Annotated in this window: 36 protein-coding genes, 3 tRNA genes and 3 pseudogenes; 16 read left to right on the top strand and 26 right to left on the bottom strand. The window is 39.8% G+C overall.

Annotation, left to right across the window (positions count from 1 at the left end; all coding sequences use genetic code 11):
* The 9 genes and pseudogenes from IYQ92_RS08525 to IYQ92_RS08485 form a co-directional block, all read right to left on the bottom strand.
* Positions 1-72 (bottom strand): annotated as a pseudogene (locus tag IYQ92_RS08525) (transposase); the annotation flags it as partial.
* A 323-nt stretch (positions 73-395) separates the two neighbouring features.
* Positions 396-2,366: an ATP-dependent zinc metalloprotease FtsH gene (ftsH, locus tag IYQ92_RS08520; RefSeq protein WP_195676259.1), complete on the bottom strand. Its 1,971-nt coding sequence runs from the start codon at positions 2,364-2,366 to the stop codon at positions 396-398.
* A 21-nt stretch (positions 2,367-2,387) separates the two neighbouring features.
* Positions 2,388-2,930, bottom strand: coding sequence for a hypoxanthine phosphoribosyltransferase (gene hpt / locus IYQ92_RS08515; protein WP_195676258.1), 543 nt, complete (start codon positions 2,928-2,930; stop codon positions 2,388-2,390).
* A 15-nt stretch (positions 2,931-2,945) separates the two neighbouring features.
* Positions 2,946-4,208 (bottom strand): tRNA lysidine(34) synthetase TilS, encoded by a 1,263-nt coding sequence (gene tilS / locus IYQ92_RS08510; RefSeq protein WP_195676257.1) that lies wholly within the window; start codon positions 4,206-4,208, stop codon positions 2,946-2,948.
* A gap of 1 nt (position 4,209) precedes the next feature.
* Positions 4,210-5,481 (bottom strand): serine hydrolase, encoded by a 1,272-nt coding sequence (locus IYQ92_RS08505; protein WP_195676261.1) that lies wholly within the window; start codon positions 5,479-5,481, stop codon positions 4,210-4,212.
* Positions 5,482-5,508: 27 nt separating this feature from the next.
* Complete coding sequence (locus IYQ92_RS08500) at positions 5,509-5,634, bottom strand: SP_0009 family protein (RefSeq protein WP_195676256.1); 126 nt, start codon at positions 5,632-5,634, stop codon at positions 5,509-5,511.
* Between the two features lie 6 nt (positions 5,635-5,640).
* Complete coding sequence (locus tag IYQ92_RS08495) at positions 5,641-6,015, bottom strand: FtsB family cell division protein (protein WP_195676255.1); 375 nt, start codon at positions 6,013-6,015, stop codon at positions 5,641-5,643.
* Positions 5,999-6,274, bottom strand: coding sequence for an RNA-binding S4 domain-containing protein (locus IYQ92_RS08490; protein ID WP_195676254.1), 276 nt, complete (start codon positions 6,272-6,274; stop codon positions 5,999-6,001). The genes IYQ92_RS08495 and IYQ92_RS08490 overlap by 17 nt, the downstream gene beginning before the upstream one ends.
* A 108-nt stretch (positions 6,275-6,382) precedes the next feature.
* Positions 6,383-6,937, bottom strand: a complete 555-nt coding sequence (locus IYQ92_RS08485; protein WP_195676253.1) for a helix-turn-helix domain-containing protein — start codon at positions 6,935-6,937, stop codon at positions 6,383-6,385.
* 788 nt (positions 6,938-7,725) lie between these two features.
* Here IYQ92_RS08485 and IYQ92_RS08480 point away from each other — a divergent pair.
* Positions 7,726-7,926 carry a hypothetical protein gene (locus tag IYQ92_RS08480; RefSeq protein WP_195676252.1) on the top strand — a complete coding sequence of 67 codons (201 nt, stop codon included), beginning with the start codon at positions 7,726-7,728 and terminating at the stop codon, positions 7,924-7,926.
* A gap of 1 nt (position 7,927) precedes the next feature.
* Entirely contained in the window at positions 7,928-8,431 is a 504-nt protein-coding gene (locus IYQ92_RS08475) for a DUF6261 family protein (RefSeq protein WP_324253076.1), read from the top strand.
* A gap of 456 nt (positions 8,432-8,887) precedes the next feature.
* Here IYQ92_RS08475 and mfd read toward each other — a convergent pair whose 3' ends face one another.
* The 10 genes and pseudogenes from mfd to IYQ92_RS08425 all read right to left on the bottom strand — a co-directional run bounded on the left by mfd (position 8,888) and on the right by IYQ92_RS08425 (position 20,925).
* On the bottom strand, positions 8,888-12,385 hold the full coding sequence (gene mfd, locus IYQ92_RS08470; RefSeq protein ID WP_195676250.1) for a transcription-repair coupling factor: 3,498 nt from the start codon (positions 12,383-12,385) through the stop codon (positions 8,888-8,890).
* Positions 12,386-12,387: 2 nt separating this feature from the next.
* The gene (gene pth / locus IYQ92_RS08465; protein WP_195676249.1) at positions 12,388-12,957 is read right to left on the bottom strand and encodes an aminoacyl-tRNA hydrolase; all 570 of its coding nucleotides are present in this window, start codon (positions 12,955-12,957) and stop codon (positions 12,388-12,390) included.
* A gap of 74 nt (positions 12,958-13,031) precedes the next feature.
* Positions 13,032-14,147, bottom strand: coding sequence for a redox-regulated ATPase YchF (gene ychF / locus IYQ92_RS08460; protein ID WP_195676248.1), 1,116 nt, complete (start codon positions 14,145-14,147; stop codon positions 13,032-13,034).
* 80 nt (positions 14,148-14,227) lie between these two features.
* Positions 14,228-14,580 (bottom strand): annotated as a pseudogene (locus IYQ92_RS08455) (helix-turn-helix domain-containing protein).
* Between the two features lie 121 nt (positions 14,581-14,701).
* Positions 14,702-14,902, bottom strand: a complete 201-nt coding sequence (locus IYQ92_RS08450) for a DUF951 domain-containing protein (RefSeq protein WP_195676247.1) — start codon at positions 14,900-14,902, stop codon at positions 14,702-14,704.
* Between the two features lie 9 nt (positions 14,903-14,911).
* On the bottom strand, positions 14,912-15,808 hold the full coding sequence (locus tag IYQ92_RS08445; protein WP_195676246.1) for a diacylglycerol/lipid kinase family protein: 897 nt from the start codon (positions 15,806-15,808) through the stop codon (positions 14,912-14,914).
* 49 nt (positions 15,809-15,857) lie between these two features.
* Positions 15,858-16,994, bottom strand: coding sequence for a DNA polymerase III subunit beta (gene dnaN / locus IYQ92_RS08440; protein ID WP_195676245.1), 1,137 nt, complete (start codon positions 16,992-16,994; stop codon positions 15,858-15,860).
* Positions 16,995-17,146: 152 nt separating this feature from the next.
* Positions 17,147-18,508, bottom strand: coding sequence for a chromosomal replication initiator protein DnaA (dnaA, locus tag IYQ92_RS08435; RefSeq protein WP_195676244.1), 1,362 nt, complete (start codon positions 18,506-18,508; stop codon positions 17,147-17,149).
* A 205-nt stretch (positions 18,509-18,713) separates the two neighbouring features.
* Positions 18,714-19,508, bottom strand: a complete 795-nt coding sequence (locus tag IYQ92_RS08430) for a ParB/RepB/Spo0J family partition protein (RefSeq protein WP_195676243.1) — start codon at positions 19,506-19,508, stop codon at positions 18,714-18,716.
* Between the two features lie 187 nt (positions 19,509-19,695).
* On the bottom strand, positions 19,696-20,925 hold the full coding sequence (locus IYQ92_RS08425; RefSeq protein ID WP_195676242.1) for a S1C family serine protease: 1,230 nt from the start codon (positions 20,923-20,925) through the stop codon (positions 19,696-19,698).
* Between the two features lie 210 nt (positions 20,926-21,135).
* Between IYQ92_RS08425 and rlmH the strand changes: the two are divergent.
* Positions 21,136-21,613 (top strand): annotated as a pseudogene (gene rlmH / locus IYQ92_RS08420) (23S rRNA (pseudouridine(1915)-N(3))-methyltransferase RlmH).
* A 75-nt stretch (positions 21,614-21,688) separates the two neighbouring features.
* Here the strand turns inward: rlmH and IYQ92_RS08415 are convergent.
* Positions 21,689-21,762 (bottom strand) — tRNA-Arg (locus IYQ92_RS08415).
* A 311-nt stretch (positions 21,763-22,073) separates the two neighbouring features.
* Between IYQ92_RS08415 and IYQ92_RS08410 the strand changes: the two genes are divergently transcribed.
* Together IYQ92_RS08410 and IYQ92_RS08405 are read left to right on the top strand one after the other, a co-directional pair.
* Positions 22,074-22,145: transfer RNA gene (locus IYQ92_RS08410), tRNA-Glu, on the top strand.
* Positions 22,146-22,176: 31 nt separating this feature from the next.
* Positions 22,177-22,250, top strand: a tRNA-Asn gene (locus IYQ92_RS08405).
* Between the two features lie 119 nt (positions 22,251-22,369).
* On the opposite strand, the gene IYQ92_RS08400 is transcribed toward IYQ92_RS08405, so the two are convergent.
* The 3 genes from IYQ92_RS08400 to IYQ92_RS08390 all read right to left on the bottom strand — a co-directional run bounded on the left by IYQ92_RS08400 (position 22,370) and on the right by IYQ92_RS08390 (position 27,617).
* Complete coding sequence (locus IYQ92_RS08400) at positions 22,370-24,961, bottom strand: YfhO family protein (RefSeq protein WP_195676241.1); 2,592 nt, start codon at positions 24,959-24,961, stop codon at positions 22,370-22,372.
* 84 nt (positions 24,962-25,045) lie between these two features.
* Complete coding sequence (locus IYQ92_RS08395; RefSeq protein ID WP_195676240.1) at positions 25,046-26,665, bottom strand: ATP-binding cassette domain-containing protein; 1,620 nt, start codon at positions 26,663-26,665, stop codon at positions 25,046-25,048.
* Between the two features lie 82 nt (positions 26,666-26,747).
* Positions 26,748-27,617 (bottom strand): YitT family protein, encoded by an 870-nt coding sequence (locus IYQ92_RS08390; RefSeq protein ID WP_195676239.1) that lies wholly within the window; start codon positions 27,615-27,617, stop codon positions 26,748-26,750.
* A gap of 385 nt (positions 27,618-28,002) precedes the next feature.
* Between IYQ92_RS08390 and trpS the strand changes: the two genes are divergently transcribed.
* From trpS to IYQ92_RS08370, 4 genes are all read left to right on the top strand, one after another.
* Positions 28,003-29,025, top strand: coding sequence for a tryptophan--tRNA ligase (trpS, locus tag IYQ92_RS08385; protein WP_195676238.1), 1,023 nt, complete (start codon positions 28,003-28,005; stop codon positions 29,023-29,025).
* A gap of 233 nt (positions 29,026-29,258) precedes the next feature.
* Positions 29,259-30,740 (top strand): IMP dehydrogenase, encoded by a 1,482-nt coding sequence (gene guaB / locus IYQ92_RS08380; RefSeq protein WP_195676237.1) that lies wholly within the window; start codon positions 29,259-29,261, stop codon positions 30,738-30,740.
* A gap of 146 nt (positions 30,741-30,886) precedes the next feature.
* Positions 30,887-31,597: a helix-turn-helix domain-containing protein gene (locus IYQ92_RS08375; RefSeq protein WP_195676236.1), complete on the top strand. Its 711-nt coding sequence runs from the start codon at positions 30,887-30,889 to the stop codon at positions 31,595-31,597.
* A gap of 53 nt (positions 31,598-31,650) precedes the next feature.
* Complete coding sequence (locus IYQ92_RS08370; protein WP_195676235.1) at positions 31,651-32,520, top strand: GRP family sugar transporter; 870 nt, start codon at positions 31,651-31,653, stop codon at positions 32,518-32,520.
* Positions 32,521-32,575: 55 nt separating this feature from the next.
* Here the strand turns inward: IYQ92_RS08370 and recF are convergent, their stop codons facing one another.
* Positions 32,576-33,691 carry a DNA replication/repair protein RecF gene (gene recF, locus IYQ92_RS08365; RefSeq protein ID WP_195676234.1) on the bottom strand — a complete coding sequence of 372 codons (1,116 nt, stop codon included), beginning with the start codon at positions 33,689-33,691 and terminating at the stop codon, positions 32,576-32,578.
* 1 nt (position 33,692) lies between these two features.
* The gene (gene yaaA / locus IYQ92_RS08360; protein ID WP_195676233.1) at positions 33,693-34,070 is read right to left on the bottom strand and encodes a S4 domain-containing protein YaaA; all 378 of its coding nucleotides are present in this window, start codon (positions 34,068-34,070) and stop codon (positions 33,693-33,695) included.
* Between the two features lie 87 nt (positions 34,071-34,157).
* Here yaaA and yfmF point away from each other — a divergent pair, with 87 nt between their 5' ends.
* The 7 genes from yfmF (at position 34,158) to IYQ92_RS08325 (ending at position 40,718) form a co-directional block, all read left to right on the top strand.
* The gene (yfmF, locus tag IYQ92_RS08355; RefSeq protein ID WP_195676232.1) at positions 34,158-35,408 is read left to right on the top strand and encodes an EF-P 5-aminopentanol modification-associated protein YfmF; all 1,251 of its coding nucleotides are present in this window, start codon (positions 34,158-34,160) and stop codon (positions 35,406-35,408) included.
* Positions 35,405-36,679, top strand: coding sequence for an EF-P 5-aminopentanol modification-associated protein YfmH (gene yfmH, locus IYQ92_RS08350; protein ID WP_420705756.1), 1,275 nt, complete (start codon positions 35,405-35,407; stop codon positions 36,677-36,679). The genes yfmF and yfmH overlap by 4 nt, the downstream gene beginning before the upstream one ends.
* Before the next feature lie 65 nt (positions 36,680-36,744).
* A complete protein-coding gene (locus IYQ92_RS08345) occupies positions 36,745-37,716 on the top strand; it encodes a helix-turn-helix domain-containing protein (protein WP_267490056.1) in 972 nt (323 codons plus the stop codon).
* 9 nt (positions 37,717-37,725) lie between these two features.
* Positions 37,726-38,268, top strand: coding sequence for a CDP-diacylglycerol--glycerol-3-phosphate 3-phosphatidyltransferase (gene pgsA, locus IYQ92_RS08340; RefSeq protein WP_195676230.1), 543 nt, complete (start codon positions 37,726-37,728; stop codon positions 38,266-38,268).
* A 2-nt stretch (positions 38,269-38,270) separates the two neighbouring features.
* Positions 38,271-39,110, top strand: coding sequence for an energy-coupling factor ABC transporter ATP-binding protein (locus IYQ92_RS08335; RefSeq protein WP_195676229.1), 840 nt, complete (start codon positions 38,271-38,273; stop codon positions 39,108-39,110).
* Entirely contained in the window at positions 39,086-39,928 is an 843-nt protein-coding gene (locus tag IYQ92_RS08330) for an energy-coupling factor ABC transporter ATP-binding protein (RefSeq protein ID WP_195676228.1), read from the top strand. The genes IYQ92_RS08335 and IYQ92_RS08330 overlap by 25 nt, the downstream gene beginning before the upstream one ends.
* On the top strand, positions 39,921-40,718 hold the full coding sequence (locus IYQ92_RS08325) for an energy-coupling factor transporter transmembrane component T family protein (RefSeq protein WP_195676227.1): 798 nt from the start codon (positions 39,921-39,923) through the stop codon (positions 40,716-40,718). The genes IYQ92_RS08330 and IYQ92_RS08325 overlap by 8 nt, the downstream gene beginning before the upstream one ends.
* Before the next feature lie 43 nt (positions 40,719-40,761).
* Here IYQ92_RS08325 and IYQ92_RS08320 read toward each other — a convergent pair.
* The coding region (locus IYQ92_RS08320; protein ID WP_133162783.1) for an IS3 family transposase at positions 40,762-40,857 on the bottom strand (96 nt) is incomplete at its 5' end.

The following is a 40,857-nucleotide window of genomic DNA, read 5'->3' as shown; positions in this document are numbered from 1 at the left end:
AAGCTGTCTAAAGCTCTCTCCTTGCTTTCTCAATTCATATATTTGAACTTTATCTTCATAAGTTAATTTCATTATAAAACACCCCAAAAGTTAGATTTTTTCTGTCTAACTTTTGGGGTGCAGTTCAGGTTATGCTATACTTTCGTTAACTTGACTGTTGCCCGTAACAACGGGCTTTTATTATATGGATTCAAGCTATAAAAAAAAGAGGTTGGGACAAAAGTATCCAACCTCTTAGTATTTAATCTATAATAATGATTAGTCGCAGTGGTTGAGTGGCATCTAAGCACTGATAAATCAGCACTTAGAGACCTACTCAACTGTGCGGAGGTGGGACAACGAAATCAAAGACTTCGTCTTACTGATTTCTGTCCCACTCTCTCTAAACTTAAACATTAGTCGTCTGCTTCAGTCATTTTCTCTTTGATTTCATCATATGAAAGGGCATGAGAGTCGACTTCTTTTTCTTCATTTGGCATTTTGCCTGTTTCGTAAATTGATTTGATTTGAACTGCGTCAAGCGTTTCGTATTTAAGAAGAGCTTCTGCAATCAATTTATGAGTCTCGCGGTTGCCATTGATGATATCTGCTGCTTTATTGCGTGCTTCGTTAAGAAGGTCACGGATTTCATCATCAATCATTTGAGCTGTTTGAGCAGAGTATGAGTGTTCTGGAGACATCTGTCCAGCCATCATAGCATGGTTGCCTTCGTATTGAACAGGACCAAGTTTTTCACTCATTCCGTATTCAGTGACCATAGCACGCGCCATTTGAGTAGCTTGCTCAAAGTCATTTGAAGCACCACTTGTTTGGGCGTTGAAGATGATTTCTTCAGCCACACGTCCACCCATAAGACCTGCCAATTGTTCTTTCATATCATCTTTTGAAAGGAGCATTTGGTCTTCTTTAGGAAGGGCAATCATGTAACCACCTGCACGTCCACGTGGTACAATGGTAACCTTATGAACAACACGAGCATTTGAAAGAACGAGACCGACAATGGTATGCCCAGCTTCGTGGTAGGCAACCATTTCGCGTTCTTTTTGTGACACTTGTCTGTCCTTCTTAGCAGGACCTGCGATAACACGGTCTTCAGCTTCGTCAATATCACTAGCGTCAATAATCTTCTTATTTCGACGAGCAGCAACGAGGGCAGCTTCATTCAAAACATTTTCAAGGTCAGCACCAACAAAACCTGGTGTTTGTTGAGCAACAACTTTAAGGTCTACGTCGTCAGCTAGCGGTTTATTCTTAGCATGGACACGAAGAATGGCTTCACGACCTTTAACATCTGGGCTACCAACCAAAATCTTACGGTCAAAACGTCCTGGACGAAGGAGGGCAGGGTCTAAGACATCACTACGGTTGGTTGCTGCGATGACGATAATATTTTCATTTCCCTCAAAACCATCCATCTCAATCAAAAGTTGGTTAAGGGTCTGTTCACGTTCATCATTTCCACCGCCCATGCCAGCACCACGACGGCGACCGACAGCATCAATTTCATCGATAAAAATAATGGCACTTTCTGCTTTTTTCGCATCATCAAAAAGAGAGCGAACACGGCTAGCACCGACACCGACAAACATTTCAACGAAGTCAGAACCTGAAATACTAAAGAACGGCACACCTGCTTCACCGGCAACGGCTTTAGCAAGAAGTGTTTTACCTGTTCCTGGAGGGCCCTCAAGGAGAACACCTGCCGGGATACGGGCACCGAGTGCTTTATAGCGTTTTGGATCTTTCAAGAAATCAACAACTTCAACGAGCTCTTGTTTTTCTTCTTCAGCACCAGCAACATCTGAGAAGCGCACTTTCACTTCACCCTTGTTTGCTGATTTTGCTTTATTTTTACCAAAACTCATGGCGCCACGCGCACCACCGCCACCACCTTGATTCATTAACATCATGAAGAAGGCAATCATGATAACGATAGGAAGGAAACTAATGATGTAAGAAATCCAAGTACCGCTTGAACTTTCTTGCTTCACTTTAACATCTGCGCCAGCTTCATCAGCAGCATCAGTCAATGCTTTCAATGATGAATCACTTGGGAGAACGAGGGAAGTGAAGGAAGTCACTTTGGTTGAAGTGCTGTTTCCAAAGAAAGCTAGACTGTTGTCCGATTTGACTGTTTGAGCTTTGCTATATTTCCCGCTGACTTCAATGACACCACCACTTGGTTGATAAGTGAGGGTTTTAATGTCACCAGCTTTTAGCTGCTTAACTAACTGAGTGTAGCTAATTTGTTGGGTTTGTGTACTCGTTCCTCTTAGATAATATTGAAGTGTCGTGATGACGGCAATAATCAATAAAATGTAAATAAAGGAATTTTTGACAAATCCATTATTCTTATTATTTTTCATACTCTAATAGATTATCCTCTTCTATTTTGAATAAACTTCTTCTTTGAGAACACCAACGTATGGTAAATTACGATAATTTTCGGCATAGTCCAAACCAAAGCCTACGATAAATTCATTTGGAACATCGTAGCAAACGTAGTCTGCATCAATCTCAACCACGCGTCCTTCTGGTTTATCAAAAAGAGTGGCAATTTTAACTGAGTTTGCTTTACGGTATTTGAACATATCACGCAAGTATTTCAAAGTGCGACCAGTATCAATGATATCTTCTACAAAGACAACATCGCGTCCTTCGACATTGGTGTCAACATCTTTCAAAATCTTCACTTCACCGCTACTTGTTGTTCCACCATGATAGCTTGAGACAACCATAAAGTCGATTTCAACATGGGTGTCAATGTGTTTCATGAGTTCAGCCATAAAGGGGACTGAACCTTTCAAAACACCGACTAACAAAGGTTTTTTACCTTCGTAATCCTTTGTTAGTTGAGCTCCAAGTTCTTTTGTTTTTGAGATGATTTCCTCTTCCGAATAGAGGACTTTTTTAATATCTGTTTCAAGCATTATGTCACCTTTTCTCTAACTTTCGATATAGATTTTGCCTTTCATTATACCATGTTTAGGTGGTTTTCTCAAATAAGTTTTACCAGCTACTAAGACAAATATAATCTCACCGTCTTGTTCACCGACAATTGCTTTTTGGCGATTTTCTTTTGAAACTTTCTGGTCAATAAAGAGGCGACGGAGTTTTTTTGAAAAATCTCCAAAATTAATACGGTCACCCGACTGACGACGCCTTAATAAAATGGGCGAATCACTAAAGACCTCAACAATCAGCTCAGCCCCCGATAACACTTGATTAAATGAAATTTGGTAATCATCAAAAGTAGCAATATTTCCATATTCTAGTACTTTATCTTGGGAGAGTAAATCCGTCTTAGGGCTGATTTTTTTAATCTCATAACGCCCTTCTCGCTTTTTCAGAACATAGTCTTCTTTTAGGGCGTAATCTGCTTTTTGCGGATTTCGAATCACTTGAAGCAAGTCTTCAAATTGTCCATGTGACAATGATAAGTCTTCAAACTGCTCTAAGTAGCCTTGCAATAAAAGCTCTTGAACAGCGGGTGTTTGAGCTAAAAATACCGAACAAGATTGCCCGTCTATATCTCTGGTCAAATCAGCAAAAGCCTGAAATAAGGTCTGACTCTCACTAGCAAGCCTCGTCAAGGCTGTTTGAAATTGAGGATTTTCGGTTGCCAACTCTGGGATATAGCGATTTCGGATACGGTTCCTAAAGTAGGTTGATGATTGGTTTGAACTGTCTTCAAAATGAAAAACCGATGGCAAATCGGATTTTGAAAATGGGAGGAAGGGTCTAATCACTTCTCCCTGAGCGAAAGGTTGAACAGATTTTATGGCTGCTAGATGGCGGAGCCTGCTTCCTTTAATGATTCTCATCAAGACAGTTTCTGCTTGGTCATCGGCATGATGGGCAGTGGTGAGGGCGGTGATACCATGCTCTCTCATCACTTGCTCAAAGAAACGATAGCGAAAATCACGCGCAGCTTTTTCCGAAAAAGTCCCCTGAAAATAAGAGACAAAGATTGGAACCTGATGATCTTGCGCCCACTGACGCAGGTAGGCTTCTTCCTCGTCCGACTCAGGCCGCTGCTTGTGATTAACATGGGCAATGCTGATGGTGATAGCCAATCGGTCACGGTAGCTGTATAAAAAGTGCAGTAGATTCATAGAATCCACTCCACCTGATACTGCTATAAGAACCTTTTGGTGATGCTCAAATATGCGTCTCTTTTGAACATCCTTGAATAGTTTTTGATACATTTTATTTTAAAATAGCGTAAACATCGTTGGCGATAGCTGTGATGTCGTCGTAGGAGGCCTTGTCTGTTAGGATGGACAGCACAAATGGTTCTCCGGCATAAACAATGGCAACATCGTGTTTGAAATCATAGGCGTCACCGATTTTATGAGCAACTTGGACGGAGATGTCCTTGGAAATCCGTTGATTATCAAAATCTGTGTGGGATAGGTAATCAATGACAGTGCCGTTTTGATGATAAATAGCCTCCATGATGTTGGCTGCAGCCTTGGCAGACAATTCACGTTTCTTCATATCCCAGTCCACTCCTGAAATGGAGCTGACGGTCTTTCGAAATGACTCGTTGTACTGCTTTTCCGCGTAATAGCCCAGCATATTGGTGGCGACATTGTCCGAATTTTGAGCGACAGCCTTCATCAAAAATTCCACCGTGTAATCTTTATTGTCCGCTTCCAGTGGCAACTTACTGCTACCGCTGGGGTCATAACTGTCCTCAAACTGATTGACATCTGCGACATACTTGAAGGTATCGGTCAATTTTAACTTACCGGCATCCAGTTGCTTTTGGGTCATGTAGAGAGTGGCTAGCTTGGCAATACTTGCCGAATACATTTTCGTATCAGCATTGATACCAGCGCTGGTTTGCGTTGTTAGTTGCTTAACATAGATGCTGTAATTGGACTTGTTGTACTTCTGATTAAGCATCTGTTGCACCTTGGTCATCCGATTGTCCGCAAGAGACAGGTCCTGACTAGAAACCCAGCCATCTCCCTCAATGTGATAATAAGTACCTGAGGCTGTCTGGGCTTTCTCGGTAACTTTGACCTTAGAATAGGCTTGCAGGGAAGTCTTCTTGACCTTGGTTTGCTTGACATAGGGCGCTTCATAAACCTGAAAACCTTCCTTAAGCCAGTAAGTCTCGTCAACAGACGACTGCTCTTGAACGACATCGTCATAGATATAGTCACGACTGGCCTCTAGGTAAGTCCCGTCGGTCAGTTCAAAGACAGGTGTCCCCTCTTTATTGAGTAATACTCTCTTAATCTTTAAATCTGCTTGGGCTGATAGCCACTTGGCGGGTTGACTGAGCTGCGCATCTTGGTAAACCAAGGTAATCCGATAAAGACTGGGTTGCTTGGGAATAGCTTTAAAGTAGGTCAACTGCTGACCAATAGTCTCTTGAAGCCGATAACGTTCTGAAACTGTCAGAGAAGACGTATTCTCTAGGCGGAGGCTAGCTGGGAGGAAGAGGCTGATTATTAAACTGCTGATAATAACTGATGTCCTCCTTTCTCGACAGAATTAGGTTTTAGCATCTGTTTTTGAGGGACTTTCTTGTCGAAGTTCTTGATTCTTGGCTGACAATTCCTCCAATTTCTCTTCGGAATAGGCTAGGAATTTCTCAATCGTTTCAATTAAATTTTCCATATCATCCTATTTTGGTAATAAATCTGGCAGAGGATAGACTTTCTCCCCATCCTTTGAAAAATAATACTTGGCACGCGCATATTTTGCCACAAAGGTATCATCCTTAAGCTGTTTAGCGAGAGTCTGCTGATTGTCTGTTCTTTTCTTCAACTTAGCATAATCTTTTCGTAACTGAACGACCTCTGCTTTACGACTTTGTAAAGTCAGATAGCTCCTAACCAAATTATAAGTTGGTAGGATGAAGAGTAGCATGACAAAGATCAAAACCCAGGCCATGAAGCGATTCTTTTGACGAATTTCTTCTGCCTCATAACGTTTTTTGAGATTTTCGTCCTTGATAAAGTTATTATTTAGTTGAACAACACTAGGCTTCTTGCTCATTAGCTTCTATCCTTGTTTCACTGATAATCTCGTACATCTTGGTGGCATCTTCTTTCTTGGTGCTATCCTTCATTTCAAGGACGCGCACGGTGAGCAGTTTATTGCCAAAGCGAATTTCAACCTCATCATTAAGCTTCAAGTCTGTCGATGACTTAGCCAAAATGCCATTAACCTTAATACGCCCCTTGTCGGCCACTTCCTTAGCGACTGGACGACGTTTAATAATGCGGGACACTTTTAAATATTTATCTAAACGCATAATCTACCTCACAATCTTTTTTATTCTATCATTTTTTTAGGAAAATGGCAGAGCTGTACTTTATTTTTCAATAGAATGTCATAAAAAAGAGCCCGAAAGCTCTCGATATTACCAAAAAAGAAAGGAACCCATAGCACCACCCAAAAACATCAGTAACCAAGTAACCAGTGTAAAAATCGCTAATGACACTGATTCATCCCCAAAATTGGACTGTTTCACTTTCTTATCTTGTAAAAAAGCTAAGATACCTCTATATGTTTTTAATTGGCTCTTTTTTAATAGTTTTAAAAATAAAAATAGCAGAGCTAGGTAAACTATCAAGAATAGACTACCTAGCAAACGCTCGTTCCGACCTGTAAACTGCTGTAAAGCATTCCCAATAAGTCCTAACAAAAAACTAGATAAAGCCAATAATAGCAACATTTGAACAATTCTTTTCTTGTCAACTTGTTTTCTCATCATGTCAATATCTCCTTTGATTAAATAATCTAGAGAAACATCAAAATAGGCTGCAATTAGCAAAAGGCTGTTAATATCAGGATAGGTTTTCCCTCTTTCCCAATTTGAAATCGTCTGACGTGAAACATAGAGTTTCTCAGCCAAAGCTTCCTGAGATAGCTGACTCTGATTTCTTAACGACACTAAGCGTTTTTGTAGTTCCACTTTATTCTCCTCTTCCTTATCTTAATCAAGTTGGCTCTAGTTTACCATACAAAGACTTTGTCAAACAAGATAAATCACTGTCAAAAGACTTTGACAGACCACTTTTAAAGGAGAAATGCTTTCTTTTTCTGATATTGATTGACATAGTAAGAAAGATGATGATTAAAGTACCACTAGTTCGGAGGTCGTATTTCACAGCTACACCAAAAAGCCTCGGCACTAGGAAATTGTACCACGTATTACTTTTTTCCTATAGGTTTTTACTAGAAAATAATATAAGTCTAACCTGCCCCAAAGTATAGTATAGTGAAATCGTTTAAGGTATAATGGAAAGGTCTCTTGCTTTAGAAGAATTTTAGTCCGATTGCGCTGGATGGAGAGTCGGTAGAGTGTCAAAAATTTTGATGGCTTACCGAAACTATGATTCCACTCGTCAAAAATTTTGATGGCTTGCCGAAACTATGATTCCACTCGTCAAAAATTTTGACGGTTTGTCGCAACTCTGATTCTGCTCGTCAAAAATTTTGACAGCTTGTCGCAACCTTGACTCTGCTCATCAAAAATTTTGACAGCTTGTCGCAACCTTGACTCTGCTCATCAAAAATTTTGACGGTATATTTGGAAGTTGTTTCGGCTTATCCGAATCCCTTCAAGCATTGACTAAGATACTCTAAACAAGCGAACAAAAAAATCCAACCTGACAAAGGAGACTTTATGACAAAAAATTTGTCACTTTATACCTCGGTAACCTTCGACAAGCTGAATTTTGGCAATTTATTTCACGATTTTTGACGGACTATGATGCCAGTCAACTATCATTGGAAGATGATTTGCTCGTTAATCTGATAGGAGAGGTGCGCAAGCAGCTCCGCCTTTTCAATAAGGCTAAGGAGCAGGTGGTCATCACTGAATCGGCTACTGCTATCGCTAAAGCTGATGAGGAACGCGACCTTGACCTTAAAGCTCTGCTATCTTCCCTAAACCCTTAATATCACGAGTCGTGACAACGCCGAAAAAGAGGCTTACGCCCTCATCAAGGAGGTTTTTGCCCCTTATCGCAAGATTTCTAAGGCTAACTACGAGACTGAGACGGCTGAAATCAACCAATTGCTCGAGCAACTCAAAGATGAGACGGTGGCAAAGGCTGTCGCTGACTTGGAGATTAAGCGCTTTGTGACCCGACTAAGTGCTAGCCAGCAAGCCTTCATTGACCGCTACAATAATCGCTCGACTAGCCAAGCGACTAAGACCGTCTATGACATCAAAACCATCCGCCAAGACCTGCAAGCTAGCTACCAAGACTTCATCAGCTTGGTGGACATCTACAACCGCCGCCAAAAAGGCAAGGACTACCAAGCCCTCATCAAAGTCCTTAACACCAGCCGCAAAACCTACGCCGACATCCTCGCCAGACGTAAGTCACCTAAGAAAAGCAGCAAAGTCACTGACCAAGTAGCTGAAAAAGACACAGCACTTGAGACTAGTAACAAATAGATAAACCATGACCCCAAGCTGAAAATCCTCAACTTGGGGTGATTTTTTGAAAAAAAGAAAAGACACCGCTACTACTCGGTGCCTCTTCAGGAGATTTATGAAAAAGATACGTTCACTGTTTGAACTTTAGTTCATTACAGTGACGGATACCGAAGCTTGCCTTCGGTGAAAGTTTTAGGATGGTTATAGTATACGAAGAGTGGCTTAAACTAAGCTTTAAGTTTGCTTGTAGGAAACTTAAAGCAAAAAAGTTTTCCTCAAAGAAGAGAATATCTAAACAAAACGAAAGGACACTGCTACTACTCAGTGTCCTCTCAGGAGATTTATGAAAAAGAAAAGTTTTAGGATAGTCATAGTATACGAAGGGCAGCTTAAACTAAGCTAAAAGTTTTCTTGCAAGTAACTTAAGTCGAAAAGTTCCCAGAAGATGACTAGCATTTCCACTTCGATACGTCCTTAACTGTCCGCTTGTTTACGCGCCTTAATCTCCACTAAGGTTTGCCCGAAGGTCATCAGTTCTTCCAAAATTTCATAATCTTTTTTGTTACGAATATCAAAGTGAATTTCAACCTTGCCTTGATTGTCACTGATTCGTGCTTTGAGGTTCGTTTTTGATAAAGCCTCGAAATAGTCTTGCGTCAAAAAATATTGGAGAGACACTTTTTCAAAGAGAACGACCACTTCATTTTGCTTACGTGTGACGAGTTCTGTGAAGGCTGCGTCCAAGTAGGCCTTGAGCAAGCCAATTTCTAGCAGATAGGCAGCTTGGTCAGGATATTCACCGAAGCGGTCAATGAGTTCATCTTGAAGTTGCTCGTAGTCCGAACGATTCTCTAATTCACGGATACGTTTGTAGATTTCGATTTTCTGACGCTCGTCGGTGATGTAATCTTTTGGCAGATAGGCATCAATTTGCAGAGCTAATTCAGCATTTCCTTTCTGGCGCATAGCTGATTTCCCCTGTTTATTGGCAATGGCCTGATCCAACAACTGAGAATACATCTCAAAACCAACCGAATCAATAAATCCGCTCTGCGATGCCCCCAAAATATTACCAGCTCCACGGATGGACAAGTCACGCATGGCAATCTTGAAGCCAGACCCCAGCTCTGTAAAGCCCTTGATGGCATCCAGACGTTTCTCAGAAACCTCGGTTAAGACCTTATCAGGGCGATACATCAGATAAGCATAGGCAATGCGGTTGCTACGTCCCACACGACCACGAAGTTGATACAAGGTTGACAGTCCCATGTGGTCGGCATTTTCAATAAAGAGGGTATTTACATTTGAAATATCAACCCCCGTCTCGATAATGGTCGTCGCTACTAAGACATCATAATCTCCGTTGATAAAGTCTAAAAGTGTATTTTCCAGCTGAATCTCAGACATTTGCCCATGAACGAAGCCAATTGTCGCTTCAGGAACCAACTCATGCAATTCTGAAACCTTCTGGTCAATGGTATCAACCTTATTGTAAACATAGAAGACCTGACCACCACGGTCCATTTCGCGCAAAATGGCTTCGCGGACCAAGCCAGGATTAGTTTCCATGACATAAGTCTGAACAGGATAGCGATTGGTCGGCGGGGTTTCGATAACGGATAAGTCACGAATGCCAAGCATAGACATGTGAAGGGTACGCGGGATTGGCGTCGCTGTCAAGGTCAAGACATCAACCTTAGTCTTGAGCTCCTTGAGTTTTTCCTTGTGCTTAACCCCGAAACGTTGCTCCTCATCAATGATAATCAAGCCTAAGTCAGAAAAAGCAACATCTTTGGATAAGAGGCGATGGGTTCCAATAATAATATCTACCTGTCCTTTTTTGAGCTTGTCCAAGGTCTCGGTCTGCTCTTTTTTACTACGAAAACGGCTGAGCACATCCACATTGACAGGATAGTTGCTGAAGCGTTCTTTAAAATTATCATAATGCTGCTGTGCAAGAACGGTTGTCGGCACTAAAATAGCAACCTGCTTATGGTCATTGACAGCCTTGAAAGCAGCACGCATAGCAACCTCAGTCTTACCAAAGCCGACATCACCTACCAAGAGGCGATCCATGGGACGCGGTTTTTCCATGTCCTCTTTGATTTCCTTGATAGAGCGAAGCTGGTCTTCTGTCTCAGCGTAAGGAAAATCATTGTCAAAATCTTCTTGCATCTCATCATCTGGCGAATAGGCAAAGCCTTCTAACTGACTACGCTCAGCATAAAGTTTCAAGAGGTCGTCAGCAATATCTTCAACTTGCTTAGCAACCTTTTGCTTGGCCTTTTTGAAACGACCGTCGTTAAGGGTATTGATTTTTGGTTCTTTTCCATCTGCGGAGACGTATTTTGAAAGCAATTCAATCTGTTCAACTGGGATTGAAATGCGGTCGGCATTCTGGTATTGAACCGTCAGATAGTCGCGGTGAACACCCTTGATTTCGATGGTTTCAATCCCAAGATACTTACCAATCCCATGCACATTATGTACCACATAATCGCCAACTGCCAGCTCATTATAATCTTTCAAGCGTTCAGCATTGCTGATGTTCGAGCGACGTACGCGCCTTTTGACCCGCTTATGATAAATCTCGCGCTCGGTGATGAGGACGATTTTCTCATCCGCAAAGTAAAAACCAGCAGACAGATGCCCCACTAAAATCTGAGCCTCTTTTGGCAAAATAGCTGACGCTTCTGTGATTGGAAGCTCCAGACCGTATTCTTGTAAACTTTCCTGAAGCTTCTCTAAGCCCTTATGAGAATCCACCTGCAAAAGCACCGTAGCCTTTGACTTCTTATAACGATTAATCTCATCGACCAAGAGCGGAAACTGATTGAAGAACTCCTGCATGGGATATTGAGTCAAGTTGTGTAACTTATCAAACTTGAGATTTCCCAAACCCTTATGAAAATTTGAAAAGAAAGTTGCTGGCTGATATTGACGCAAGCTTTTATAAGAGTCTGCAAAATAAGTCAAACTTGAAAAAGCTTTACCTTGCTGTAAATCCTCCGTCAAAAGATTAGCCAATTCCAAATCTAGCTTAGCATTACGGTCCACAATTTTCTGGAAATCATCATAAAAGACTGGCGTTCCTTTAGGCACATAGTCCAGAAGCGTCCACTCTCGCTCATAAAAAATACTCAAAAAACGACGAATATCCTTATGCTTATAGCCATTCTGGCTCGCTGACAGCACATCACTCAGATAAGCCCGCTGCTCCTCAGTCGCCACCTCAAGCTTATCTTCCAAGATTTTAATGGCACGCGCAAAATCAGCTGGCGCTAAAATAACATCATCTGCTGGAGCAACAAGGACATGCTCAACTTGCTCCAAAGACTTCTGGCTCTCACTATCAAAATAACGGATACCATCAATCTCGTCACCAAAAAATTCAAGCCGGTAAGGCTGCGCCTGAGAAATCTCAAAAATATCTAAGATATCCCCGCGACGACTAAATTCTCCAGGATTAGACACCTGCGAAACCTTCTCATAGCCCACGTTAGTCAAACGCTTGACTAAGTCATCAAGGTCATATTCTTGACCGACTTCAAATTGAAACTCACCTTGCTCATAAGCTTTTGGACTTGGCAAGAGAACACGCATGCCAGTTAGGCTCGTCACAACAATTCCTGTCTTGCTTTCATCTCTTAAAAAAGCCATGGTTTCAAGACGAGTAATTGATTTGTCCAAAGAGGCAAAAATAAATTCTGCCGCAGCTACATCGTCTGCAAAAAATTGGTAAACTTTGTCTTCGCCAATCAAATCATTGAGGTCTGCCACCAACTTCTCAGCTTCATTTTGAGTTGACGTCACTACAAGGATTTTTTCCTCAGTTGCTTCATAGGCTGACGCTATCACAACAGCTCTGCTAGCGCCAGAAAAACCCATAACCAGCTGGCGCCCTAAAGTCAAAACACCAGAATGCCAAGATTGAATAGCCTTATTTTGACTAAATAATTCTACAATATTCATTTTTAACCGTTATATTTCTGCATCGTTTGTTCAAAGTTACCAGATTGTAAATAGAAATTGACAGCATCGTCAACTTTGTCAAGTGTATTTTCAATAGCAATCTGGTCATCTTGGTCAAATTTCCCTAGGACATGATTAACAACCGTCATCCCATGCTTAGGGCGACCAATCCCAATCTTAATTCGGTCAAATTCCTGAGTTCCAATATGTGCAATAATTGACTTAATGCCATTATGCCCACCAGCTGACCCCTTTTGTCTGAAGCGGATTTTACCAACTTCCATATCAAGATCATCATAGATAATAATCATATCCTCTACAGCAATATTATAGTAAGTTAGTAAGGCCTTAACAGCAATCCCACTATTATTCATAAAAGTTGTCGGTTTGACAAAATAAATCTTCTCACCGTTTAAAAATGTTGAACCAACCTCTGCTTTAAAGTTTTTATCTTCTGTAAAGGTCACGTCAAGTTCTTTGACAATCTTGTCAACTGCCATAAAGCCAATATTATGCTTAGTATTATCATACTTAGTGCCTGGATTTCCCAGACCAACAATCATTTTTACCATTTTTTCTCCTTACAAATACAAAAACGGTTAAGGAGTGCTAGGCTCCCTAACCTTTTTACCCATTAGCTCTGCTATTATACATTGAAACGGAATTCCATGATGTCTCCATCTTGGACTACGTATTCTTTACCTTCTTCACGCAAGCGACCTGCTTCGCGAACAGCTTTTTCTGAACCGTACTTGATGAGGTCATCATATGACATGGTCACTGCGCGGATAAAGCCACGTTCAAAGTCTGAGTGAATGATTCCCGCTGCTTGTGGCGCCTTGATACCGCGTTTAAAGGTCCAAGCGCGGACTTCTTTTTCACCAGCGGTGAAGTAAGTTCCAAGACCAAGAAGGTGATAAGCTGCGCGAGTCAATTTATCGACACCTGACTCTGTCAAACCGAGGTCTTCTAGGAAGAGAGCCTTATCTTCATCGTCAAGTTCTGAGATTTCTTCCTCAGCACGCGCTGAGATGACAACAACTTCAGCATTCTCAGTAGCAGCGAAATCACGGATTTGTTTGACGTATTCAATATCATCTGGATTGGCTACTTTATCCTCATCAACGTTAGCTACATAAAGCACTGGTTTGGTTGTCAAAAGGAAGAGTTGTTTAACGATTTTTTGCTCATCCTCTGTAAAGTCAATAGTACGAGCAGATTTTCCATCTTCAAGGACTGGTTTGATTTTTTGAAGAATATTGAACTCAGCTACTGAATCTTTATCTTTTTGCGTACGCGCAATTTTCTCAACACGCGCATAGCGTTTATTGATTGACTCCAAGTCAGCCAAAATCAATTCCAAGTTGATGGTATCAATATCCGCTAGCGGATCAACAAAAGCATCCTCACGACCTTGTTCACGCATGACATTTTCATCATCAAAAGCACGCACAACGTGGACAATGGCATCCACTTCACGAATATTAGCCAAGAATTTATTTCCAAGCCCTTCACCTTTTGAAGCACCTTTTACGATTCCTGCGATATCCGTAAATTCAAAAGTTGTTGGTACTGTTTTCTTAGGTGTGATAAGTTCTGTCAATTTTTGCAGACGTTCATCAGGCACTTCAACCATGCCCACATTTGGATCAATGGTCGCAAAAGGATAGTTTGCTGCCTCTGCACCTGCTTTTGTAATTGCATTAAAAAGAGTTGATTTCCCAACGTTCGGCAAACCAACGATACCTGCTGTTAAAGCCATTTTTTTAAGTCTCCGTTCAAAAAATTCAATTAGTATCATTATAGCAAAAAAGTAAGAAAAAAGCTTGCCAAATAGCAAGCTTAACCGAATATTCCTGGAAGAATAGAATGTAAAAACCAAGATAAAAAAGCACCAAGCGGAAACAAGAGCCACCAGTAATCTGCAATAAACTTCAGAAAAGTCATGTTATTTTCTTTTTCAACAACTCGTTCTACTACTTTTTCTGGTGATTTTCCAAGGACTAGCTCATCTAGGCTGACTTCAAAAATCTCCGAAATCTTGATTAAGTTGTCTAGGTCTGGACTAGCATCTCCGTTTTCCCACTTGGAAATAGCCTGTCGTGAAATGAAGAGTTACTCAGCAAGGGCATCTTGAGATAATTTTTTCTCTTGTCTTGTCTAAGTTTTTTGAGCTGTTCTGAAAATACTGTCATAAACTTGACCTACCTTTCTTTTATCACTTTTATTATAAGGTTAGCCGTCACTCATGACTAGCACTTCTAGTCTCAACTAGTGGTTGCAGACACGGGGTAAACAGCTAAGAACTATGACTTCTTACGGTTGCGTCAAGACTTGCTTCATTTTGTGTTCAAAATCGTGACGACTCATCATGACCACATGGTCACAGTTGGTGCATCGGATTTTGATATCAGCACCAAGGCGAATAACTTCCCATTCATTGGCCTTTTTGCCCGTTGCTTTTATCGTGCAAGCATGGGGCTTTTTCATTTCAACAAGTGATCCTAATTGATACATGATCTCTCCTTACAAATATAAATAACGTTTTTGACTCACAAGCGTCACTTGGTCTCTACGGATAAGTTCACCGTCAACTTCTACCGTACTAGTTTGTGGCAATTTAAGACTGATTTTAGTTACTTTCTCGTGGTGAAGCAAGGGCGATTGCTCATGCTTTTTAAAAAGCAAATGTAATACCACCCACAATCTCATAAACCAATTATCCGCTGTCGTCCAAATTAAATCAATATGGGGAGAAAAAACTGTCGCAGAAGGCCAGATGATAACACCTCCACCAAAATAACGATTGTTAGCCAGACTCAGCAAAAATAAATCACTCACTTCTTCTTGGCTACCGTCTGATTTTTCTAAAGTGACGCTAAATTTAGGTTGCCTAAACAAAGCCTCTATCGCAAATAAGGGATAAGTCAATTGACCTATTTTCAAATGATTCAACCATCTCTTTAATCGTGATTGCTCTGCCTTCTCGACAGCCCACTTTCCTAAGCCCAGGTTCATGCTATTCACAACCACTCCTTCACCGTACGATAAGATATTAATCTCACGTGGACTACCATTTTTTATAAGAGCAATTGTTCCCATAAGGTCTGGCAACTGAAGAGCATTGGCAAAGTCATTTCCAGTGCCAACGGGATAATAAGCAAAGGGAATTTCAGCGGGCAATTGCGCTAAGGCACGAGACAATGTCCCGTCACCACCTACAATTAGCAACTGATCGTGAGACTTTTCAAAATTCTCCAGCAAACGTTCAAATAAATCAACATCACGATGATCTCGATGAATCGTAAAAATAGCTAGCTGCTCTTTCTCATAAATACTTTCCAGTTGGTTAATCACATTTGAAGATTGTCCCTGTCCTGAATATGGATTCGCTAAAATATATAAAGTCATATCTTTAGCCATTATATCATAAAAAAGAATCTGCCATAACACAGATTCTCAATAAGCACTCTTAGTTAGTACGAACTGGCGTGATGAGTTGAATGAAGTTTTCAGCATCTTCTCCTGGTGTCAACGTGAATGGACGTACAGGGGATAGGAAGCGAATCGTTACGGTCTCACTTTTAAGAGCTTTAAGAGCTTCAATTAAGTAGGTTGGATTGAAACTGATGGTTAAATCTTGACCAGAAAGACTAACAGTATCTAATTCCTCATTAACTCGTCCCACTTCTGGAGAATTAACATGGGCAGAAACTCTTGAGTCAGCAATTTCTAACTTAACAGTACCATTTTGAGTGGCATTAGAAATCAAGAAGGCACGTTCCATGGCATGACGCAAGGACTGGGTATCAAAAACAACTTCAGTTTCAAATTGATTATTCAAAAGACGGTCAGTATCAGGGTAAGTTCCTTCCAGCAAGCGTGTGTAGAAACTAATGTGGTCGCTCTTAAAGAGTAACTGGCTATCTGAGAAGTAAACTTCAATGCTTTCAATATCGTCTGTAAATACAGCTGATATTTCGCGTAAAGACTTACTTGGCACAACAAGGTCAAAATTATTGGCTACTTCTTCTAATTGAACCTGACGTTGGCTCATGCGGTGTGAGTCAGTAGCTACCGCCTTAAAAATTTGATTATCACTCAAAACCAAATGCACACCAGTCAGGATTGGACGACTCTCTTGTAAACTTGCTGCAAAAGCTGTTTCTGAAATGATCGTTTTCAATAATTTTGTATTAAGAACTAAAGGTGTCCCTGTAGTCATTTCTTGAAGGCGAGGATATTGGTCAACATCTTTCCCTTTCAAAGTAATCTCTGACTTACCACTTTTTAAGACAACTTGATGTTGCTCAATTTCTTCAAAGTCTAAAGTAATATCTGGTAAGCTTGAAACGATATTAATAAAGAAAGCAGCCTCTAAAAGAACGGAGCCTGTTGAACTGATTAGCAAGCCCGCATTGTCATTAGAAGTTGGAATGGTGTTTTCAATAGAAATCTGACCGTTTGAACCAGTTAAAACGATATGCTCTTCAAAAACATCAATTTTAATAGTGGATAGGATAGGAATAGCATTTTTAGTACCAATAGCTCTTTTAGTAGCCATCAGTGCTTGAAGGAATAAGTTTTTGTTAATTGAAAATTTAATCATGGGATTTCCTTTATTTTATAAGTATTAAGTTAGTAGTAATAGTAGGTCTTGAAGAAACAGTGGATAACTCTAACTAAAATGATAGGCATGCCTTATCCACTTGTTGATAACTTGTGAACAACATTTCCTTTTCTAAGTGAGTTTTCCACAAGTTATCTGATTTTATTTTTGATAGAATCTACTTCGATTTTTAGATTAGGATCTTGGGCAAGCATATTCTTGATCTTATTATAGGCATGTAGGACTGTAGAGTGATCACGTCCTCCAAATTCCTTACCGATTTTAGGTAGAGAATTATCAGTCATTTCTCGCGCTAGGTACATGGCAACTTGCCGCGCCAAAACAATATCCTGTGTTCTCTTGGTCGCCTTGATTTCTTTAACCGTTACCCCATAGAATTTTCCCACTTGTCGTTGAATATCTTCAATAGGAATAACGGTAACAAGAGGAGCATCATGTCTGCGAGAGCGGATGGCTTCAGCAACAATGTCAACGGTGATAGTATGAGCGCGTTTACCATCTGCAACAAGACTAATGTTTTTTAAAGCTCCCTCAAGTTCACGGACATTAGAATCAAATTCTCCAGCTAAGTATTCGATAGTCTCTGGTGGGAAGTTATAAGGATAGGCTTGGATTTTATTTGTCAAAATAGCTACGCGTGTTTCAAAATCAGGTGGGGTAATTTGGACAGGGAGTCCCCAATTGAAACGCGTGACAAGGCGATCTGGTAAACCTTGAAGTTGGTCAGGGTTTCTGTCGCTGGTCAGTACAATCTGCTTGTCATTTGTATGGAGAGCATTGAAGGTATTGAAAAATTCTTCTTGTGTCCCCTCCATCGTTTTCTTAGCAAGTGATTGGATATCATCAATCAGCAAAACGTCTAATGTGCGGAATTTCTCTTTTAGCTCATCCATTGTTTGTAGTCTGATATGGCTGACGAACTCATTGATGAAATTTTCAGCAGTAATATAGAGAATTCGTGCATTAGGATTATTTTCTAAGACAGCATTACCGATAGCATTTAGTAAATGTGTCTTTCCTAGACCAGGTCCCCCCCAAAGGAATAGGGGATTATAGGTGGTTCCTGGCGTATCAGCTACTGCAATTGAAGCTGATACTGCCCACTTATTTTCTTCCCCCATGACAAAGTTTTTGAAAGTATACTTCTCATTGAGGTTTGATTCAATAGGTTTTAAAGCAGCAGCTGAAGAGTTAGCGGGAGCATTAACCATATCTGCAACATTATTTGAAGGTGTTAAACCTTCTTTTGAAACAAATTGAGCAGATATTTCGGAATTGAAGATTTCAAAACCCGCCATAAGAATGACAGATTCTAAGTTCTGTTCCCAAAATAGCCGTTTTCGATCAACGTCATCAAGTGCGATTACAGCTACCCCTTGCTCAACATGAACAAGACTTGCTTCAAGAACGAAAAATTCATAGGTCGCTCGAGTCAGCTGCGTTTGGGCAATCTCTAAAATACGCGCCCAAAATCTTTTTTCATTTTCAGTCATAGTTTAGTCCTTAGTTTGTGGATAATTATTGTTATATTATATCACAACCCAATCAACTTTTCCACAGCTGTGAACAAAAGAAATCCACATTGGGGATTAAACTTATCCACAAGCTGTTGATAAATGAAAAAGCCCAGATAATAAAGGGCTTAGAATTATTTTTCTTTGTGGAAAACTGAGTGAAGTAAAAAGTTTAATTCACAGGCTATTTTAGACTGTGAACAATATTGTTAAAATCTTCAGTGGACTGAAAGGCGATTTTTATAGTTCCTTTTCCTGAGGCGTTACTAGTTATTTTTACAGGGTAGCCAAAATATTTTTCTAATTGCTTTTCTTGCTCTCTTAAAAAAAGTGCATCAGCATCAGATGTTTGAGCTTTTTTAGTTTTAAACGGCTGTTGTAACTTTAAATTTTTTAAAGCACTTTCAACTTGCCGAACGCTTAGCGACTCTTCTTGAATTTTTTGAAGCCAAAATAGTTGCTGTTCTGTTTGTTTTAGCGTGAGTAGTGCGCGTGCATGCCCTTGCGAAATCTGTTCCTGCTCTACAGCCATTAGAATTGGCTGAGGTAATTGAAGTAATCTTAGCATATTACTAATATAGGGGCGGGATTTCCCCATATATTTAGCTAATTCATCGTGGGTCATTTGCTTACGCTCAATTAGTTTTTGGTAGGCTTTGGCCTCTTCAATAGGGTTCAAATTTGAACGTTGTAAATTTTCAACAATAGCAACCTGCATGCTTTCTTGGTCTGAATAATGTTTAACAATAGCTGGTAATTCTGATAAGCCAGCCAGCTGTGCAGCACGAAAACGTCTCTCGCCCGCGATTAACTCATATCCCAAAATATCTGATGGTCGGACAATGATAGGCTGAATAAGTCCATTTTCTTGAATTGATTGGGCGAGCTCTTTGAGTTCCTCTTGATTAAAGTCAAGCCGAGGCTGGTGGGGATTAGGGCTAATGAGACTCAAAGGAATATGATCGAATTTCTCTGACATATGTTTTTCTCCGAAATAATATGGTTATTTTTATAGTTTGTTTAGTAGGTTCTGACAGGAGAGGGTGGTGAGTAAACTGAGCTCACAAAGTCAGAAAAGATTAATTAAATAACTAATCAGCAAATTAAAAGAACCGAGGTCCCCCTCAGCTCCATTTTACTATAAGTCTACTAAAATCTCTAATTTGCTAGTTATTAGTTGATAGCTCTTTAGTTGATTTTGTTAGTTTGATAGTTACTGTTTTCTTGCTTGTACCACGGTAGAAGGTTACTTTGATTGAATCGCCAATGCTATGACCATACAAAGCACTTTGAAGGTCGCTAGTAGAGCTTACAGCTTCACCATCAATTTCAGTGATAACGTCATATTTTTCAAGTTTACCTTCAGCAGGCATTCCTGATTGGACAGAGGCAACAACAATACCGTTTGTAACGCTTGTTGGAATGTTTAATTTGCTAAGCGCATTGGTTGATAAATCACTTAAATTAGCCATTGAAATACCGAGAGCTGGTCGTGTGACAGAACCGTTCTTTTCAAGCTGGTCAATAATTTTAACGACATCATTTGCAGGAATGGCAAATCCCATACCTTCAACACTTTCACTACTTGATGAGGAAGTTGATGAAATTTTACTTGAATTGATTCCGATAACTTGACCTTCAATATTAATGAGTGGTCCACCAGAGTTACCTGGGTTAATAGCTGCATCGGTTTGGATGGCGTTAGTTGATACGGTTTCACCGCTATCATTAGTCATTGTAACGGTACGACTCAGACTAGAGACAATTCCTTCAGTAACTGAGTTGGCATATTCTGTTCCAAGCGGGCTACCAATGGCAATAGCTGTTTCTCCCACATTGAGAGATGAAGAATCCGCGAATTCTGCCACATCGCTGACTTTATCAGAGCTAATTTTAACAACTGCTAAGTCAGAATAAGTATCTGAACCGACAAGTTCTCCGACGACTTTGGTGCCATCAGCTAACTGTATCTCAATTTGATCAGCACCATCAATAACGTGGTTATTAGTTACAAGATAAGCATTTTTCCCATCTTTTTTATAAATGACGCCAGAACCTTCACTGTAGACACTTAAATCTTGATCATCGGAAGAGCTACTGCTATTTGAGCTATCATTGCTTTGCTCTCCGTTGTGACTGTAGAAATCAGATAAGTCTGATGAAGAGTTACTTTGTTTTTTGTAATTAATAACAGAAACCACGGCATTTTGAACCTTTTTGACCGCCTTAGTAGTATTGTTTGTGTTGTTATAAGAAACCTTACTCTTGGTCGTTGTTGTAACATTACTTGTCTGGTTGATTGACTGCGCAGCGTAACCACCAGCAACCCCTCCCGCTAATGCTAGAACGAGAACAGCGGTATATTTTACCCAACCTTTTTTAAATGAATTTTTCACAAGATTGCTCCCTTCTTTTGTTAAAAATAGCTTATAAAAGTTGACTTAATTATAACTTAAAATAGTTTAAAAGAAAAGTATCCACAGATTGTGGATAACTAATTGTTACAGTATACTTTCTCGCTTAAAATGGCTAGAAAAGAGGAACGTTTTAATAGCTTTTCTGTGGATAACTTGTTAAAAAGCTGTTGATTATGATACAATAAGTCTATGAAAGTGAAAGTCATTACAGTAGGAAAATTAAAGGAAAAATACCTGAAAGATGGTATCGCAGAATATTCAAAGCGCTTAAGTCGCTTCACAAAATTAGAATTTATTGAGTTAGCTGATGAAAAGACCCCAGACAATGCGAGTTTAGCCGAAAATCAGCAAATTTTGCTCAAAGAAGGTCAGCGGATTCTTGGAAAAATAGGAGAGAGAGTTCATTATTGCCCTAGCAATTGAGGGAAAGCAATTTCCTTCAGAGGAATTTAGTAAAATCTTAGCAGACACAGTTTTGCAAGGCTATTCGACCATTACATTCATCATCGGAGGAAGTTTAGGGCTATCTCCCGAGGTTAAAAAACGTGCCCAGCTTTTAATGAGCTTTGGTGCTCTAACCCTACCTCACCAATTGATGAAATTAGTATTAGTAGAGCAGATTTACCGAGCTTTCATGATTCAACAAGGAAGTCCGTACCACAAGTGAATTCCATAAATGGAACAACCAGTCTGAAAAGCACACCTGAATTTATAAAGGTGTGCTTTTCAGACTGGTTAACGATGATTCCAGCAGGGTTCGAACCTGCGACCGTTCGCTTAGAAGGCGAATGCTCTATCCAGCTGAGCTATGGAACCAACTAACCTAATAATTGTATCAAAAATAACGTTTACCTGTCAAATAAAAATAAATCATACCCTGAAGCAATTGACTTCCTGTGCTTGGTTTTTCGATAAAATCCCCTAGCTACTTGACTGTCTAGTACAACCGATAATTTCTATAACATTTATTTTCTGTAGGTTATTAGTCAATTACGATTTTCGGAGAGAGACTTGCCTTCTAGGGGAATTTGATTTTTTGCTAAAATAAAAAGTGAAAAAATAAGTAGACAAAATTTGTATTTCTGATATAATAATAAGAGTGTTGAGGAGCCTCCCTTTAAAACATAGGTCCGTTGGTCAAGGGGTTAAGACACCGCCTTTTCACGGCGGTAACACGGGTTCGAATCCCGTACGGACTATGTAAGTAAAAATGCATAGCATTTTTTGTTATCCGGCATAGCTCAGTTGGTAGTAGCGCATGACTGTTAATCATGATGTCGTAGGTTCGAGTCCTACTGCCGGAGTGATAAGACACCTCCCAAGATAGTTATTATCTTGGGATTTTTTTATATCCATTTATCGAAAAACTGCAAAAAAACTGATATTTCAGCTTTAGATTTTGCTGGAGTATCAGTTTTTATATTTACGGTTTAATGGGGGATTTTGAATGATAGGATCTAAGGCTACGATTATAGAAAAAGTAAGCTACACAGGCTGTTATGCTTAGAATAAGTCCAAGATAGAAGCCTTGAGGGGTGAAAGTTAGGACAACAATTCCTTTGCCTTTTGGAACATCAACAGCCATGAATCCTTTTTGAGCTTGTCTTATAGTAACTTTTTTCCCATTCAATTTAGCTGACCAACCTTTATCATAAGGAATGGTAAGGAAAAGTGAGGTATTTTTGTCACTAGTATATTGGATATTGACACGATTAGATTTATTTTTGGCAGTGACTGACCGTTGATTGATGGTTGTCATGGCCTTCTGATAACTCTCAATATCTAGAGCGTAGAAGTTGGGTGATGAAAAAGTGACTTGGTTGTTATCTGGGAAGGACATGGTTACGGTTAGTTGCTGATTTTTTTTGAAGTAACCTAGGTCAAAGAAAGAATAGGCATTATCTGTGGTGTAAGTTTTTGAGTTACCGTTAACTGAAATAGTCACAGTATCGCTATTGTCATTTGAAAAGGAGAGATTTGGGACGCTGACATAGACTTGGCTATCAGTGGGAGTGGTTACAGCGAAGCTAATGTTTGTGACACCACTAGCGTCTTTAGCGAGTGTCAGCTGGTTATTGAAGACTCGTTGTCCTGACTGGATACTGGCAGGTAGGCGTGAAAAGTAGCTTTCATGAAGTCCAGAGAGTTGATTTAGTAATCTAGTTTGGTTATCTAGCGTATTTCGGTCAAAAGTAGCGTTTTTAAATGTTGTCGGTGTCAGTATTGCTAGCTGACTGGCAAATCGATTACGGTAGAGATATGTTGTTCTCGAACTTGTTTGCAAAGTGAATCCAAACTTTGTGATTGGTTCAGTATCGAGGTTATATTTGACAGCGAATAGGCTGTCGGTAATTAGAGTGTTATTTTGGTAGCGGAGATTAAGGTTGGTTCCAACAGATTTAAATCCTAGACGGTCAAGAGTGGAGCTGGATAGGCGATTTCTGATAGAAGAAAATTGAGAAATGCCGTTATAGTTAAATTTCATGCTATCGTTACCGGTTTGACTATGAAGTTGTTCGGTTCGATAAAAAGTGTTCTCTTTAGTTTTACTATACTTGACAAGCTTGTCAATGTCATTTAACTGACGATTGTAGCCTTCTCTTGATGGAAAGACCCACTCTTCTCCTAAGGCAGAAATTTGGTAGTAGGTGTTCAAAGATAATTCTAACAGTGTAAAGAATACTGTAAAGGCTAGAAATAGGTATTTAGGGAACTGCTTTTGCTGGTGACTGATAAAAAGAACTAAATAAGCTATCAAGAAAGATAAGCTGATGGCAATAAGGCTTATTGAAATGTAGTCATAGTGTTTCTGGTTTAAAGCGACAGCAATAAATCCTATCCCTAGAAAACCTCCGAGTCCTAAAAAGACTTTCCAGTTGATGTTCTCTAGGTGTTGTAAGCTCTCAGCTGCTAGGAATATTATCAGTGTTGACCATACCCAAGAATAGCGATGTAAAAACATGTTTGGGGTGTGCATTCCTTGCCAAAGCAGGTCAAGTGGTTGTAGATAAAAGGAGGCTATCAAGAATAGGAGTAACAGGCTGTAGCTAATTCGAAGCCCTTTTGAGAGTTTGGAAATTGTAAAGAAACTTAGTGCTAGAAGGAGTGGCAAAATTCCCACATAGATTGTAGGAACAGCACCAAATTTTGTTGTGTCATAGGAGCCGACAAGATTTTTAGCGAATAAATCTAACCACCAGCTATTATCTGTAAATAATGTTGTAAAGCTTGTAAACTTCTCGCCGTGAGTTGCTAAATCAAGATAAGTAGGGATTAGCATGATACTAGCAGATAGCGTTGCTAGTAAAGAAACGACAATAAAGTCGAGGTATCTTTTTAAGGCTAGTTTTACAGTTGAAAGTCTGTTTAATTGCACGAGACCGTAGAGTGCAACAAAGATGGCGGTCATAAATCCAAAGTAGTAATTTTGGATGAAGAGAATTGTCAGTGTAAGATAGTAGAGTGTTCGGTGTTGTTTTTCGATGAGCTGATGGACACCTAAAATGATAAGAGGCATCAGAATGAAAACATCCAGCCACATATTGATTTCAATCTGGCTGAGGCTGAAACTCATGAGGGCGTAGGAAGCTGACAAAATAAGTCTAAAATTTGAATGTATTCGAGTAAATAATTTGGACAGGCTAACGTAGGTTGATAAACCAATCAGTCCAATCTTAATCAGTGTCAGTAGATAGATAGCGTCAGCCATTGACCCCAAATCAAAAAAATAAGTCAGAGGTGACAAAAAAGAGCCAAGGTAGTAGCTAATTAGGGCGTAGAAATTAAGTCCCAACCCACTAGTGAAAGTATAAAAAAGGCTACCAGAACCATGCAAAATATTGCGCAATGTCTGGGCAAAAATGACGTACTGGTGGAAGCCATCACTGGCCAAAATAGTCGTCTTACTTCCCCAATAGATATTTTGGCTGGCTAGTACACTAGCTGTGATAATAACCGGAATCAGAAAGCTAAGGAGGTAATAAAGAGAGCGTTGATGTTTTTCTATGAAGGACATGTGAGTCTCCTTTTGATTATGGTAAAAGAGGCTGGATATGATTTCCAACCTCTTTTGTTTATTAGTAGAGCTGAGAGCCCTGTTTTATTTCCAAAGTTCTTGAACTTTAGCTTGAACTTCAGCATTGTCAAGGAACTCATCGTAGGTTTCGTCGATACGGTCGATAACACCATTCTTAGAAATAACAACGATGTGGTTAGCTAGGGTTTGAATAAATTCATGGTCGTGACTGGCAAAGATAATTGATCCTTTGAAGTCCTTGAGACCATCATTTAGGCTTGAGATAGATTCCAAATCCAAGTGGTTAGTAGGATCATCAAGGACAAGGACATTAGATTTAAGAAGCATGAGTTTTGATAACATCACGCGTACTTTTTCTCCCCCGGACAAGACGTTGACAGACTTGTTAACCTCATCACCTGAGAAAAGCATGCGACCCAAGAAGCCACGAAGAAAGGTATTGTCGTCTTCTTCTTTAGAAGCAAATTGGCGAAGCCATTCAAGGATTGATTCACCTGATGCAAAATCACGAGAATTATCTTTTGGAAGATAAGATTGACTGGTTGTGACACCCCATTTGACAGTGCCTTCGTAGTCAATATCATCCATAAGGGAACGGATAAGCGCGGTTGTCTGGATGTCATTTTGTCCGATAAAGGCAGTCTTGTCACCTGGACGAAGAATGAAGCTAATATTATCTAGAATCTTTTCACCGTCGATTGTAACTGAAAGATTTTCGACCGTCAATAGGTCATTTCCAATTTCACGTTCGGCGTTAAATTTCACGAATGGATATTTACGACTTGAGGGAACAATTTCTTCCAACTCAATCTTATCAAGCATTTTCTTACGAGATGTGGCTTGTTTAGATTTTGAGGCATTGGCAGAGAAACGAGCAACGAATTCTTGCAATTGTTTAATTTTCTCTTCGGCTTTAGCGTTGCGGTCAGCTTGCAAACGTGCAGCCAATTCTGATGATTCTTTCCAGAAGTCATAGTTACCAACGAAGAGTTTGATTTTACCGAAATCAAGGTCAGCCATGTGCGTACATACTTTATTCAAGAAGTGACGGTCATGGGAAACGACGATAACAGTATTTTCAAAGTCAATCAAGAAATCTTCTAACCAAGAGATAGATTGAATATCAAGACCGTTGGTTGGTTCGTCAAGAAGAAGTACATCTGGCTTACCAAAAAGGGCTTTAGCAAGAAGGACTTTCACCTTGTCACCGTTAGCAAGTTCGCTCATATTTTGATAGTGGAGATCTTCAGGAATGTTCAAGTTTTGGAGTAACTGCGAAGCTTCACTTTCAGCCTCCCAACCACCCAGCTCTGCAAATTCTCCTTCAAGTTCAGCAGCACGGACGCCGTCTTCATCAGAAAAATCTTCTTTCATGTAAATAGCATCTTTTTCTTTCATGATGCTGTAAAGTTTTTCATTTCCCATGATAACAACGTCAATCACACGCTCCTCTTCGTAGTCAAAGTGATTTTGACGAAGAACTGATAGACGTTCATCTGGTCCAAGAGCTACATGACCAGTTGATGGTTCAATGTCTCCTGCTAAGATTTTCAAGAATGTTGATTTACCAGCGCCATTAGCACCGATAAGTCCATAAGTATTACCTGCTGTAAAATTAATGTTGACATCGTCAAATAATTTACGATCACTAAAACGTAGTGAGACGTCTGAAACTGTTAACACATTGTCACCTCAATTTATTTATCTAAACTTCATTGTACATGAAAAAGCCCCTTTTTTCAATATAAAGGGGTGTTGATGCACGCTACATAGGAAGGATACTGTTTTCATCTAATTGGTACTGTTTGGTGAGGCTAAATCCTCGTCCCATAACTTGACTTGCAGGCATCACAATCATAAAGGCGATAGGATCGATTTGTTGAATATGTTTTTCTAGACTGGGCACTTCTTGGCGTGAGACGGTTGTCATGAGCATTGTTTGCTTGTTTCCCGTGAAACCACCACTAACTGGAATTTCCGTCACACCACGATCGGCATCTGAGGCAATGTAATGCTTGATCTCCGTGGCTTTAGTTGAAATAATCATAATATTCCGAGAAGAAGCGATACCAACTTGCATGCTATTAACCACGTAACTAATAATAACCAGTGCAATTATGGAATACATAACCGTTTCAATATCAAAGGCGATAAATCCCATAGCAACGCTAATGCCATCAATAATAGTCATAGAAATGGCTAAAGGAAGTGGAGAATATTTGTGGAGGATTTGAGTTAAAATACCAGTTCCTCCAGTCGAAGAATTCCCCCAAAAAACTAGGCCAAGACCAAAACCGCAAATCACTCCTCCAAAGACCGCTGCTAGCAGTGTATTATGGGTGAGTGTTGGGATATGCTCGGTTAATTTGACAAAAATGGAATAAATCCAAGAACCATAGATGGTCTTAAAGAAAATATCCTTACCTAAAAAGATATAACAGGCAAGAAGCAAGGGAAAATTGGCTATCATCACGAAATTTCCTGTGTTCCAGCCAAATAATTTTTGTAAACTAACTGCAAGTCCAACCACACCACCTGAAGCGATGTGATTGGCTAAAAATAGGCTATTAAAACCTATAGCAGCAATAAAAGAGCCTAGGGTTACTAGGCTGTAATCAATAAGTCTCTTTTTCATTTGTACACTACTCCAAATAAATTTACTTTCCTATTATGGCAAAAACTAAAATGGAGGTCAAGCCTCTTTTCCAATTGTTGTTGTTGTCTTGACAAAGTTCTCATAATTTCATAAAATGAAACTACAATCAGAAGAGTAATGTTAAAGTATTTTTAGAGAGCTGATGGATGCTGCAAATCAGTAATAACTTTAGGATGAATGGACTGGTCAAGAAATGAAGAGAAGCAATAATCTTCAGGTGTGGCACCCCTTATCGTGTCTTCCTTTGATAGAAGGAGTAGAGATGGCAGACTATAGGTCTGCTAACTGAGGTGGTACCGCGTATCAATTTGAAACGTCCTCACGTGCTTTTGTGCGTGAGTTTTTTATATTTAAAGGAGAAATCATGACAAAACCAATTATTTTGACGGGAGACCGTCCTACTGGAAGATTACACTTAGGTCACTATGTCGGCTCATTGAAGAATCGTGTACTTTTGCAAAATGAAAATAAGTATGATATGTTTGTCTTTTTGGCAGACCAACAAGCCCTAACTGACCATGCTAAGGAATCTGAAATTATCAAGGATTCTATCGGTAACGTCGCTTTGGATTATTTATCAGTTGGCTTAGACCCTGAGCAAGTAACGATTTTCATTCAAAGTCAAATTCCTGAACTAGCTGAATTGACAATGTACTATTTGAACTTAGTTTCAGTAGCTCGTTTAGAACGCAACCCAACAGTTAAAACTGAAATTGCTCAGAAAGGATTTGGGGAATCCATTCCGTCAGGATTCTTGGTTTATCCGGTCTCTCAAGCTGCTGATATCACAGCATTCAAGGCGAATTTTGTGCCTGTAGGAAATGACCAAAAACCAATGATTGAGCAAACTCGTGAGATTGTACGTTCATTTAATCATACCTATAAAACAGATGTTCTAGTGGAACCTGAAGGCATTTTCCCAGTTAACGAAGCAGCCGGTCGCCTTCCAGGTCTTGATGGCAATGCTAAAATGTCTAAATCTCTAGGAAACGGTATTTACCTTTCAGACGACGCAGATACTGTTCGTAAAAAAGTGATGAGCATGTACACTGACCCTAATCACATCCGTGTCGAAGATCCAGGACAAATTGAAGGCAATATGGTTTTCCATTACCTTGATATTTTTGGTTGTGAAGAGGACGCTGCAACCATCGTTGAGATGAAAGAACACTATCAAAAAGGTGGTCTTGGAGATGTTAAAACTAAACGCTACCTGCTTGAAATCTTGGAGCGTGAGTTGGCACCAATCCGTGAACGCCGCTTGGAGTATGCTAAGGACATGGGTGAAGTTTTCCGTATGCTTGAAAGAGGTAGTGAAAAAGCGCGTGCAGTAGCAGGACAAACTCTTTCAGAAGTGAAATCAGCCATGGGAATTAATTATTTCTAAAATCAAACCAATCGAGTAGCAGATGTTACTCGATTTTTAGTTAAAGCGAACGAATTTTCAGAAAAATAACGTTTTAAAGATATTTTTACAGAAAAGACGAATATAGCCCCGAAAAGCCTTTTTATATTAACCATATGAGTTGACAAATGAAATTGGCGTGATATGATATTAACAATATAAAATTACTGGTTACGGAATAGCTGGTAAATCAATAAGAAAAGAGGATTTATTTCATGTCAAATTGGGACACTAAATTTTTGAAAAAAGGGTTTACCTTTGATGACGTCTTGCTCATTCCTGCTGAAAGTCATGTACTTCCAAACGAAGTCAACATGCAAACAAAACTTACTGACAATTTGACATTGAATATTCCAATTATCACAGCTGCCATGGATACTGTCACTGACAGCCGTATGGCTATCGCCATTGCGCGTGCCGGTGGACTTGGTGTCATTCATAAAAATATGTCTATCCAAGAACAAGCTGAAGAAGTTCGTAAAGTTAAACGTTCAGAAAATGGTGTTATCATTGACCCATTCTTCTTGACTCCAGAAAATACTGTTTCTGAAGCGGAAGCTTTGATGCAGAACTATCGTATCAGTGGTGTGCCAATCGTTGAAACTTTGGAAAATCGTAAATTGGTTGGTATCATCACAAACCGTGACATGCGTTTTATCTCAGACTACCAACAACCAATTTCTACTTACATGACTAGTGAAGAATTGGTTACAGCGCCAATTGGCACTGATTTGGAAACAGCAGAGCGTATTCTTCATGAACACCGCATTGAAAAATTGCCATTGGTTGACGAAGAAGGTCGTCTCTCAGGTTTGATTACAATCAAAGACATTGAAAAAGTCATTGAATTCCCTAAAGCTGCTAAAGATGAATTTGGTCGTCTTTTAGTCGCCGGTGCTGTTGGTGTTACATCAGATACATTTGAACGTGCAGAAGCTTTGTTTGAAGCTGGTGCAGATGCTATCGTTATTGATACTGCTCACGGTCACTCAGCTGGTGTACTCCGCAAAATTGCAGAAATCCGTGAACACTTCCCAGACCGTACATTGATTGCTGGTAACGTTGCGACAGCTGAAGGAACACGTGCTCTTTACGAAGCTGGTGTTGATGTGGTTAAAGTTGGTATCGGACCTGGCTCAATCTGTACAACACGTGTGGTTGCCGGTGTCGGTGTTCCTCAAGTAACTGCCATTTACGATGCAGCAGCTGTTGCGCGTGAATACGGTAAGACGATTATCGCTGACGGTGGTATCAAGTATTCAGGAGACATCGTAAAAGCTCTTGCTGCGGGTGGAAATGCCGTCATGCTCGGCTCAATGTTTGCTGGTACTGATGAAGCCCCAGGTAAAACTGAAATCTACCAAGGTCGTAAATTTAAAACCTATCGTGGTATGGGCTCAATTGCAGCTATGAAGCAAGGTTCAAAAGACCGTTACTTCCAAGGCTCAGTCAACGAAGCTAATAAATTAGTTCCAGAAGGAATTGAAGGTCGTGTGGCTTACAAGGGTGCCGTTGCCGATATCGTTTTCCAAATGCTTGGCGGTATTCGTTCAGGTATGGGATATGTTGGTGCAGCAACTATCAAAGAACTTCATGACAATGCTCAATTCATTGAAATGTCAGGTGCTGGTTTGAAAGAAAGCCACCCACACGATGTTCAAATCACAAATGAAGCTCCAAACTACTCAGTACAATAATAATTATCAATGAAAGAAGCTGCTGTATGGTTAGCTTCTTTTTTGCGCCTAAAAACATGGAACGGATAGGATAAAATACTTGATTAAAAGAATAAATAGTTAACCATCCTGTTGTTAAAATGGAACGTTTATAGTAAGATAGTCTTATGGAAAATTACGGAAAATTATTCAAAGAATTGCGTGAAGAACGCGGATTGACCCTCAGTCGTGTTGCCAAGGATAGCAAAATTTCAAAGTCAACGCTGTCTCGTTTTGAAAATGGAGAAACTCAGCTAGCCATTGATAAGTTTGTTTCGGCTGTGACAGCTATGTCATTAGAGATTGATATCTCTGAAAATCATCAGAAAGTCACAGATATAGTAGCTACCCCAACTCAGCCAGAGGCTAGTGAAGAAAAACTATCAGAGGCTGTAGTAGAACCAACATTAGCTGAGAATCAATTGGTAGAATTAGAAACTCTCTACAATAATAAACAGATGGTAGAAATCTTCAGTTTTCAAAATAATTTGTCATATGATACAATAGAAAACAGTCTTTTAAAAATTCTAGCTAAGACTTTTATTTCTGATTTGGGGCTTGATATGGAGTTGCCAGCATCAGATATTGAAAAAGTCCGCCATTATATTGGGACAGAAAAATCGCAAACACGTTTTTATTTTAAAGTGTTAGGTTATTTTGATGATTTGATGACAGATGACTTACTGGAAATGGTTTTAGCGAATTTTAAACAAGACCAGTCAATTGATGTGAAGCCAATGATTCATTTTATCAATCAGCGATTATCGACTGCTCTGAACCAAAACCATCTGAAAGAAGCAGCTACCTTATCCAGTTTAATCAATCGTCTGACAGAGTAAATAAGCTTTACAGCAGTTGACAACCTATTATTTATTTTATAAAGGAGTTAACTGTGGAAGGTATATTATTCGCTCTAGTTCCAATGTTTGCATGGGGAAGTATTGGTTTTGTTAGTAACAAAATTGGTGGTCGCCCTGATCAACAGACTTTTGGAATGACTTTGGGGGCTCTTATTTTTGCTCTGGGTGTTTGGTTTGTTGTTCATCCAGAAATGTCAGTATCGCTTTGGATTTTTGGGATTCTTGGGGGTATCCTTTGGTCTATCGGTCAAAATGGTCAATTTCATGCCATGCAATATATGGGGGGTTCAGTAGCAAATCCCTTGTCTAGTGGTGCTCAGTTGGTTGTCGGTAGTTTAATTGGTGCCCTTGCTTTTCATGAATGGACAAAACCAATCCAGTTTGTTTTAGGACTTATTGCTCTGGTTCTTTTGGTTATTGGTTTCTATTTTTCTAGCAAGCAGGATAATTCGGAAATGGCTGCTGACAGTGGTCTTCTGGATTTCTCAAAGGGATTTCGGGCACTAGCTTATTCAACCGTCGGCTACATCTCTTACACTGTGCTTTTCAATAATATCATGAAATTTGATGCCTTGGCAGTTATATTGCCAATGGCTGTTGGAATGTGCTTGGGAGCGATGATTTTCATGAAATTTAAAATGAGCTTCGAGCCTGTTGTTTTGAAAAATGCATTTGTAGGGATTATGTGGGGAGTTGGTAATATTTTCATGTTACTTGCAGCCGCAAAAGCAGGTCTTGCTATTGCCTTTAGCTTTTCTCAGCTAGGTGTCATCATTTCAATTATCGGAGGTATCCTATTCTTAGGTGAGACAAAAACGAAGAAAGAAATCCGTTGGGTTGCCATCGGTATTCTGTGTTTTGTCGTCGGAGCAATTTTATTAGGCATTGTGAAATCCTATTAACAGGTTGACAATAGTGTAAATATAAAAAGAGCTGAGATTTATAGTCTCGGCTCTTTTAGATATCAATATCGCCATCATTTTTTTCTTCACTCAGCTGTCCACTCTGAATAGTAAAAATTTTAAGGTTTGCTGGTAAGTTAGATAAGTGCTCTAGGCTTGTTGTTGTGATGAATGTTTGGACATTATCTCTAATGGCTTCAAGGAGTTTTAGTTGCCGATGATTGTCTAGCTCGCTCATGACATCATCAAGTAACAAAATTGGCGAGTCTCCCGTAATTGATTTGATAAGTTCAATTTCGGCTAATTTCAAAGATAAAATTAAGCTCCGCTGTTGCCCCTGGCTACCGAAGGTGGCATTGATGTCATTGATAAAGAATGAAAGGTCATCGCGATGTGGTCCCACACCAGTATTTTTCTTAAAGAGATCACGCTGATGATTTTTAGTGAGTTGCTTGAGAAAATCTTGACGAATCGTGTCAACTTGATTGAACTTGACAGAGGCTAGGTATTTAATGGTGAGATGCTCTAGCTCCGTGCTAATAGTGAAATGATGCTTGTCAGCTTCTTGACTTAATTTCTCGATAAAATTTAAGCGGTGCTCCATAACTCGGCTACCGTAATCAGCTAATTGCTCATCGAGAACAGATAAAAAGGCCATATCAACAGTCTGAGCGGTTTTTAAATACGTGTTTCGCTGCCTAAGGACATGATTGTAATTAGATAGGTCTGATAGGTAAACTGGTTTTATTTGCCCTAAATCAATATCAAGAAATTTACGGCGTAGGCTAGGAGACCCTTTGACAAGTTGCAAATCCTCAGGAGCAAATAAGACAACAGTCATAGCTCCAATATAGTCAGAGAGTTTAGCTTGTTTGAGATGGTTGACCTTGGTAACTCTTCCTTTGTCAGATAGATTAATATCAAGAGTGATGGTTCCATTTTGTCGGACGATTTCACCAGATACCTGCACTTCTTTTTCATTAAAATGGATTAGTTCTTTGTCAGAACGCGTGCGGTGACTGCGTGTTAGGGATAAAAAATAGATAGCTTCTAGAAAATTGGTCTTTCCCTGAGCGTTGCGACCAAGAAAGACATTTAAATTGGGTGAAAAACTAGCTTTGGCGGAGTCGTAATTGCGGTAGTGTTTTAAGTTAATTTCTTTAATCCACATATTACATTCCTGGGAAACGTGGCTTTTGAGCTTTTGGTTTGGCTGTGACCTTGTTTTGCTGAGACTTAGTCTGCTTTTTAACCTTTTGGTTCATTTCTTTAACGATAGCTGCAACTCTTTGCTTTTCGGCTAGAGCCTCTTGATGCTCTTTTTTCTCAGCTTCGCTGGGTTCAACCAAAGTGATAGTCACTTCTTGTGCTGGGATACTGACAATATCGCCAAGGCGCAGCTTTTTCCCACGACGCTTCTCATCCTCACCATTAAATAGCACAGTTGTTTCAGCAAGAAAGCCTTTGATAGCTCCCCCACTTTGAATAATACCAAGCTCTTTAAGAAGGGACTGAAGGGTAATATAATCATCAAAAAGTTTGTAATCCATGCGTCTGCTCCATTTTTTTAAATTCAAGTAATTATAGCATAAAAATGATATAATCTTAGCTGATAATATACTCTAAAAGGAAGTATTATGAAAATTGTTGATGGTGTTCAGTTACATCTAATAAAAAATACTATTTTAAAAACCAATCATTTAACGTTTAGATTTTCGGGAGTTTTTTCTGAAAAAACAGTGGCTCGTCGCGTTTTGGTAGCTCAAATGCTAGCAACTGCCAATGCAGATTACCCAACGATAAAAGCTTTTCGTGAAAAATTGGCTTCTCTCTATGGCGCAAGCTTGTCAACCAAGGTGTCAACTAAGGGGCTGGTACATATCGTTGATATTGATATTATCTTCATTAAAGATAAATATGCCTTTACAGCTGAGAATCTCTTGGAAGAGGTGGTCACGTTTTTAGAAAGTATCTTATTTGCACCGCTGGTGTCAGTGGCCCAGTATCAATCTAAAATCTTTGATACTGAAAAATTAAATCTCATTCATTATTTGGAGACAGACAAAGAAGATAGCTTTTACAGTAGTGAATTGGCTCTACGCAAGCTATTTTATAGAAATCCCACCCTACAACTGTCTAAATATGGTGACGCTGAGCTTGTTACCGCAGAGAATTCTTTTACAGCTTATCAAGAGTTTCAAAAGATGTTGTCGGAAGATCAGTTGGATTTGTTTATTGCAGGTGAGTTTGATGATTACAGGATGTTGCAGGTAGTCAATAAAATGCCTTTTAAACCAAGGCAGGTCAATCTGACTTATTACTACCGACAAGATTATCAAAATGTCACCCGTGAGCTCTTGGACAAGCGTCCAGTTAATCAGTCTATTTTGCAACTTGGTTTTCATCATGAGCTTAGACCTCAAGATGATGATTATTTTGCACTGGTTGTGCTAAATGGCTTGCTCGGTTCATTTGCGCATTCTTTATTGTTTACAGAAATTCGAGAAAAAGAAGGACTGGCTTATACTATTGCCAGTCACTTTGATAGCTTTACAGGTTTGTTTACAATCTACGCTGGACTCGATAAAGAGCAACGCAACCGATTAGCGAGGTTAATCAATAAACAATTAGCAGATGTGCGATCAGGGAAATTTTCGATGGCCTTGGTCGGACAAACTAAAGAAATGTTAAAGACCAACCATCGCTTGTTGACGGATAATGTTAAATTTTTAATTGAACAGGCTTATAACGCCATGTATTTAGAAGGCATGCCTTCAACGGAAGAATGGTTGAACGGTGTTGATGCTGTAACGAAAAGTCAGTTGATGCGAGTAGCTGCTAGCCTGAAATTGCAAAGTCTTTACTTTTTAGAAGGAAATGAAGCATGATGTCTTATAATTACCCGACCATCGCAGAAACTCTTTATGTCAATCAATTACCAAATGGAATGATGGTCTATCTCATCCCTAAAAAACATTTTATGGAAACGACTGGGGTTTTGACAAGTCGTTTTGGATCACTTGACAATAAGTTTACAGCAATGGGACAAGCCTACCAGTATCCAGAAGGGGTGGCTCATTTTTTAGAACATAAACTATTTGAACTATCAGAAGGTCTAGATGCTGCAACGGAATTTACAAAATTGGGTGCAGAGAGCAACGCCTACACCACCGTCGATAAAACAAGTTTTTATTTTTCAACAACTGGGAATCTTTCAGAAAGTCTAGCGCTTCTGCAAGAATTTGTCATGTCAACGCACTTGACAGAAGAATCCGTCGATCGTGAAAAAGAAATTATTGGTCAAGAAATTGAAATGTATCAAGATGACGCTGATTTTCGACTCTACCAAGGTATCCTAGAAAATCTTTTTCCCAAAACAGCTTTGGCGGAGGATATTGCAGGAAGTCGAAATTCTGTCAATCAGATTTCAGTTAAGGATTTAGAAGAAAATCATCAGTTTTTCTATCACCCTTCTAATATGGAATTAGTTCTGGTTGGAGATTTTAAACCAGAGCAGATAATTGAAGAAATCAAGGTCCAACAAAACAAGGCTGAGCAAAGAGATTTTTTGCCACTTGAGCGACAGGCAATTGTTTATCATTCGGTCATCAAAAATCGTTCTATGCACATGGATGTGTCACTTCCTAAGTTGGCAGTCGGTTATCGCGGTCCGAAACCTGAAGGTGGTCGTTCATTATTAGAACAAAAGCTGAGCTTACAGCTATTTTTTACCATGCTGTTAGGCTGGACATCTGAGACCAATCAGGCTTGGTATGACAGCAGGCAAATTGATGATTCTTTTGATTTAGAGATAGAGGTCAAGGAGGAGTATCAGTATTTGATTATTTCCCTTGATACGATTGAACCCATTGCTATGGGGACACGCTTGAAGCAATTTTTGACTCACTTTGAGCGTTCTAAGGATTTGACGGAAGCTCATTTTCAGTTGTTGAAGCGTGAATTGTATGGTGACTTCTTACATAGTCTGGATTCTGTTGAGCATTTAGCTATGCAATTTGTGACCTATCACTTGGGTGAGGAAACTTATTTTGATGTGCCTAAACTCATAGAACAATTGACTTTAGAACAAGTTGTAGCGGTTGGTCGCGAGTTTTTAGCGTCAGCTGATGTCACCGATTTTACGATCTTTCCAAAATAATCGAAATTACTCCCATTTTTTGCTATAATAGAAGAGATAATTATTATAAATTAAAAGGAATTAAGATGGTAGAAAAAACGATAGGTGATCTCTTAAGAGAGAATCGGGTAAAGTCGCATTTGACTTTAAGCGATATCGAAGAGCGTTCAGGTATTCCTTCTCATTATTTATTGGCCTTAGAACTTGATCAATTTACAATCCTTCCTTCAGAATCTGTAGAGAGTTGTTTATTGAAGTATGCTAATTTAGTTGGTCTCTCTCCAGAAACTATTTTAGCGAAGTATCGTGGTGAGAAAGAGACGCCCCTTCCTAAGGAAGAACCCAAACAAGCAGTTACCCCAGAGGGCACATTCCCAGATAAGGCTGAGTCCCCTCAAATTGCTGAAGAACCTGAAGCTCCCGTAGTTTCAGTCACTACTGAGGAGGAGAAGGCTTCAGAAGAAGATTCGTCTGAAAAAGGCTCTTACAAGCCAATCACAGGGACGAGGTCAAGCCGTTATCGCCAAACGGAGCCATCCAAAGGTAATTCTTGGCCAATTGTTGTTCTGAGTGCAGTAGCAGCAGCTATTCTAGCTTTTGTTGCCTACACGGTTTGGACTCAAACTAGCCAAGGTCAAAAAACGACAGCTAGCTCTTATTCTGTGACGAGTAATCAATCAAGCAGTTCTTCGTCAACGGCTTCCTCATCAACTAGCGAATCCAGCTCTTCTCAAGCACCAACGATTACAACAGAAGGTAGTGGTAATCAGCTGATGGCAACGATTTCTGGAGCGACGGCACCTGTAGAAGTTTCTATTAGTTATAATGGTCAATCTGGAAGTTGGGTTTCGGTAACGAACACAGAAGCTGGCAGTACAGAGGCTACCTTGAATTCGGCAAATCCAACTTTGACAGCTAACTTAGCTTCGGGGACAACTTCATCAGTTATTACTCTAGGAATGACTGAGGGAATTAGTATCACAATTAACGGTCAAACACTTGATATGTCAGCTCTGACAGTTTCTGACTTGACTTACATTACCTTAACAATTCAATAAGGGGACATCATGTTCAAAAAAGAAAATATTCCTAATTTATTAACGGTAGCACGCATTATTTTGATTCCAGTCTTTCTAATCATGACTTCAATCTCAGCGTCACTCCCTTGGCACATTGCCGCAGCTGTTGTATTTGCAGTGGCTAGCATCACTGATTATTTGGATGGTTATCTTGCTCGTAAGTGGCACGTGGTTACAAATTTTGGTAAATTTGCGGATCCTTTAGCTGATAAGATGTTGGTTATGAGTGCCTTCATTATGCTTGTTGGTTTAGGGATGGCTCCCGCTTGGGTGGCAGCAGTCATTATTTGCCGTGAATTGGCTGTGACAGGTCTTCGTCTCTTGCTCGTTGAAACAGGTGGTACGGTTTTAGCGGCAGCTATGCCTGGTAAAATTAAAACTGCAACTCAAATGTTTTCTGTTATTTTGTTGCTCTGCCATGTAACTCTAATCGGACAAGTGATGCTCTACATCTCACTCTTCTTTACAATCTACTCAGGATACGATTACTTTAAAGGAGCAGGTTTCCTCTTTAAAGATACCTTTAAATAAAGATGACAAATATTATTGAAGTTAAGAATCTAGCTTTCAAATATGAAGAAAGTCAGGATTTTTATACCCTTGATAAGGTTTCGTTTCACGTGAAACGAGGTGAATGGCTGTCTATTATTGGGCATAACGGGTCTGGGAAATCTACCACTGTTCGTTTGGTTGATGGGCTGTTGGAGGCTGAGTCTGGTCAAATTATTATTGACGGTCAGGTTTTGACAGAAGATAATGTCTGGAAAATGCGCCATAAAATCGGAATGGTTTTTCAAAACCCAGATAACCAGTTTGTTGGAGCGACAGTTGAAGACGATATTGCCTTTGGGCTAGAAAATAAAGGTATCCCCTTATCTGAGATGAAAGAACGTGTTGCGGATGCTTTAGAATTAGTTGGCATGTCGACTTTTAAAGACCGCGAGCCAGCTCGTTTGTCTGGCGGTCAGAAGCAACGTGTTGCCATTGCTGGCGCTGTTGCTATGAGACCAAATATTATTATTTTGGATGAGGCAACGAGTATGCTGGACCCAGAAGGTCGTCTAGAATTAATCAACACCATAAAAACAATTCGTGACCAGTACAATCTGACAGTTATTTCCATTACACATGATTTGGACGAAGTCGCACTCAGTGACCGTGTCCTCGTGATGAAATCAGGACAAGTTGAATCAAGCTCAACACCGAGTGAATTATTTGCTCGTGGTAATGAGCTAATGACATTAGGTTTGGATGTCCCTTTCTCTATGCGTTTAATGCAAGAGCTGAACCAAGCAGGTTTGAAAATGGGAGACGTCTATCTTACAGAAAAGGAATTAGAAAAAGAATTATGGGAATTCATCTCAAGCATGTAAGTTATACCTATCAAGCAGGCACCCCTTTTGAAGGGCGTGCCCTTTTTGACATTAACCTTGAGATTAAGGATGGCTCTTATACTGCTTTTATTGGGCATACAGGTTCAGGAAAATCGACAATCATGCAATTGTTGAACGGCTTGCATGTTCCGACACAAGGGCAGGTTGAAGTAGACGACATTGTTATCACCGCCAAATCAAAAAATAAAGACATTAAGCCTGTCCGTCAGAAGGTTGGACTGGTTTTCCAATTTCCAGAGAGCCAGCTGTTTGATGAGACCGTCCTTAAAGATGTAGCCTTTGGTCCTCAAAATTTTGGAGTTTCTAAAGAAGAAGCAGAGCGATTGGCTAGAGAAAAATTAGCTCTTGTTGGTATTTCAGAGGATTTATTTGATAAAAATCCTTTTGAATTATCAGGTGGACAGATGCGTCGAGTGGCTATCGCAGGCATTCTGGCTATGGAGCCAAAGGTTCTTGTTCTTGATGAACCAACTGCTGGTTTAGACCCAAAAGGTCGCAAGGAGTTAATGACTCTTTTTAAAAACTTACACCAGCAAGGTATGACCATTGTTTTAGTAACACATCTCATGGACGATGTTGCTGACTATGCTGATTATGTCTATGTGCTAGAGGCAGGCAGGATAGTCTGTTCAGGTGAGCCTAAGACCGTTTTCCAAGGAGTTGATTTTTTGGAGAGTAAGCAGCTGGGAGTGCCTAAGATTACTAAGTTTGCTCAGAGATTGGTGGCGCGTGGTTTACAATTAGAGTCACTTCCTATTACTATAGAAGAATTTACTCAGGAGGTGAGTCATGGATAAACTTATTTTAGGGCGCTATGTTCCTGGAAACTCACTGATACACCACCTAGACCCGCGCAGCAAGCTGTTAGCAATGATTATCTTTATCATGATTGTCTTTTGGGCTAACAACTTGGTGACCAACCTCATCATGCTAGCCTTCACGCTACTAGCAGTCCTCCTATCCAAAATCAAACTTTCCTTCTTCCTCAACGGCGTCAAACCAATGATTGGAATCATCCTCTTCACAACCTTCTTTCAGATGTTTTTCACTCATGGTGGTGATACTCTCTTTCTCCTTTGGATTTTTAAGGTCACGACCTACGGTCTCAATCAAGCTGCGCTGATTTTCATGCGTTTCTTGCTGATTATTTTCTTTTCTACTTTATTGACTTTGACGACAACCCCGCTGAGCTTGTCGGATGCGGTTGAGGCTCTCCTAAAACCACTAGAGCCTCTCAAAGTTCCAGCTCACGAAATAGGTCTCATGCTATCACTCAGCTTGCGCTTTGTTCCAACTTTGATGGACGACACGACACGAATCATGAATGCCCAGCGTGCGCGTGGTGTTGATTTTGGAGAAGGCAATCTGATTCAGAAGGTCAAATCAATCATTCCAATTCTTATTCCTCTCTTTGCCTCTAGTTTTAAACGTGCAGATGCCCTAGCCATTGCCATGGAAGCTCGTGGCTATCAGGGAGGAAATGGTCGAACCAAGTATCGTATTTTACAGTGGAAACTGCAAGATACCGTCACCATTTTTGTGATGTTCAGCTTAGCAGCTCTGCTATTTTTTCTTAAATCAAACTAAAACGCCCCTAGATGTACTGACCCCAAAAAGTTAGACATTTAATTTATCCAAAGGATTTAGTTCTGTATTGCACAGGACTGAGTCCTTTTAATTTTACCTTAATTCGTTTGTTGTTGTAATAATCAATATAGTCTACAAT

Source organism: Streptococcus sp. HF-1907 (genome assembly GCF_015594605.1).
GTDB lineage: Bacteria > Bacillota > Bacilli > Lactobacillales > Streptococcaceae > Streptococcus.
The sequence above is the reverse complement of the archived record's forward strand: the minus strand, read 5'-3'. Positions and strand labels throughout refer to the sequence as shown.

Bases quoted from the DNA above. Each gene is read 5' to 3' on its own strand.
- tilS (WP_195676257.1), bottom strand. From the start codon at position 4,208: ATGTATCAAAAACTATTCAAGGATGTTCAAAAGAGACGCATATTTGAG.
- yaaA (WP_195676233.1), bottom strand. From the start codon at position 34,070: ATGGATTACAAACTTTTTGATGATTATATTACCCTTCAGTCCCTTCTT.
- dnaA (WP_195676244.1), bottom strand. From the start codon at position 18,508: ATGACTGAAAATGAAAAAAGATTTTGGGCGCGTATTTTAGAGATTGCC.
- IYQ92_RS08500 (WP_195676256.1), bottom strand. From the start codon at position 5,634: ATGGAAAATTTAATTGAAACGATTGAGAAATTCCTAGCCTATTCCGAA.
- yfmH (WP_420705756.1), top strand. From the start codon at position 35,405: ATGATGTCTTATAATTACCCGACCATCGCAGAAACTCTTTATGTCAAT.
- IYQ92_RS08430 (WP_195676243.1), bottom strand. From the start codon at position 19,508: ATGTCAGAGAAATTCGATCATATTCCTTTGAGTCTCATTAGCCCTAAT.
- IYQ92_RS08445 (WP_195676246.1), bottom strand. From the start codon at position 15,808: ATGGCTAAAGATATGACTTTATATATTTTAGCGAATCCATATTCAGGA.
- mfd (WP_195676250.1), bottom strand. From the start codon at position 12,385: ATGAATATTGTAGAATTATTTAGTCAAAATAAGGCTATTCAATCTTGG.
- yfmF (WP_195676232.1), top strand. From the start codon at position 34,158: ATGAAAATTGTTGATGGTGTTCAGTTACATCTAATAAAAAATACTATT.
- pgsA (WP_195676230.1), top strand. From the start codon at position 37,726: ATGTTCAAAAAAGAAAATATTCCTAATTTATTAACGGTAGCACGCATT.
- IYQ92_RS08495 (WP_195676255.1), bottom strand. From the start codon at position 6,015: ATGAGCAAGAAGCCTAGTGTTGTTCAACTAAATAATAACTTTATCAAG.
- IYQ92_RS08375 (WP_195676236.1), top strand. From the start codon at position 30,887: ATGGAAAATTACGGAAAATTATTCAAAGAATTGCGTGAAGAACGCGGA.
- guaB (WP_195676237.1), top strand. From the start codon at position 29,259: ATGTCAAATTGGGACACTAAATTTTTGAAAAAAGGGTTTACCTTTGAT.
- dnaN (WP_195676245.1), bottom strand. From the start codon at position 16,994: ATGATTAAATTTTCAATTAACAAAAACTTATTCCTTCAAGCACTGATG.
- IYQ92_RS08390 (WP_195676239.1), bottom strand. From the start codon at position 27,617: ATGAAAAAGAGACTTATTGATTACAGCCTAGTAACCCTAGGCTCTTTT.
- IYQ92_RS08490 (WP_195676254.1), bottom strand. From the start codon at position 6,274: ATGCGTTTAGATAAATATTTAAAAGTGTCCCGCATTATTAAACGTCGT.
- IYQ92_RS08330 (WP_195676228.1), top strand. From the start codon at position 39,086: ATGGGAATTCATCTCAAGCATGTAAGTTATACCTATCAAGCAGGCACC.
- IYQ92_RS08325 (WP_195676227.1), top strand. From the start codon at position 39,921: ATGGATAAACTTATTTTAGGGCGCTATGTTCCTGGAAACTCACTGATA.
- IYQ92_RS08400 (WP_195676241.1), bottom strand. From the start codon at position 24,961: ATGTCCTTCATAGAAAAACATCAACGCTCTCTTTATTACCTCCTTAGC.
- IYQ92_RS08345 (WP_267490056.1), top strand. From the start codon at position 36,745: ATGGTAGAAAAAACGATAGGTGATCTCTTAAGAGAGAATCGGGTAAAG.
- ftsH (WP_195676259.1), bottom strand. From the start codon at position 2,366: ATGAAAAATAATAAGAATAATGGATTTGTCAAAAATTCCTTTATTTAC.
- trpS (WP_195676238.1), top strand. From the start codon at position 28,003: ATGACAAAACCAATTATTTTGACGGGAGACCGTCCTACTGGAAGATTA.
- IYQ92_RS08335 (WP_195676229.1), top strand. From the start codon at position 38,271: ATGACAAATATTATTGAAGTTAAGAATCTAGCTTTCAAATATGAAGAA.
- pth (WP_195676249.1), bottom strand. From the start codon at position 12,957: ATGGTAAAAATGATTGTTGGTCTGGGAAATCCAGGCACTAAGTATGAT.
- IYQ92_RS08450 (WP_195676247.1), bottom strand. From the start codon at position 14,902: ATGTATCAATTAGGATCACTTGTTGAAATGAAAAAGCCCCATGCTTGC.
- hpt (WP_195676258.1), bottom strand. From the start codon at position 2,930: ATGCTTGAAACAGATATTAAAAAAGTCCTCTATTCGGAAGAGGAAATC.
- ychF (WP_195676248.1), bottom strand. From the start codon at position 14,147: ATGGCTTTAACAGCAGGTATCGTTGGTTTGCCGAACGTTGGGAAATCA.
- recF (WP_195676234.1), bottom strand. From the start codon at position 33,691: ATGTGGATTAAAGAAATTAACTTAAAACACTACCGCAATTACGACTCC.